We start from the raw sequence: 43,036 nt of genomic DNA on the forward strand, positions 1-43,036 counted from the left end.
TGACATTTTTGGATGGTTATTGTTTACTGTGGTAATGTCAATGGTAACGGCCCATGCAATGGGTGTCATGGAATTGGGCGGAAGGGCATTGCTGGTAATCGCCTTTATTATAGTAAGTATTGCCGTTGGGGCCAAGGTATTGAATTTTGCCTTAAAGCGAGTCGAAGGAACTTCATTGCCACAGCCTGCAGCTGCACAGACTCTAATTGTAAGTGTTGGATTGCTTTGTGGAGCCATCACGCAGTGGATGGGAATTCATGCTATTCTGGGATTCTTCCTAGCAGGTACCATGGCGGGAAGTGCCAAAAGAGTAACAGAGGAGCTTCGCAATAGCGTTTCGGATACTTTGCATGCTATTTTTGTACCCCTCTTTTTTGCAACACTTGGTATCAAAATCGATTTTTTGGTGGGACTGGAATTATGGCCAACTGTTATATTCTGTATAGTTGCCATTTTGGGTAAATTTATTGGTGCCTGGTTAGGAGCAAAATTGGGCAAGCAATCTCAACAAACATCTATTTTAATGGGCTTGATCTTTACTCCCGGAGGCGCCATGGAAATTGTGGTTGCTACTCTGGCCATAGAATTGGAACTCATTGGACAGGCAATATTTGTGGCTATCGTATTTTCAGCGCTCCTTTCCTCAATTCTCGCTGGTCCCCTAATAGGAATCCAAGCTCGACGCATGGGGATAGGGAAGGTTGAAAATAATCCCATTCCGAAAGATTTATCCTAAGTCTTCGTATACTTTTTGTTGGAAGCTAATAATCTTTATACCCCAATTCCTATTAATATGGTATTAGGTTCGATCATTTAAAAAACAAACAAGCTTTCATTTACGCGTTGGGGGTGAAGTTATTACTTTGCAGGAATATAAATGTGAAAAGTTGCTCCATTGTTAGGTTCGCCATTTGCGGTAATGATGCCGTGATGATTCTCTACTATTTTTTTTACAATGCATAGTCCAATTCCCGTACCCTGATATTCATTTTTACCGTGTAAACGTTGGAATACTTCAAATATTTTTTCATTGTGCTGTTTTTCAAAACCAACTCCGTTGTCGGAAATGGTAATATGGCAATAAGTCTTTTGAGGTGAAAGTTTTGTATTATTGAGTTTTATGCCTATTTCGATTTCGCTCTTGATTTGTATCAATAGAGGGCGGCCCGGGTCGGAAAACTTCAGAGAGTTTCCTATAAGGTTGTGCAGGATTTGTTTAAATTGAAAAGGAATTATGTGGGCATGGCTTAATTGGTTAGTTATAATGGTAGCATGTTTTGCAGTAAGTTCTTCCTTTAATTCTTCTTTAACATCGGTTATAATTTCATTTAGGTCGGTTTTCTCAAAATTACCTTCAGAAGTATCGGTACGGGAGTAGGCCAGTAAATCCTGTATGAGAGTCTGCATTCTTTGGGCGGAAACCTGCATTCTTTTAAACATATCTTTGCCATAGTCCGACAAGTTGTGTTCTTCTTTTTCTATAATACGCGTTGCAAAAAGTTGGATTTTCCGCAAGGGCTCCTGTAAATCATGGCTGGAGACATAAGCGAATGATTCAAGTTCCTTGTTCATTTTTTCAAGCTGTTCATTTTGGTTTTTAAGTAAGGCCTCTGCTTTTTTTCTTTCGGTAATATCCAAGTATGATGTTACCGTAAAACTCTCGGTGCCTATCCTGATGACATCAAATGAAACAAGGGCAGGAAATGTTTCTCCGTTTTTTTTGGTGTAAAGTATTTCAAAGTCTTTCATTTTTTCCGATTGCTTCAACTTCAATAGCAGGGCCTCTGTTTCTTCTTTGGACAATTCCTGCACTTCGGCAAGGGAGCGATTTTCATGAATGTACCCAAATATCAGATCAATGACTCTTTTATATTCTTCAGGATCAATCAAATTCAATTCTTCGGATGTTTGGCCGATTACTTCCTCTTTTGTGTAACCAAATGCACTACAAAAAAGATTATTGACATATTTTATTTTATTGGTTTTGATTTCGGCAAGTGACATGGGAACAGGATTACTGTGGAAAATTTTATAAAAGCGTTCTTCACTACTTTTCAATTCTTCCTCATATTTTTTCTGCTCAGTGACATCTTGTGCTGTTCCGGACATTTTGATAACATTCCCATTGGCATCTGTAAATACCTTTCCAGTGGAACTTAAAATTCGCAATTTCCCATTTGCACCTATCGTCTTATGAAAAAAATTGTACGGTAAACGATCTTTAAATGCCTGTTGCACTTTGGAATCTACGTAGTCCCTATCATCTGGATGAATGTATTTGAGGTAATTCTCATAGTCGGCTTTAAATTCCTGAGGTGTTAGGCCGTATATCCTATATAGCTCATCGGACCATTCAATAACATTGGAGACTACATCCCACTCCCAACTACCAATATGGGCTAATTGCTGGGCTTCCATTAGTTGATTGGTTTTGTTTAATAAAGTCTCCTCAGCCTTTTTTCGTATTGAAATATCCCGTATAAATCCAATAAAAATATGGCTGTCGTTTATTTTTGAAGTTGATATTTTTAGCTCAATGGGAAACTCCCTGCCATTTTTATTCAGTGCGGACAACTCTATAGGTTTATTAATTACAGGTCCGTTACCCGTTCTTAGAAAATGTTTCATTCCTTCATTATGGCGTTTCCGATATCGCTCTGGAATGATTGTTTCAGTGAGTGTCCTACCAATAGCCTCGCTTTCGGTCCATCCGAAAACAGTTTCCGATTCGTTGTTCCAGCTACTGATAACTCCATTTTCATCAATAGAAATAACCGCATCCGGAGCGTGTTGCAAGATGGTTTGCATCCGTCTGTTACTTTCTTTCAGATTTTTTTCCAAAATTTCGGAAAGTTCTACCTGTTCATGTATTTCCGTTTTGGAGCCGATCCACATTTTTGGTTTGCCTTGGTCATCATTTACGGCAGTTCCACGAATAAGATGCCATAAGTATTCACCATCACTTCGAAGTAGGCGATTTTCATTTTCAAAGTCTTCTCCAGTCTTGAGTGAATGTTCCCATTTCTGTTTTGTAATAGGCCAATCATCCGGATGTATAATTTTTTTCCATCCCCAATCTTTTAGTTCATCAAAATTCAATCCAGTATAGTCCAGCATGACCTGATTAAAGTAATTACGGTTTCCCTCGGCATCGGAGGTCCATACTTTTTGGGGCATACGTTCAGCCATTTGTCTAAATTGTTCTTCGGCTTCTTTTTGCACACTGATATCGGTATTTGTGCCTATCCAACGGATTATTTCTCCTTCTTTATTGGTCACAGGATAGCCACGGGTAAGAAACCATCTGTACTGACCATCATGCCTGCGCAGGGGAAAGGTGAGTTCGAAGGATTCGTTAATTTGCCATATTTTTTTAGTTATTTCTACAATGCGATCTACATGGTCTGGGTGATGTACTTTTTGCCAACCCCATCCTTGCATTTCTTCCAGGGTTAGCCCTGTGTATTCCAACCATCTTTTATTGTACCAGTATATCCATCCTTCGCCATCAGCGAGCCAGGCAAGATTTTCCATATTATCGGCCAAGGTACTGAACTGTTCTTCGCTCTTTTTCAGATCCTCTTGGGCATTTTTTATGTCAGAGATGTCACGGGTGGTACCGGTAACCGCTTCCACTTCGCCTTTTTCGTTTATTACGGGGACAAAAATATAATCGTATATGCGTCTTCCCAAGTTGGCATGTGGAAATGATACTTCGCCACGAATTGGTTTTTTAGTGGCTATCACTTGGTCTATTTCCCGTTCATGCATATCGGCATGCCAGGGCTCATACCCTAATTCCAACATCCCTCTGCCTATTGACTCCTCCCAGGTGCGCCCCCACATTTTTAGCAATGCTTCATTTACATAGGTGAACCGATAGTTAAGGTCAAATACGTAAAAAAGGTCGGGTGTATTTTGGGTGATAGCTTCGTAAAGGCGTTTCCTTTCTTCAATAGTTCTTCTTGTTTCCACTTTTTCGGTAACCTCGGTGGCAACCGCAATAACGCCAGATATTTTACCATCATCCTCTTTTAGCGGATAATATAGAAAATCGAAGTAGAATATATCCTGCTTTCCATAACGGTTTAGAGGTATGGGCAACTCGTTACCGTGATAAGCTAATCCAGTGTTTAATACATCATCCAGCAACGTGTGAACGGCTTCCTTTACTTCAGGTAAGGTGTTAAACAAAGGTTTTCCTACAAAGTCAGCTTCTTTTTTATCAATTAATTCTAGGTAGGCATCATTCGCCATTTCTACTATATATTGTGGTCCTCGTAAAATAGTTATGCCAACTGGGGCCTGTTTTACAGTATTGCGAAAACGCTGATTGCTTTCCTTTAAATTTGCCTCCACTCTCTTTTTATCAGTGGTTTCAATAACTGTTACCAATACACCTCCTACCGTTCCGTCATTATTTCTAATAGGGCTGTAAGAGAAATCGAAATAACAATTTTCCACAAAACCGTGTCTGTTCAGGGGCAACATGAAATCAGGAAAACCTACTGCTTTTCCATTCATTACCCCGTCAAACATAGATTCGATAATATGCCATATTTCTGAAAATGTTTCTTGGGTGCTGATACCTAATGCCTGGGGATGTTTGGTAGTCCCAAGGATGGGACGATAACCGTCATTGTACAGTTGAATGTATTCTGTACCCCAAGCTATATACATGCCAAAAGGGTTGTCGAGCATAACGGCAACCATAGTACAAAGATTTTGAGGCCAGTCCGCTTGATCTCCTAAAGGTGTTTTCCTCCAATCTTTTTCTCTTATCATTTTCCCCATCTCTCCTCCGCCCTTGAGAAAATAATGGTCTTTATTTTTATTGCCCATATTAATGTTGCAAATGATTGAAGTAATAATTTATGCGGTGAAGTTCCTGTGTATTGTGGTCTATTAATGCAACGGTTTGTTCGATAATTACATCTTTGTTCATTTTGTGTCCGCCCGTTTGGCTTCGAACTGTAACAAAGCCAATCACCTTTGGGTTATGATATACCTTAGACTTGCATTGTTTAAATTTAATGAAAAAGTGAAGGTAATACTACATGATTTCCAAATAATAATTGTCAATTCAGTGAATCTATCAAGTTGACCACATCAAGCCCAACCTTAATGGTGGGTAATTACGTCTGAAAAATCGGGAATAAATGCCAATTGCCTTTACCAAAGGTGCATAAGCGCTTTTAATGGGTTGTTGATCTGAGTTTTGGTGAAAAAGCAAGCTACTTCATAGTTCAAACCTAACAATCCCTTAACTTTATAGGAAAGCATTAAGGAATGGACAAAGATAAGCAAGAGGTTGGGTTAAAGAAACAATTGGGTACAGTTCAAATACTCCTATATGGTGTGGGGACCATGCTGGGAGCAGGTATTTATGTGCTAGTGGGCAAGGTAGCAGGGTATTCCGGAACGCTGGCGCCTCTTTCCTTCCTACTTGCAGGGGTTTTGGCAGGATTGACCGCATACTCCTATTCCCTTCTTGCCCCGCGGTTTCCGAAAAGTGGTGGGGAAATAATCTATGTAAACAAGGCATTCAACTCAAAACGATTGGCCTCCTTGGTGGGATGGGGAGTAATATTTACGGGGTTTATTTCCGCTGCTGCCATTCTCAAAGGATTTGTTGGCTACCTGAACGTGTTTATTGAATTCCCGGATGCTGTTGTCATCATCGTAAGTATGACACTACTATGTTTACTTGCCATCTGGGGTATTGGGGAATCTTTGAACGTAATAGGATTAATAACCTTGATCGAGGTAGGGGGGCTTCTATTTGTCATTTTTGTGGCAGGCATAGATTTGGAGAAATTTACTTCCCAGTTTTCCCAAATGTTCCTTGCGGCACCTGGCTATGATATCTTTGCAGTGTTTCAGGGTTCTTTCTTGGCCTTTTATGCTTTTGTTGGGTTCGAAGATTTGGCAAATGTTGCGGAGGAGGCCAAAAATCCGCAAAAGAGCATGCCTGTAGCCATTATGGGCAGTTTGTTCATTGCGTTGTTCCTGTATGTAGCTGTAGCTGTGGTTGCCGTAATTGCCTTGCCATTGAACGAACTTATTGCCACCGATGCGCCTATGGCGGAAATAGTTGCGAATAAGGGGCAGCATTATGCCTATATTATTAGTCTAATTAGTTTGGTTGCCGTTTTAAATGGTGTATTGGCACAGCTCATAATGGGGTCAAGGGTCCTTTACGGAATGGCAGGGCAGAACAATGCACCCAAATTGTTTCATCAAGTACATAAGAAGTACCGTACTCCAATACTGGCCACCCTGGCCATAGCCATTGGGATTGTGGTTCTCGCCATTTTCGTTCCTATTGTTGAACTGGCCAATACTACAAGCTATGTGGTCATAAGCGTTTTTACAATGGTAAATCTCTCACAGACCAAGTTGGCCATTAACGATTATGGCAGGAAGAAATGTTGGGGAAACCGGAAGTTTTTACTGCCGTTACTTGCCGCCCTGCTATGCATTGTTTTTCTTGTTTATAAGATACTGGCCGAATTGTAGTAATTAAACAACTGGTGTTCAATTATATTTATAGGTGTTCATTATATGGAGATTACTGTATCTATTTTCTCCCTCAATTCCTCAAATTCCCAAAGTAATCAATTGTTTTACTTTATGATAGGTCAATGTAGCTTTAATACATTCCTTCAATTCCGATTTTGGAATTTTCTGATTTAATTTAAAAACTATGGCCCGTTTACCTTCGTATTGAAATTTGTGGTTGAAAACCAATCTAAATGTATCTACCAGTCTACTTGAGCAATGAAAATACATAGCGTACTGGTCGGGTGTTTTTTCTTTCCAGTCCATTCGCAAGGTACTACCATCTTTGGTTACAAAACTTGGTTCTCCCCATTTTAGGGTTTCTTCCAATTGGTAAACTCCTTCGGTTTCTTCCGCTGTTTCAAGGACCAATTCCCGTAACGCTTGCATCTTATCCCGAACAAAGTCGGGATAGTTGGCAAAGACTGCATCTACTTTAGGGTTTGTTTTTACTTTCAGTTCCCCCATTTTATTCGTTTGTTATGTCGCTGTTCGCCAACAACTTCGGTCTAATATTAATATGGAAGTAAGTTACGGTTTTGTCCGAATATATTAAATAGGGAGTAACCTGCGCTATTCTGACGAATTATGGGAATTAAAAGTATATTTTTTACATTCTGGTTTAGGCTTATTGATTTGATTGGAAAGTCTATGAAACTTAGTTTACAGAATAGGTTGATTTTGATACCGTATCATAGATCAACAATCCCTCGCTTTGACTATCGAGTTGTCCGATTAAAATTCCGTTAGCGTCCCAAACTGATGTTTGTCCGGCACTTAGGGTATTGTTGCAAAACCCGATGCAGTTGGCCATTAAAACTGGCATTGAATATTTGTTCGCTATTTTTGGATAGTCCGTGTTCGCTTTTTCCATTCCCGCTTTTGATTTTGCTACGCTGGCCAAATAAACTTCTGCTCCCATTCCATGTGCATTTTTGGAATGTTCGGGCTGTAATGACTCGTAACAAATGGCAAGGGCAATTTTCGAGTCCTTAATAGACAAAATAGTCTGTTCGCTCCCTTCAATAAAGTACAGCTTTTCGTCTGGATGCAGAATTTGCTTGGAATAAGTTTGTCGTGGCAGGTTTGGTTGAAAAATAAGGGTGCTAATTAAAATTCCGGATTCCGTTTTGGTAGGCATACCAACTCCAATTGTAATGCTTTTAGAGTCGCTGATAGCTTGAAACACCTCCAATCTCGGATCATTTTGGTCGGTCGCAAAATCCTTTGCGATTTCCGGTTCGTAATTTAACAAGGATAATTCAGGGAAAACGATCAAGTCTGTTTTTTCGGAGACGGCAAGTTCAATCCATTTCAAATGGTTTTCGATATTGGCCTTTATATTCCCTTTTTCAGATTTTGTCTGTGCTGCACAAATTTTCATCTTATGCGTTTTTTCAAAATTAATATTCCAATTAAAGTGTTTTGGTACTATTTATTTATTATACAGGAGCCTCTACAAACTCAACGCCATATTCAGCTGCTATATTCATAATTTTCCCAAAGTCGGTTTCCGCATTTTCCGGTTCGGGGGGAACAAGTGATGTGGCCGGAGTGCTCATTGCACGAACGCAATCTTCAAATCCGGCAGGTGAACAAATCATTAATATTCTTGCATGTCCTGGGGAATCTACTGTATAAGTATGCGGTATGTCTTTTGGGGCCAATAAATAATCTCCGTTTTTGGCCTTATAACTTTTATCACCAACGTACAGGGTCAACTCACCGTCAATTACATAAAAACCTTCATCCTCCCTATGGTGAACATGCCACGGGGGACTGCCTTCTTTTGTAGCATAAAGCTCCACAATACAATATTTGCCGTTTGTATCGTTACCCGTAGCGTGAATTATGGCCAACTCACCTAACCAATTAAGTGCTTCTTTTTTCATTGGAAATCTCTTTAGTTTTTCATTGATTCTCTTTGCCGTTTTAGCCTGTAGATTTTGCTTATCTCAGTCCAATTGTAGAACGTATTACCTGCACCTTTAACAAATAACTGTTTGTATATAAATAGTTGGGGGCAATTCCTACCAATTTTTCGTCTCATCCCAATTTGGTTTATTGGGCATAATAGGTAAACCATAAAATCCACCCTGCAAAAAAAATGAAAGGACAAATTATCGAATTTCCGAAAATCAATTTTGAAAGATCCTTTTTCTTCAGCAAGTACAATACCAGTCCTACTAGGAGGTTGATTCCAAATAGTATCGGGATAATTTTCAGCATATCCATTGAACAATCCATTTCTGGCTGTTTAATATAAAACCAAGCCCCAATGGCAACTATTTGCACAATGAAAAGTAGGACACCAAGATTTTTCAGTTTTCTATACTCCATATCCCACAATGTTTTTGGACTACTGGCTCAAAATTTCACACAGTGGCCATTGCATAGTTCGTAAGTTGTTTAAAGATAAAGAATTTAGGGTAATCAATAACTTTATAAAAAGTCGACCTGTGCTTTGGAAAATCATAGTATTGGACGTTCACTTGTCAGTTATAGTACTTTTCAGCCCAATGCCAGTTCCAAACAGATTCTATGCCTTCTTTTCTGGACTAAGATCTAGGAAGTTTAGAAAATAGTGGATGGGCCAAAAGTTCCTAAAAGTTACTTTCTTCCGCCATTTTTACAACACCAACAGTGAGGATCAAATTGGCAAAGCGACGCTGTTCACCGGTTTGAATAATCAATGTGGTGGCCGGTTCCCTGATTTTGTCATAGAACGCCCAGCGTTCCATGGCCTCCCATGTTACGTCCCCCAGTAATTTTTTATAAGCATCGTGTATCTCAGCGCTTGCTTCTGTAGGCTTTTCCATGACTATGGCACCTTGTATTGGGCAGACTTCCAGGATGCCTTCAAGCACTGTGAGAGCATCCAATATTCCCGGGCGAAAGTTGAGATGTACGGTTGTGGAGTTTGGACCTGTCATGGCGGCGACCGGTAAATTTCCGTCAGCAATGACCACTTGTGCAAAATGCCCTGAACGGGCAAGCACTTCCATAATTGTTGGGTGTATTACTGGAGTCTTTAGCATAAATCTATCCTTGAAAAAAATTAATACAAAAACACATGTGGCTGTTTAGCTTCCAATGTTTTCTATTTTAATAATCAATTGCATTTGATGTAGTGTTTGCTTAAGTATCTACATATTATAGACACCGCCATTGATGTCTAGCGTGGCACCTGTAATAAAGCCATCGTATTCGGAAGCTAGAAATAATACCGCCCTTGCTACGTCATCGGCATTACCAGCACGTTGAATTGGAATACCTGCTGTTGTTGCAGCCGCTGATTCTTTTGTCGTATGCGTGTTGTGAAATGAAGTGCCAAGGATGAGACCTGGGGCAACCGCGTTGACCCGCGTACCTTGAGGTCCCAATTCGGTGGAGAGTGCCCTTGTAAATGTTAGTATGGCGCCTTTGCTGGTAGAATAAGCTAACGACCCTGGGTGACCACCTTTACGCCCAGCGAGTGATGCTAAATTAACAATACTGCTGTTTTCATTTTTTGCTAGAAAAGGAGCTGCGGCCCGGGTCACGAACATCATGGAGGTAAGGTTTATGTCCATTACCTTGTGCCAGAACTCGGCCTCCATTTCGTTCAACATTTTACGTGCAACAAGTGATCCCGCATTATTGATTAATATGTCCAGACTACCCAACGCCTTTACTGTTTTTTCGACCAATGCATTCGCATCGGCTTCCTTGGTCAAGTCACCACTTATAGCAATCGCTTTTTGTCCTTTGCCCGTTGCGTATTCCGTTAATTGGTTCGCGGTATCGGCACTGGAAAAATAGTGAACGGAAACATTGGCTCCACTATCAATAAAGTGCCTGGTAATCGATTCACCAATACCTTGTGCACCAGCGGTGATTAGAATGTTCTTTCCTTTTAATTTATTATCGTTTTTCATGTTGTTCCTATATAAGAAGAGTTGTTCATCCTTGTACAATTAATGCTTGTTGCTTTGAACAGCATACTTTTGCTTGTACAAATATAATATAACTAGGTGCGTAATTTCATATTGTCGACCTTGTAATGGCTATGATTTTGGTCGTGGAAGTGCTATGGATCGTGTTTATTGGCCTATAAGTATAAGAGTGTGCAGGCTTACCACAGTATTTAATTTTCGACCTTGTCCTGCATAGAGGTAAATCCAATTTGTCCCAAGCTTGGTTATACAGCTTTGGCAAGAACATAAGCTAGGGTATCTGTTATTTGTTTGAAAGCTAAAGTGCCGACGGTAAAAATGGCAATGACATCTTTTAGGCCATTTTTTTATCCAATTTTTTTGACAATTTCACCTTCCTCAACATAGTATTCCCCTTTTTTTAATGAATGTTCGCTAAATATATTTTTTTACTACGTTCCAAGTACCCTCGTGTAAGGAGAAAGTAGTATTAAAAAAATTATATAGTTCTTTCATTTTGTTTTGGGCATACACAATACCACTAAGGGTCTCGGACATGGGTAGTTGGGTGTTTTAAGCACCTAATTTAACATATACAATCCAAACTTGCTTGCCGATAGGCAATTGGCAAATCTGTCTTGCAACGCTTTTGGGCCAGGAAATATTCTTAGGGTAGTGGAGGACCTGTCTGCAGAAAGCCATTCCAGCAACCTGCCCACACCGTTTCGGGCAATGGCGGGTTAATTGTCTACCTTGTTTTAATAATTACACTTCCTTAAATTCAAGTCCATATCTTTATTATTTATTCACTAATTCCAGGTGCTTATTGTAGGCTTCAATTCTTGCATGGGCAGTTCCGTCTATTAGTAAAATGACTATCATCATAGCAATCGTTGTAATGCTGATTGCACGCCAAGTTGGGGTGTTTATAAAAATAATTAGCAAGGCAGCTGCAATGATTATAATCGGAATAGCCTTGAAAACTACTGTTTCGTATTCCTTTAGTGTTCTTTCCGTACGCGCAATTTCTGATGCTATAAATGCAGGGGAATCACTGTTGTAGGCAGTTTCAAATTCTTTAATTCTTGATTTATTGGTGAAAAATAAACCAAGCCCTATGGTCAAAAGCAATACCCCTGCTACCAAGGTGGGAATTATGTAGGCTTTTGCTATATCCGTTTTTCCTAACTGCCAAAACCCGATGCTTACGATTATAAATAATATCGCAAAAAAGATGAAGAATCGTGTCGAGGAGACTTCGGCTTTGGCCCATTCGACTGCTATTTTTAAAATTTCCATAGTTTTAATTCATTTTATATTTTTCTCTATACTCCGTTGGACTAATGCCTTCTTTCTTTTTAAATAAGCGCGAAAAATAGGGTGGATATTCAAAGCCCAATTCATAGGCTACCTCAGAGATGGTTCTATTGGGATCCAGCAAAATATTCTTGGCCTCGTCTATCAGGTATAATTGCAAATGTTCGGTGGAAGTTTTTCCGGTTTCTTTTTTGAGCGTATCGCTCAAGTAACGCTGTGATACCAAAAGTTGATGCGCTATTTGTTGTAAGTCCACTATTGTTGTGTACAGTGCTTTAGGTGATTTTTATTAATAAATTAATCTTGTTTAATATAAAAGTTAGGAAACTAAAATCAATTTAAGTTCTATCACTGGTTATATGGATAAAATTTGTCTTCAAATAAATAGTTCATGGCGAACCAAACAGTATTCATACTTAATTTTTGACCCAAGTATTCATCACTCATTTCTGTATCAATGGCTTGTTTTAAAAATGAATTCAAATCTTCAATTGTATAAAATACAGTAAACGTCCCTTTTGATATATTATATATAATACCAGCCCGATAATTAGTGCCAACACTCCAAGCAGTCAATCCCATACTATGGAAAAAGCTTTCAATATATATATATATACTTTTCATTACTGCAAATGGCTCTGAAATATCCATTTTTACTTATCCTTAATTTCTCATTTACTTTATTGGTAATATACTTTTTTATTGAATTCGCTCTAAAATAAATATGTTTTCCGTCAGAGACTGCAAAAGGTTCTTTGATTCTTTTCCCTTGACTATTCCAAAGTTTAAAGGTATTATCTGTGAGATTATAGTTCTTTTTTACCGTAATAGTGTCTTCTAATCTAATATCGTTCAATAGAAAATTCACATGAGTTTTGAAAATACCAGGGTGAGATTTTTTATCTGAAATTTGACCAAATAACAAACTTATATTTGTAGCGAAAAGAATAATATAGACTGTTTTCATTTAACAATATTGAGCTAATTGGTAGGTGATCGTATTGTACACAACGTTCTCGTATAAGATTTCGAGCGGGATTTGCAAACGCTAACCTGTCAGTCTTGTCGTGACCAAAAATAGCAGATAAGCAAAAACCTTGCGGACAGCCTTCAGCCCGCCAGAAGCTTAGCCATTGTTGACCAGGTTTTTATTTTTCTTTCATCTGGATTTGTCGTTTCACAAAGTTAATATACGCTTTGTTTTTGAAGTCAAACCAGTTTTGGCGATAGTCAGATGAGTCAATTAAATTCTTAAAGTTCTGAAAAGGTTTTCGTCTCGAAATGGCGTTCAAAATCTTGTCTCTAAAATACTCATCAGATAAGGAATATGCAAAATTCTCGATCACCTTATAACCTTCGTATGATTCCATTTTTTCAAACCGTTCATAGTTGTCCCAGTCGTTTTCAATTCTATCGATGATGTCTTCCCATTGTTCAGCGTCGAAATACGGATCGTTCGGGTCAGGATGCGAGTCAATTGTCCCCGAGGGCAGATGGTAAAAGCAGATCATTCCGCTGTCCAACAGTTCGGCAATTTCTTTTATCTGTTCTTCTTTCAGGGTCATGTTTGTCAGCTTGGGCCAAACGCAGCGCTATGTACGACATCTTCGACAGCAGTGGGCGAGTTGTAGCGTTGGCAGGCAATTTTATGGAAATATAGTGAAAACTTTTTTTGGTTTTCGACGGTATTGGGAATAAAATGTCGCGGTCCAGATTACATATAGTGACTTGATATGTTGCGTTGATTTCTTCCGTTAAGCGTCGTTGATAAAAAAAGTACTCTTATCCTACGGTTTTATGTGATCTGACATAGCGCTGCGATGATGTTGCATTTCCCTTTGTGCGGGCGACATCTGCGAGAGCAGTGGGCGAGTTGGAGCGTTGGATAGCGAGATGTAGCACATAGGGTCGACGTAGGCGAATGCAACATCATCGTGTTTGTATATGAAAAGTTGCGTGTTAATAAGCGCAAATTTTTCGGTTTAGTGTTGACATTAAAAATACAAAAAGACCTTTGAATTAAGCACTTGCCAGCAATTTTTTTTATATACGGTGTGTGTGCCCAGCATGGGCATCTTTATCATATCTAAGATATGGTATTAATCTAGAGGGTGCAAGCCTGCCTGACGGACAGGCAGGTCCCTTATGGGCAGGGGTAACTCCTTGAACCATTAGTAAGTCGCAAGGGTGGTAACTGCGAGGTTACATCTGAAGGAAGCGAGACTACAAAGCTCGGTACTGACGGACAGGAACCGTATATGAGGCATTTATGCATGGGTAAGCAAGCACATCATTGTAACGCCCAATGAGTACAAAAGGTGCATTTATGTAGATACGGCAGGAATCGGGGGAAACCTGCCCGTGCCATTCAGGCGGGGAAGATGCCATTACCTGGGGAGGTCTCTACAACTACGAGTTGGTTAGGTAGAGAAGTCAGCAGAGGTCATAGTACTTAACAGAAACGAGCGGATGGATAAATCCGAGGTCTCACAAGCAAAGGAAGGGCCAAACGTCAATTGGTCTTCAATGCAGAACGGAATCCGCCCTAGGCAGATAGCCCTCTGTAACGAAGACAGGTAAAAGAAAATGTAAACCAAAAAAAAAAAAAAAATGATTGGACAAGTAGTACATCCTTACAATCTGCAAAAAGCCCTAGAACAAGTAATTGCGAACAAGGGCAGTGCAGGAATCGATGGAATGAAAACAACGGAACTCACAGAGTATCTGCGAGAGAACAAGTTGCACATACTCCAAACGGTAAAGCAAGGAAAGTACCGACCCCAAGCCATTCTTGGTGTGGAAATTCCCAAGGCAAACGGGAAATCCCGTCTCTTGGGAATCCCAACAGTAACCGACAGGTTGCTCCAACAAGCGGTATCACAAGTTGTGATGCCTAAATTTGAAAATGGTTTCAGTGCCTATAGTTATGGATTCCGCCCCAACAGAAATGCCCGCCAAGCAGTTGGCAAGGCTCTGGAATATATCCATGAGGGGTATAGTTTTATCGTAGATATAGACCTAAAGACATTTTTCGATGAAGTAGACCATTGCCTGCTTTTGAACTTGCTCTACCAAAAGGTAAAATGTCAAATTACGCTCCAATTGATACGTAAATGGTTACGAGCACCGATCTTGATCAATGGCAAACTTGAAAAGAGGAGAAAAGGCGTCCCACAGGGAAGCCCGATCAGTCCGTTATTGTCCAACATCCTGCTCAACGAGCTGGATAAAGAACTGACCAGACGGAAACTTCGGTTCGTTCGCTATGCCGACGATTTCAGTGTCTACACCAGACGAAGAAGTGATGCAACGGCAACGATGGGAGCAATCTCAAAGTACCTAAAGACGAAACTTAAACTCGCGGTAAACCGGGAGAAAAGTGGCGTAAGGAAGCCAGTGCAGTTCACCATCTTGGGTTTTGGTTTCGTACCCACCTATATCAAAGGGGAGAAGGGCAAATACCAATTGGTAGTGAGTGAAAAAGCATGGAAGAGTTTAAAAATGAGGGTAAAGACGATAACCGCTAAAACCAAGCCCATGAGTTTCGATGAGCGGGTTGCCAAGATAAACGAAATCCAACGGGGATGGTTAAACTATTTCCGGGGAACAAGTATCCATGGCAAACTTCGTGATTTGGATGGATGGCTTAGGAATCGTTTGCGCTATTGCATATGGACTGTAGCCTTCCCCTTTTTAGGACACCTCTAAATTCGATAAATAATTGTTGTTTAGGTCAGATTTGATGAAGAATTTAAATTCTTCATCAAATCTGGGCATATATTCTTTGGGCGATTTATTGCCCAGAGATTTATGTGGGTGGTTAAAATTATAGTCCTCCCGCCAGTTATCGCTTATCTTTTGGAGCTGATATACGTCATTAAAATAATAAGCGTCCAATATGTCTTCTCTAAAAAAGCGGTTGAACCGTTCTATGTATCCGTTCTGCATCGGTTTTCCAGGTTGGGTGTATTTGATTTCTATAAAGTTCTTTTTACACCAGTTCATAAATGTCTTTGAGATAAATTCCGGTCCGTTATCACATCTTATATATTTGGGAGTCCCTATATCTTCTTTCAGGTTTTCCAATGTTTCAATGACCGCCCGTGCCGGATAGGATAGTCCGGCATCAATGGCGATAGCTTCACGGTTACAGTCGTCAATAACGTTGAATACGCGTACTTTTCTGCCATCGCTAAGCGCATCGCTCATAAAGTCCATGCTCCAGCATTCATTGAGCTGTGAAGGTGCTTCCAAGGGTTGCTTTACACGTTTTACCAAACGTTTCTTGTGCTTGCGCCTAAGGCCCAGCTTCATATTGCGGTACACACGCAACACACGCTTTCGATTCCATTTTAGGCCCTCACGACGGATCTTATGATAATACTCATCAAAACCCCGGGTCGGATATGATTCGGCCAACTCGGTTAGCTTGTCGATGACTTCGCTGTCATCCCGTCTACTTTGGTAATACCACATTGATCTGCTTAAATCAACAAGTTTACACGCACGTAATATGGGAACCGTATATTGTTTGATGAGATATTTTGCTCGAACTCTCTTGTCGGAAGGCCTTAGAACTTTTTTGACAAAACGTCCTTTAACATTTTATTGTCCAGACTAACATCCGCATACATTTGTTTTAGCCTATTGTTCTCTTCTTCGAGCTCCTTTAGACGTTTCAGTTGCTGCTGCTCCATACCTCCGTATTTCTTGCGCCAGTAGTAAAATGTACTTTTGTCGATACCCAGTTCCCTGGAAATATCGCCAACGGATCTTCCCTGTTCGTTTTCCCTTAGTGCCTTGACAATCTGGCTTTCCGTAAATTTTGTTCTTTTCATGTGACAGTTAAAATTTAAAATTAATAAATTCGAATTTTATACTGTCCTATTTTTAGGGAAGCCTACAAAAAGGGGAAGGCTACAATACCTTATGATTGAAAAGGAAACCTTTCGAATTCTCAATATTCAAGTATTTTTGTGCAAGCAACGTACTTTCGATGGAAGGCATGATTTTAGTAATCCCTTCGCCAAGTCCTTCAAGTGCTTGTTTTAGGTCATATTCTAATTCAAACTCCATTTTATCGTCCTTGCTAATTTGTTTTAAAAGGCCAACATAGCTTTGATAAGTTTCGTCGACAATGATGCCTTTTGAAATTAGACCTTTTTGAAATTCAGAAAGGACTTTTGCAAGTCCATCATAATAATCAGGATTTTTTTTCGCAAGTAAATTGTCAATTTCCACTTCATATTCATTGGTTGTCATTTGGCAATTCGCTTTTGTATTGAATAAATAACAACATATTCCCAAAATGATTAGTGCTTTTTTCATATGTTGCCTAACGGTCTAAGCTATGCGCAGTACGAGATTGGAAAGCGGTAGTTTTCAATCTGACACGAACGGTAGCCAAAGCTATGTTTTGTGTTTTTAAATTTATACAAATAAAACGTCAAAGCGGAGCTTTGGCGAAATAGATTCAACGTCTTTCATTTTTGCCTTCGGCCAGTATTGCGTATAGGTGTTGTTACCAACTGGCTTTTATTTCTCAGTAGGAAAGTTCCAGTCCGAACTCACTTGCCTTGCATGCGATTCCGCTTATGCGTTCTTCATATTTTTCCTCCATTCCCAGTTCACGTATTCCGTCCATCGCATTGTAGAACATTTTCTCCAGTGCAATATAATAGCCTTCGTCCCAATATCCGAAATCTTCGATGACCTCCAGGCAACAAGCTACGTAATGTAGTTCCAGTTCCACATTGAGTTCGGTTATTTTCATTTTTTGGACAGTCCGTATTAATTTTCTGGCCTCGGTCTCACGCAACTGCATGTTCCGTCCACTTGGATAAATATATTTTTCGATTTCTTTTTTATATTTCTCGGCAAGTCCTTTGATTTCGCCGGTAGCAAAAATGTCCAAATAAGTTTTTGCCGCTGGGATTTTCTTGTACATCTCCGAAATCAGTTTGATGATTTCGGTTTTGTCCATTCCATTTAATTCTTTCTTTACTTCTCTAAGTGCCATTCAGGACAATGCGTTTTTCGAGCTTGTTGGTAACGCTTCAGCTATGAGTAGTGCGGAGGCAAGGAAACCTTTTTGTTTCCGTCTTCGCACGTAGCAAAAGCTTTTTGTTTTGATTTATTTTTTTTCGCCAGAGCAAAATCGAAAAGATTTTGCGGACATAGTAAATATACGCTTACTTTAAATTAAATACCAAACCCCGCATTACTTATAGGTATTGTTGAACTAAACCTAAAGGTAGCTTCAAGCAGTTATTAGCCTGCTGTTCACTACCTTTAGGATAGGTTTAATCATAAAGTTTAAAGTTATGAAAAAAAAGTAGTACCCTTATTGATAGGGCCTGTAATTCCGTTCCTGGATTTAATGAACTGTACCATAAGTTAAGACGATCTATCGAGCTTTCCGGCAAAAGCCAAAGTACACTTACCAATTACGCCAGATGCCTGGCACACATTGCACTCCATTTCAAATGCAGTCCGCTGGACCTTGACCAGGAGCAGGTCCTGGATTACCTGCACGTTCTGAAATCCCAGCACAAGACGCCATCGGAGAGTTTCTTCAAGCATACCGTCTATGGTCTGAGATATGCCTACCGTATCTCGGGAATGAAGGAGATGCGGGTCATATTGCCTTCTATAGAACGGCCCAAGAAGCTACCGGTAGTATTAGGCCATAACGAGGTAAGGCAGCTTCTAAAGGCCCCAAAACTTCTCAAACACCGTTTGGTACTGGCCATGCTCTATGGCTGTGGCCTTCGCAGCTTTGAACTCTGCAACCTCCAGCTGAAGGACCTGGACCTTGAGAGAAAGATGCTGCACGTACGCCAGGGCAAGGGGAGGAAGGACCGCTATGTCCCATTGTGCGCGATGCAGGTCCGGGGCCTAAGGAAGTACATCAGGGCGGAAAGGCCCGTCACCTGGTGCTTTAACGGCAATGACAGGGAAGGCAATCCCGTTGCACTGTCCACCACGGGAGTGCGATGGATCGTTCGCGAGGCACGCAAACACAGCGGTATCCAAAAAGAGGTCACCACCCATAGCCTGCGGCATAGCTATGCGACCCATCTTTTGGAAATGGGTCTGGACATCATCAGCGTAAAGGACCTGTTGGGGCACGCCGATATCCAGACCACGCTTGCCTACCTGCATGTGGCACAACTGGGCAGACAAAGGCCGTTCAGCCCGTTGGAGCGGCTTTATAATCTGTAACGGTGTCACGCGCCACTTACGAAGTGGCCCAGGTATTGGAACGCAACAGGGAACAGCTCGCCGGCCTTTGTGCCAATAGCTGGCAGTCAAGGACCCTGCACGCCCTGCGCAAATGCCGCACCGCAGTATTGGGCGGGCATATAGACCGTTGCGACAACCCTGGCTGCCATAAGCTGCACCTTAGCTACAACAGTTGCCGGAACCGTCATTGCCCCAAGTGCCAGGGGCATAAAAGGGAACAATGGATAAGGGCAAGGGAGGCCGAACTGCTGAACGTGCCGTATTTCCATATGGTCTTTACCCTTCCTTCGCAGCTTAACAGGGTATGCCTTTATAGCCCCAAAACGATCTATGGCCTTTTGTTCGGGACGGCCTGGCAGGTAATCAAAGGCTTTTCATCCAATCCCAAGTTTTTGGGGGCCGACCCGGGAATGGTCGCCATCCTGCACACCTGGGGCCAAAATCTGTCCCTTCACCCGCATCTGCATTGCATTGTTCCCGGAGGAGGGACCACAAGGTCGGGCAAATGGAAATCCGCTAGGAACAAAGGAAAGTATTTGTTTCCTGTAAAGGCAATGAGCAAGGTTTTTAGAGCTCGTTTTGTAGCATCCCTTCGCAAGGAATTTCCACCACAACCCACGGCCTTCTACGAAAACCTGTTCAAGCACAATTGGGTAATTTATTGCAAACGTCCATTTTTAGGTCCGGCACAAGTAGTAGAATATCTTGGCCGCTATACCCACAAGATTGCCATCAGTGACCACCGTATAAAGAGCCTAGATAATAATAACGTCACTTTTACCGTCAAGGATTACCGGCATGGGGGAAGGATATCCTTACTGCGATTAACCGATGCCGAATTCGTCCGCAGGTTCGCTCTGCACATCCTGCCCAAGGGGTTCGTGCGTATACGCCATTATGGGATCCTGAGCAGTTCCAGGAAGAAGGCACTGCTTCCTTTGCTGCAACAGGTCCTGGGCGGTCCCGTGCCCAATGGACGGCCTCCCTTGAAACATTGCCGATGTCCTTACTGCCAGATCGGGATTATGGTGACCGTAGCGGTATTCGACAGCCGTGGCCCGCCCAAAGCATGGTCCGATCGACTGAAAAATAGCGCCCCAAGAAGAACGCCCGAAACAGCGTAACGGGATACCCGTGGCCAAAATTAAAATAGCGGGATGGAAAAGGCCGTTCCGGAGAGTAAAATGGGCCAAGGAAATCAAAAAGGGCACCGGAACGGGCTACGAAAGAGGTGACCACCAAATTAAGGGGCCAGCTCCGACAACAAGGTATATGTAAAAGACTCCCTCAAACCTTAGCAATCCCCATAGTAAGGGAAAACAGGACCCGGTTCAGTCAACACGGTCTTCATGTTTGGCCGTACCGACCACACGAAGTCTTAGTTATTGTGGCGCGTTTTTATTCCATCAGCAAAGTGTCCAATTCCATTGGAGGCGGCGCACGATACGGAACTTGCTCCCAAAACGCAAGATTTAAAACGACATCAGTTTTTAGAGAATCGTATTTTAATGCCAATGTATTTACGAAACTTTCAATTCCAACCGTTTTTCCGTCACGCATAGATTCAATAATCACGAAATAGTTATCTGGTTTGTCGGTTGAATTGGATGAATGATAATATGAGAATTCCGTACGTAACATCTTGGATAGCGAGTCCAAATTAATTTCAGGTAAGCTTTGTTCATGATAGACTTTACCTCTGTCAAAAGTTACATAATGTTTTCCTGCAGGGTCAAATATGAACGGTTCGCAGTCTTGAGTGGGATAAATATTCCGAACAATATTTTTAGATTCTATTACAATCCGAGGAATACTGTCATTACAAGACACTTCGATAATTCGGTCAATGAACTCACCATATGTTTTAAATCCGCCAAGTCGTAGCGAAACTTTTAAACTGTCATTTTCTTTTTTGCCATAACCATATTCTTTTAATTCCCTTTTTTGATTTATACATGCCGAAGTCATTAATATTAGAATCAAAATTTTGGTAATGTTCAATTTCATTTGGGAGATTCTGTTAAATGCGCCACAACGCTTCAGCTATGAGTAGTGCGGAGTAAAGGAAACCTTTTTGTTTCCGTCTACGCACGTAGCAAAAGCTTTTTGTTTTGATTTATATTTTTTCTCCAGAGCAAAATCGAAAAGATTTTGCGGACATAGTAAATATACGCTTACTTTAAATTAAACACCAAACTCCGCATTACTTATAGGTTTTGTTGAACTAAACCTAAAGGTAGCTTCAAGCAGTTATTAGCCTGCTGTTCACTACCTTTAGGATAGGTTTAATCATAAAGTTTAAAGTTATGAAAAAAAAGTAGTACCCTTATTGATAGGGCCTGTAATTCCGTTCCTGGATTTAATGAACTGTACCATAAGTTAAGACGATCTATCGAGCTTTCCGGCAAAAGCCAAAGTACACTTACCAATTACGCCAGATGCCTGGCACACATTGCACTCCATTTCAAATGCAGTCCGCTGGACCTTGACCAGGAGCAGGTCCTGGATTACCTGCACGTTCTGAAATCCCAGCACAAGACGCCATCGGAGAGTTTCTTCAAGCATACCGTCTATGGTCTGAGATATGCCTACCGTATCTCGGGAATGAAGGAGATGCGGGTCATATTGCCTTCTATAGAACGGCCCAAGAAGCTACCGGTAGTATTAGGCCATAACGAGGTAAGGCAGCTTCTAAAGGCCCCAAAACTTCTCAAACACCGTTTGGTACTGGCCATGCTCTATGGCTGTGGCCTTCGCAGCTTTGAACTCTGCAACCTCCAGCTGAAGGACCTGGACCTTGAGAGAAAGATGCTGCACGTACGCCAGGGCAAGGGGAGGAAGGACCGCTATGTCCCATTGTGCGCGATGCAGGTCCGGGGCCTAAGGAAGTACATCAGGGCGGAAAGGCCCGTCACCTGGTGCTTTAACGGCAATGACAGGGAAGGCAATCCCGTTGCACTGTCCACCACGGGAGTGCGATGGATCGTTCGCGAGGCACGCAAACACAGCGGTATCCAAAAAGAGGTCACCACCCATAGCCTGCGGCATAGCTATGCGACCCATCTTTTGGAAATGGGTCTGGACATCATCAGCGTAAAGGACCTGTTGGGGCACGCCGATATCCAGACCACGCTTGCCTACCTGCATGTGGCACAACTGGGCAGACAAAGGCCGTTCAGCCCGTTGGAGCGGCTTTATAATCTGTAACGGTGTCACGCGCCACTTACGAAGTGGCCCAGGTATTGGAACGCAACAGGGAACAGCTCGCCGGCCTTTGTGCCAATAGCTGGCAGTCAAGGACCCTGCACGCCCTGCGCAAATGCCGCACCGCAGTATTGGGCGGGCATATAGACCGTTGCGACAACCCTGGCTGCCATAAGCTGCACCTTAGCTACAACAGTTGCCGGAACCGTCATTGCCCCAAGTGCCAGGGGCATAAAAGGGAACAATGGATAAGGGCAAGGGAGGCCGAACTGCTGAACGTGCCGTATTTCCATATGGTCTTTACCCTTCCTTCGCAGCTTAACAGGGTATGCCTTTATAGCCCCAAAACGATCTATGGCCTTTTGTTCGGGACGGCCTGGCAGGTAATCAAAGGCTTTTCATCCAATCCCAAGTTTTTGGGGGCCGACCCGGGAATGGTCGCCATCCTGCACACCTGGGGCCAAAATCTGTCCCTTCACCCGCATCTGCATTGCATTGTTCCCGGAGGAGGGACCACAAGGTCGGGCAAATGGAAATCCGCTAGGAACAAAGGAAAGTATTTGTTTCCTGTAAAGGCAATGAGCAAGGTTTTTAGAGCTCGTTTTGTAGCATCCCTTCGCAAGGAATTTCCACCACAACCCACGGCCTTCTACGAAAACCTGTTCAAGCACAATTGGGTAATTTATTGCAAACGTCCATTTTTAGGTCCGGCACAAGTAGTAGAATATCTTGGCCGCTATACCCACAAGATTGCCATCAGTGACCACCGTATAAAGAGCCTAGATAATAATAACGTCACTTTTACCGTCAAGGATTACCGGCATGGGGGAAGGATATCCTTACTGCGATTAACCGATGCCGAATTCGTCCGCAGGTTCGCTCTGCACATCCTGCCCAAGGGGTTCGTGCGTATACGCCATTATGGGATCCTGAGCAGTTCCAGGAAGAAGGCACTGCTTCCTTTGCTGCAACAGGTCCTGGGCGGTCCCGTGCCCAATGGACGGCCTCCCTTGAAACATTGCCGATGTCCTTACTGCCAGATCGGGATTATGGTGACCGTAGCGGTATTCGACAGCCGTGGCCCGCCCAAAGCATGGTCCGATCGACTGAAAAATAGCGCCCCAAGAAGAACGCCCGAAACAGCGTAACGGGATACCCGTGGCCAAAATTAAAATAGCGGGATGGAAAAGGCCGTTCCGGAGAGTAAAATGGGCCAAGGAAATCAAAAAGGGCACCGGAACGGGCTACGAAAGAGGTGACCACCAAATTAAGGGGCCAGCTCCGACAACAAGGTATATGTAAAAGACTCCCTCAAACCTTAGCAATCCCCATAGTAAGGGAAAACAGGACCCGGTTCAGTCAACACGGTCTTCATGTTTGGCCGTACCGACCACACGAAGTCTTAGTTATTGTGTTTAGTTTTTTATTAAAACAGTTAGTATGAAGGTTTCTCAAACATTTAGAAAAAACAGTTCAGATTCGGATTCTAATTTGTCAATCTTTTTATCAGATATTAAAAAAGAAACAAAATTAGAAGATGTTTTAAGTGAAGTTAAAAATATTTACTCTACTCATTTTCCTGATTAAAGTTTTTTAGATTATAGTTTAAAGAATTTATGATGTCAAAAGTTTCAGGGTCTAACCTTAATCCGTCAGGATGTGTGTTGTTAAACTCGTTCATACTTTTTGAAAATCCGTTCAATGCTTTTATTAGTTTTTCTGCGGTTTCGTTGTCTAGGTTCATAGTTTTTATTTTATGTGTGAGTTAAAGTTAAATGGTCGGTTTGTTTGGTCTAACGATGAAAAGTCGGAAGTTAGGTTTGTTCCTTATTCGGAAAACACTAATTCCGAAACCATTAAAGGTTTTTCTTTTACCAAAGAGGATAAAACTAATTGATTATTAATTATTTGTGCTATACAAAAAACACAATATTTACCAAATTCTCCGTTTTGTCTGAAATCAGTCAGTTCGGGTTTTGAGTAGTCCAAATCGTAAATATTAAATACTTTAGAGTTTTTGTTATCTACGATTGATAAGTTCATTTTTTTATTTTGGTTTGGTCGAAATACTATGTTTATTTCATCTTTTGTAAATTCGTTTTGCAAAAATTTATAAGATTCTATTCCGTCCTTGTCATTTGAAAATATTATTGCAATAATTGGCGGTTCAATATTATAATCTCGTGATTTTAAAAAGGACAGTTTTATTGCTTTTTGGAAAGATTGTTCAAATTCATTTTCGGTCATAGAATGGTCTTTTAAATTAAACACAACACATATATATGTGTAATTAAAGGTCAAGATATAAAAATAACCCAATATCTCCTTAACTCCTATACATAAATAGATATGATAAAATTTAAGAGTAGGTATTTTATATATCATTTTGTATCTTACAGTATATTGTTATACAAAATGAGGAATGGATTTTTCACAATATACCTTTATGCCTACCGTGCATCGTAACAAAAATGTAATATTGGTGCATTTTCCTTATGATCCCCACTTGGTCCAGCAATTTCGGGATCGATTTACATCTACAAAATGGAGTAAAACAAATAAAGCCTGGTATTTGCCAGATATACCCGCTGTAAGAACGGCCTTAAAAATAGAGCAGCGACCTTTTATTGCAAAACAACTGACCAAAATTGCACCGGTTAACCAAGAGTCCCTAATACAGTATTATGATCAACTTAGGTTAAAAGCGCTTAGCCAGAACACCATTCGCATATACGTAGCAGAATTTGTACACCTACTTCAATTGATTAAAAATTATCCCGTAGAAGAGCTTACACCAAAAAGATTAAAGGATTATTTACTCTATTGTGTGTACCAAGAAGAAATGGGCGAACGTAAAATGAATGGTAAGATAAACGCTATCAAATTTTATTTTGAAAAAGTACTACATAGGCCACAGCTTTTTTTTGATATTCCAAGGCCTAAAAAACCTGTGACCTTACCTAAAATGCTGGCCAAGAATGAAGTTGTGAGGTTGTTTAAACAGCTTGACAATTTAAAACATCGCATTGCTTTGGAACTTTGCTATGGTTTGGGTCTTAGGGTTTCCGAAGTCGTAGCTGTTAAAATAAGAGACATTGATAGCGCAAGAATGGTAGTGCATATACATGGGGCAAAAGGTAAGAAAGATAGAATAGTGCCGCTTCCCGTAACCTTATTGCCAAAACTTAGGGAGTATTACAAGCAATATAGTCCCAAGGAATATTTGCTAGAAGGGAGATATGGGGGACAATATTCTAAAGGCAGCGTGCAGAAAGTGTTTAAAGTGGCCATGAAAAAAGCAGGTATCAAAAAAAATATTGGGGTACACGGCCTTCGGCACAGTTACGCAACCCATCTCTTGGAATCCGGTACCGATATGCGTTTTATCCAAGAACTTTTAGGGCATAGTTCCATTAAGACGACCCAGGTGTACACTAAAGTAACACCGCGTAGTCTTAGAAATATTGAGAGTCCGTTAGATTCGTTGTAAAAATAGGACCAAACCACAATGTTCTTAATTTGGTAAGGTCCAACGCTTTTATTTTCTATAGGTCCAGGCCACAAATCTACTCTTCTTATTGCCCTGTTCCATTTCAATGACCTTGACTTCTGCTGGATCGGTTTTATTAATGTCCCTTTTTATATTTTTTAGGTTTTCTTTTTGGGAGACCAGAGAGCTAAACCAATGTACCTGATCTTTGAATAGCACACTCTCCCCGGCCATCTTTTTTATAAAGGCTTCCTCACCGCCCTTGTACCACAATTCGTTGGCCAGACCTCCAAAATTTAAGCGTTCCCCACCCTCTAATTGTAGGTTGCGCACCTTTCGCTGGTTTTGTTGTTCGGCATCCGTACGGTTTTTGAAAAATGGGGGATTGCAGACTACAACGTCAAAATTATCCCCAGGCTGAATAATGTGTTCCAGAATACTGCTCTTGAACCTTTGCCGTCTTAGCGCTATCTTTTGTAATACCTTGTTGCTGTCAATAATTTCCTGTGCGTTTTTTAAGGCATCCAGATCTACCTCACTGGCGGTACATTGCCAATTAAAGTGGCATGTAGCCAAAATGGGATAAATAAGGTTGGCCCCGGTGCCTATGTCCAACAAGCTAAGTTTGGTTTTTGGAATCAGCTCCGCCACATGCAAGAGGTAATCCAAACGACCGGGAATAGGAGGGCATAGATTATGCTCTGGAATATCCCAATGGTCAAGGCCATAGTGGGCCTTTAATAAGGCCCTGTTCAATGCCTTTACCCCTTGTTTGTCCCCAAAGGTTATGGTTTGGTTTCCATATTCGTTCACAAAGACAAATTCCTTCAGATCGCGGGAGTGCTGCACTAGGAAATCAAAATCGTAATTTTTGGCAAAGGGATTTTTTGGGTGCACGGCTAGGGTGTTTATAAAAGGCAAAGTTAGCAAAAGCTAATCTAAATCGACTTTTCTTCCGAGTAGTCTTTTGTTATTAAAGTACAAAAGGAAAAGGTCCAAATATAATAATGGTGCTACACTATGTGGTGCCCCTAAAATATAGGCCCCTTAAGATTCAACTACTGAAAATTATTTGGTAAATTTAAGAATGGAGCAGTTATTTTAATTTCATCTTAAAAGCACAGTAATGGAATTTACCTTAAAGACAACTTTTAATGCCACGGCAAAACAAATTTACAAGACTTGGCTCAGCACTCAGGGGCATACCAAAATGACCGGAGGTGAGGCCTTTGTGTCAGACAGGGTTGGTGATCCATTTACCGCTTGGGACGGGTATATTAAAGGCGAGAATCTAATTTTGGAACCCTACCATAAAATTGTTCAAACCTGGAGAACTGATAATTTTAAGGATAAGGAGGAAGATTCGCAAATTGAGCTTATACTTTCAGAATCAGATGGGATAACCGAATTGACCTTAATCCATACCAATGTTCCAGAAGATGGTGAACCTTATATTAAAGGTTGGCAGGAACATTATTTTGAACCCATGAAGTCGTATTTTGAATAGTGAAAAGGTTGCTTGTAGGTAAATCCACTGGTTGTATTAAGTCTGCTCAGTTATAGCTCCTTTTAAACTCTTTGGGGTTCATATGGGTCATTTTTTTAAATACCTTGGAGAAGTGGGCATAATCTTCATAGCCCAAAATTTCGGAAATTTCGGACAGGGAATTATTGGAGTGAACCATGAGTCTTTTGGCTTCCAGCATAATACGTTCCATAATAAGTTGGGTGGTGGTCTTGTTCAAAGTGGTTCTTAAAATTCTATTTAAGTGCTTGCTGCTAATATGTAAGGCGTCTGCGTAATATTTGGCCGATTTTTGAGATCTATAATGTTTATCTATCAACTGTTCCAAGGCTCTTAGGGTACTGAAATACCGTAGGGAGATTACTTCTTTCTTTTGGCCCTGTGCCATATAATGTCTGGACAGATCAATATAGACTGAACTTAGTAGGTTGGCCAATTTTTGTTTTTTAAACGGAAGCTCGGAATAGTATTCCTTATTTATTTCCACAAATTTAGATTTCATACGCTGTATTTTGTCCAACGCTATGTTTACCAAGGGCGGGTTTTTAAAGGAATAGTAAAAAGGAAATTGCTCTAACTTGTTATTGGTAAAATGAAATTCAAAGAACTCCTGGGTATGAAAAAAGATATAGCCTTGTGGACTGCTGTTGAATTGCCAAAAATGGGTTTGGCCGGGTCTAAGAAAAAATATGCAACCTGCTTGCACAGTGTAGGTTTCAAAATCAATTTCATGTATGCCCGATCCTTGGGTAAATAGTACACAAAGGAAAAAGTTATGCTTATGGGGTTTGTGAAAATATTCCCTGTTCTTTTTTAAGTGGTGCTCCAAATTATTGCTATAAAAGTCTTCCAATTGGGCTTGGTGCTCAAATTGTTCTATGCCGAGAATTGGAATTGTTTTCATACTAAAGGTCTTAATGTCCGAAAAGTACAAAAAATGGGGATAATGGGATAATATAATCCAAAACTATTGGGACTAACTTTGCCCACATAATTTTGGTACAAAATAATGATTTTAAGTATAATCAGGGGGAAGTGTCCCCATTGTAATAAAGGGGACATATTTAGCTCTAAGGGTAGTTCAATACTTTTTAGAATGCCGAAAATGGGTAAAAGGTGCAAAAATTGTAATTATAAGTTTGAAGTGGAACCCGGTTTTTTCTTTGGGGCCATGTTTGTTAGTTATGCCTTGGCCTGTGCCGAAATGATCGCCTGTTTTGTGCTTACCTGGGCCATTCTTAAAATCTCGATTGCTTATATATTTTTATGTGTGGTAAGCATAGCCCTGCTTAGTAGTGCCTTCAATTTTAGGTTATCCAGGACAATTTGGATGTACTTGTTTTACAAAAAACGCTAGCTTATTTTTTAGTTTCAATGGTCACCGATCAATTCTCATAAAATATCCCAATTTGGATTTCCTTAAAAGAACTCGACTATTCGGGGGATATTGAACGAGACAATGGTACTAAGTCATGGGGTACCTAACTATGTACCAAGTTGGTACCCCTTGTATCATTTTTAAGTGCTTATTCTTCCCAAGTATCGGTTCTAAACGAAGAGGCAGGAAGTCCATCGGTATTAAAAAGGCTGCCCTCCTCACAATTCTTAAAGGCATATCTAACGGCCACAGGATTTAATACCCCTTCTGCCCACACGCTTAGGGTCCTGTCCCCGTTTATTTTAGCCTCGGCAGGATGAAAAACTTTATCCGCCCCGGCCACTTCAAAGCCCGATAATGGCCGTCCATAACTGGAGAGTCCGTTCTCATTAAACTCAAAGGACAATTTTACCTTGCCATCCTTTATCTCATCTATTGCTTTGTACACCGGACCGCTATACGCAATACCCTCCATGCCGTAATCTTTGGCAAGTGCCCAAAGGGCCAATCTATCTCCCACCAGTTTCTTCTCCCTGGGATGGATAAAATCGCAGTCGCCAATGTCCATTGTTACTGCCATTCCCGTATTTTCAACCGTTTTCATAGTGTGCAATTGCGCTTCCCTAACATAGCCTGCATTACCGCCGTCATAGCCATATGGTGCAATTTGAACAAAGTAAAAGGGAAACTTGCCCTGTTGCCACTTTTCCCTCCAGGTATTGATCATGGTGGGGAACAGCTGGGCGTATTCCTTGGCCTGGTTCCTGTTCGATTCCCCTTGGTACCAAATAGCTCCCTTAATGTTGTACCCTATTAAGGGGTTGATCATGGCATTGTACAATAGGGTAGGGGTACGTTGTGGTGCTCCCTCAGGAAGCTTTTTGGGCAACGCTATGGTATTGAATTCGGAAAGCGTCTCCTTATCCATCCAGGTCTCCACATTGGATCCGCCCCAGGAGGTATGGATCAAACCGATGGGAACATTTAAAAGGCTATTCAACTTTTTTCCAAAAAAGTAAGCGGTGGCACTAAAGTCCCTTACGGTGGCCGGACCGGCCTCGGACCATTGCCCTTCCACATTTTCCAATGGCTGCAAACTGGTAGCTCTTTTTACGGTAAACAGGCGTATCTGACTGTTCCTGGAGTTTAAAATGGCTTCAGCACTGCCATTTATGGGTTGGTTGTTAAATCCTTTTACAGGCATTTCCATATTGGATTGCCCGGAACACAACCAAACCTCCCCGATCATAACATTTTTCAGGGTACGCGCATTGCTCCCCTTTATGTTCAGGGTATAGGGTCCGCCATAGGATGGGGTTTGGATCTTCAGTTTCCATTGTCCGTTGGCATTGGCAGTTGCAGTGGATTCTTTTCCCCAACTTCCTATTACCTTAATTTTAGCGTTCGGTTTATCGGTTCCCCAAATGGAGACATCCCTATTTTGTTGTAAGACCATATGGTCCCCAAAAAAGGCAGGTAATTCAATTTGAGCTAAGGAGACTGTGGCAGTGCTCAATAGCAATGCCAATAGTAAGGTTTTCAATAAATTCATAGTTGTTATAAATAAGGTAATAGGCTGTTATTAAAATGTTCCTCAAAAGGGTACCCTGGAATTTTCCTTAATGAGAAAGCACTCCGATAAATGTAGCAAATTTTTAGGTTTTCAAGTAAGTTCTATGTTTTATCAACGCTGCCCAGTGTTAGGAGTAGAAGTCCAATTATAATTCAATTGATTTTTTTTATCTCCAAGTCTCAGGGCTATGGCTAATCCAAAGCTATTTTATCGATCAACAATGTGAAGTTTTCGGTTCTTTTGTTCCCGATCAGGAAAACAATTTCCTCAATGCTATTTTTTGAAAAATTGGGCATGTCCAATTTCCTGCCCCGAAAAGAAGAATACATATCCTTGAGTGAAATTTTGATTTCTTCCCACTCCCCTGAAGTTGGGAAGGTAACGATATAGGAATAATAATTGTTGGAATCGTCCTTTACCCTAAACTGATAATTTTTGCCGTCGCCTTTGAGTTTAATGGTTATGTTGCTGTCTTCGGTTACCTTTAGCTTTTCAAACCGGTAACGCACGGAAGAGAATCCACCATTGTTTTCCAAAGAAATCTCCCCCATAAATAGTCCATGTCCATTAGGGCTCAAGGTAAAGCTCCCTACCGACAAGCCTCCCATGACCCCATCATTCACAATTCTCCATTCCTTGATGTTGGAATCTTTATTGAAATCGAAAATTATTTTTGAGGTCATAAGCGTCATAAAAACTAAAGTGGCCAAAAGATACTTCATAATTCACCTTTAGGGTAATTTACGACAACTTAAGCTAAGGACCATATTTAGTTAGAGGACATGGTTGGCACAAGTCAAAAATTAGACTTTACATTTTTAGTAAATGGACCGCTCCACCATGTTTTTTATGGGGGTTATGGTCTGCAAGTATTCAAAAATGGCCCCGGCTTCGGCATCGCTAAGTTGAGGATAGGGCAGCATGGGGTAGGTCAAGGCCTTTGCACCCTTTTTCTGCCCATACTTCAGTGCATTGACAAAATCTTCCTTGGTCCAATTCCCAATTCCGGTTTCCTTGTCCGGTGTAAGGTTCGATGTCAGCATTACCCGTCCCTGCAAATCCAAGGGTTTATTGCCCCCTCCAAAATACCCTTCACTCAATTCAGGATTTAGAAAATCGTTGGTTTTAAAATCGGCCGAATGGCATGAGAAGCAATCCAAGTTATGTGCCAGATATTTACCCAATTCCACAGCCTTGTTTTCATTTGGTAAGGGAATTGCCTCAGTGGGCAAAGGAAGTGGCTTAAAGGCAACCCTACAAAGGATTTTGGTCAATAAGGAGGGTTTGGGGGGAATATCCGGAGTGGGATCCGCTTTCACCATAGGGTGGTCCGACCTTAAAAACGCAATAATGGCATTAATATCTTCATCCGCCATATGTGGCAATTTGGCCATATAGGGCGGACTGTATTGACCGTCCCTTTTTATGCCCGTTCTAAGGAGATATACCAGTTCCCCATCCGTCCAGTCCCCAATGCCATAGGTCTTGTCCTGGGTAATATTCTGGGAATAGATTTCTCCAAATTCCGGTGGGGCATCCATCATTTTTTGACCCGTAAGTTTATTGGTTTGATGGTTCAAATGGCAACTGGCACATAGCATAAGGGCCAATTTTTCGCCCCTGGCCAAAGCTTCGGGACTACTATTTACCTTGAAATCAATTTTTTCCACATCATAGGAAGGAATATCGTTGGCACTGATAAAGATTACAACAATTCCAATCAATAATACAATCAATCCTATGCTCACTCCTAGTATTTTTAGTCCTTTTTTCATCTAAGCAATATTTAATTTAACAAAAGGGTATTTAAAATAAAGGGGGAAATTTTATAGTTTCAATAAGTTGTTTTCAGTATTAATAGCACAAAAGTCAACAGCTATATGCCATAATAAAAACATAGGGTTAGCTACTCAGGTAACGGTTGCACAATGTTTCCGAAGTCTAATTAAGTGAAAGATTTTGGTCATGGGTCGGTTTTTGGCTATAATATTAAATAGCTGTTGGTTTCAAAAAAATATCCTAGCTGGGGTACTCCTAAAATAGTAATTTTTTTGCATAGATTGATATAGTCTTGATTACAATCTTCTTTAAATCAGTTAGTTTGTTGATAAAAGGTGCCTTATGGGTCAATGTTTACCTTTTGTAGGAACATTCACCATTTGAATATTGCTTGAACAAAAATTTCCCAGGATATAAATTACACTTTGGACCAATTAGTCATTCTTGTCCTTTTCCACCTTTACGCTAAAACTTGGCGCCTTATAATCCTTGGGCAAATAATTAGCCGGTGTGGTGGTCATATTTCCATCTCTGGCAGCCCTATAATGTGGCGATAGGATTTCAATGCCCCTTTCATTAAATACGTCTTGTATATTTTGATGCAAATTGGAATAGATCAATGCCTGTTTACTGGCATTTTTTGTATGTGCGTTTATTTGGTAGGCAACATAAAAATCTTCCAAGCCGGTCTGTAGTACAAAGGGAGCAGGATCCTTTAAAAGTAGATCTGTCCTTAATGCGGCATCGATCAGGGCCTTATGTACATCTATCCAAGGAACATCATAGCCAATGGTCACGGTGGTATGTATAATAAGCCCCCTTTCCAAAGTTTCGCTGGTAAAATTGGTAGTGTTGCCGGAGAGCACCGAAGAATTTGGGATGGTGATTACTTCATTTTTTGTGGTTTTCACTCTGGTTACCAACAAGGTTTTTTCTACCACATCGCCGGTGACTTCACCAATTTTTATACGATCCCCAATTTTGAAGGGCCGCATATAGGTAATGACCAATCCGGCCACCATATTGGCAATGGCCGTTGAGGATCCCAAAGAAAACAATACCCCTATAAATACGGAAACTCCTTTAAATATATCTGAATCCGAACCTGGTAAATAGGGGAAAATCAATATGAACATAAAGGCATAAAGCAAAAACTTCACTATGCTGAAAGTAGGCATGGCCCAGTCCGAATGAAAACCGGATAATTTTAGTTTTTCCGCTTCAATTTCTGAAAATATGTACCGTACGAAACGGATACAGTATTTCATTACAAAATAGATGACCAAGATGCTGATCAGGTTGGGTATATAGTGCCATACAGCGATGGCGCCACCTTTAAATGGGGACCAGATTAATTGGAAAAGCGTATCTGCCCAAGTGCGGGAGAAAGGAAAAATACTAAAAATGATCGGTAGGGAGATGTACAGCAAAAGCGCGTACACCAACCAACGAAAAATATTGAACAAAAACAGCACCACTTGCAATTCCTGATCGGCAGTCAGAAAGGTATAATCCTTGTAAGATAGATTTTTGAGCCACTTGTCCTTTGATCTATGGATGTAGGCGAGTGCCCTGGTATAACCTTTCCCTATGAGGATAAATATTAGCCAGGCAAGGCCAATGACGAGGATGACCAAGCCTATGCGCATAAATATCTTTATTATGCCACTCTCTTTCTTTACTTCAATGATGGAGGTCTTGATCTTAAGCGTAAATTCATCTGCCAGGGCGCGCATACTTTTGTCGTACCAAATGGCATCGGATTCGGAAATACTCATAATGATGGTTTCTCCATAAACAATATCAAATGTGTTTTCAGATTTTACAACGACAATGGAATCGATCTTTAGAAAATCATCATCATCCAATTTTTTGATTTTTTTTGATATGCTAAGTGCCCTCTCTTGGGGAGTGGATGCTCCAATCTTGGAATAGATATGGAATAGGGTATCGCCAAGGGAAGTGATTACCGGAAATCCGGAGGCAGTATTCCGCAATGAATCTATACGCGCTATTTTGTGGGCTATGCGCGACTTATTATTGTCTTCAATGGTTTTAAGCTGAAGAAGAAGTTCTTCTTTTTGTATGTTATCCGTTGTTTTTAAAGAATTGAGCTGATTCTCCAAATCCGCTTTCTTTATGGAATCTTCAACACGTTGCTGTTCAATTTCCGCTATACGCTTGTTATAATTTTTTAAGATTTCCGTATTGACCGAATCTTTGTTTACCGTAATGGTATCGGTCTGACTTTTTACATTATAACTGCAAAGAAGGAGTAGGGTAAAAAATAATACTCGTGCGTGGGGTCTCATATCATGGTCCGTTTAAAGGTTGGTATGCGCATTGGCATCAAGGCCATTGGCGTGGTTATTCAAAAGTATGATTTAAATAAACACAAAATTCTTGGATTCTGATCGACTATTAAAATTTAAATAGCTTCGCTAAGTCATAAGATGGCTATTATAACACACTTGGTCGTTATCCTTGAATATTGGATTTTGACTTTTCCAAAGCCTCATTGATATTCTTGAAGATATACTCTTCGTTCAATACGGAGAACATTTCGTTCTTCTCAAAATCCTTTTTGGTCTCTTCGTTGATCCCGGATAGAATTACTTTTATTCCCTTGGCCCTATACGATTTTATGATCTCCTTTAAGCTCTGATACCCTGTGGCATCGATCATAGGAACATAGCGCATTCTTATAATAATCACCTTGGGTTGTAAATGGGTATTGGATATGGTTTCCTGAAATTGTCTTGCGGCACCAAAAAACAAGGGGCCATTAATTTCATATAACAGCACATTTTTAGGGAGCTCCAGTAGTTCATCGTCAAACAAATGTTCGTCGTTAATATTATCAGATGTGATTTTTTCAACCAGTACCGCCTCGCTCATTCTTTTCATAAACATAAAACTGGAGAGTACAATCCCAATTTCAATGGCTATAACAAGATCAAAAATGACCGTTAGGAAGAAGGTGCTAAGTAGGATGATGATATCCATTCTATTGCCCTTTAAAATCGATTTAAATTGTCGCCATTCGCTCATATGATAGGCCACGACCATTAAAATTCCCGCCAAACAGGAAAGGGGTATCAACTTGGCATAAGGAGCAAATAAAAGCATTATGGACAAGAGAACCAATGCGTGTACTATACCCGCAATTGGGGTTCTACCGCCATTCTTTACATTGGTGGCAGTTCTTGCTATGGCCCCTGTGGCGGGGATTCCCCCAAAGATGGCCGAGAATATATTGGCACCGCCCTGAGCTATCAATTCCATATTGGAACGATGTTTTCCGCCTATCATGGAGTCCGAAACCACAGCGGACAGCAGGGATTCTATACCACCTAATAGGGCAATGGCAAAAGCAGGCTGTATAAGGGACTTTACAGTGTCATAATCTACATTGGGAAGGCTGGGCATGCTCAAATGATTCGGGATTTCCCCAAAATTGCTTTCAATGGTATCCACCGGTATCCCAAAAACCTGTACCACAATTGTGGACATTAGGATGGCAACTATAGAACCCGGTATTTTCTTTATCAGTTTTTGAAAATATAGGGTTATGATGACCGTTCCGCTAGCGATTGCAATGGCATACCCATTGATCTTGTCCAAATTTTCAAAATATACCGCCCATTTATCCATAAAGTCGGCCGGTACCTTCGCTATCTGAAGTCCAAAAAAATCATTGATCTGGGAAGAAAAGATAATCAGGGCGATACCACTGGTAAAGCCTACTATAAGTGAATAGGGAATAAATTTTAATAGGTTCCCCAATCGGGCCAGTCCTAGGCCGATGATGATAAATCCGGCCATAAAAGTAGCTATGGTAAGGCCATTTATTCCATGCTCTTGAACAATACCGTATACGATTACTATAAAGGCTCCAGTTGGCCCCCCAATTTGGACCCGACTACCACCGAAGGCCGAAATTATTATTCCGGCAATAATGGCCGTAATTATTCCCTTTTCCGGCGATACTCCTGAGGCTATTGCAAAAGCGATCGCCAAGGGAAGGGCAACAATGCCCACGATCAATCCAGAAAGTATGTCTTTTGTAATGGTTTCCTTGGAAATTCCCTCCTTTAAAAGTGAGAACAACTTGGGAATAAATTCTTTGTTCATATTAGAATCAAATGGTAGTCAAAGGTATTCAGTGAGGTACTCAAAGTATATTACATTATATAACAGTAATAAAAGAGGATAAACCTAGGGTGATTTTTTCTTTTGAAATATGATAATGGTCATTTTATATCTTTGTAACATCATAATATTAATATTGGGCAGTCCTAATTTTCATTTAGGATTGGGGAGTTGTGGATACGGTGGCCGTGTCATTTTTTTCTAGGTCTATGGTTATGTAGGAATAGGGCAGCATGCCATTGGCTACTTGGGTACTGGCTCTTTTTTCTCCATTTACAAAGAGAAATTCATGGGTACCAGGTATTTTAGCAGTCCATTTTATGTTTTCCCCATTTATATTATGGGCTATGGTTTTGGTCTTTCCAAAATGTTTTACACCAATTTTATTGGATAATAAGGGAACGTTGGCCATTTCGGCCCATTCCAAATCTTTTTCCAACCTGGAAAAGCTTACAAACCCATTGTTAGCTGCATCTGCCTCTATACCCATCAACCCTCGGGTTAAATGCTCTATTACCGTATAGGAATTCTCGGGATAGGCCCTTCGGGGGTTTTGAACGCTGCACAAATTTATGATCATCTTGTTAGCCAGTTCCGATTTGCCATTTTCATAAAACATAATAGGCAAATAAGATTTTAGCTCCACAATTAATTTGTTGAAGTTGGCCTCGTATTTCCCTACCAAATTCAAAATTTTGGAATCCTCCTTAATGGTATCAAAATAGAATAGGTAATGCAGAAAAGCCTGATCTTTCCCTACCATAAAATAATCGAAGCTTCCATCGTCATAAAGAATGGAACGATATTCCTGGTTTTCGTTATCGTACCAAAATTGATCTAGGAATTCCTGTTCCTGATTGGCCTTCTCCAAGTATTCTGAAGATAGGGACAGGTCGCCCCTGAGTTTTAGCATCTCTGCGTAGGCCTTGTAAGCGGCTATTATGGAAGCGGTCATATCTATTCCCAGCATAGTTTCCCCTCTGCCCCCTTCATTATAGGAAGGGATTCCCCTCTTATTTCCAAACCTACTATTTTCTTGATTGTTTGGCGTATGCAGGGATCGGTTTCTTTCCAGGGTTTCGAGGTAACCTATATCCCAGTGATTTAAATATTCGTTGAGACTTAATTCATAAAATTTTATTAGATCCGGGTTCTCCAGGTATTCTTTGTTTCCGGTCCATTTATAAAGTCGATTGGCAGTATAGGTAATATCAAAGTTTGCCGGCAGGTTATACCAAAAATCTTGATCATTTTCGTAGTCTACCGGGGCAGGTTTGTTATACCTGTTAATTTCCCAATAGCTACAGTAATCCTTTTCCTTACTAATGTTTTGTGCGAACTTTAGAAACATATTAAAATTGTGTTTCCCCAACCCTAAAATTTCCGCACCAATTGCCTGGTGGGAAACATCCCGCATGCAGAACGCTTCCCGATCGGGTAGGGCAGCCTCATACCAATACCCAACTGGGTCATTATTGTCATGGGCGTAGGACAAGGCCTTGTTTTTGGCCCAGTTGAAAGCTTTGTTCAATTCTTTATCGGACGAAACGAATATTAGTTCCCTGGTAGGTTTTTCGGGCGATTTTTGGGATGTGCCATTGCAACTCCCCAATATAGCGTACAATAAAAGTATTGGAAAGTATTTTAAGGTGGTGGTTGGACTTGTTTGCATTTTTTTAATTTAATTTCTGGTCTAGAGTTTGGTTCAGGGATTGGCCTAACCAATTTTTAAGTCTATCTATTCCTTTTTTTGTTCAATTCCGCCCTTCTCATTGGCATGGAGTCTATGGTTCCAAAAAGTTCTTCAGCGGAAAGCAATCCGTTTTTTTCAAGTTTATTGCCGCCATCCAGTCCAATCAATACTACTTTGAAATCCACATTTTTTCCAGCAAATTTATCGAATAGGGCAGAGGAGGAAACCCATTCATTTTGTTCGGGATCAACAGGATCCTTGATTAAGGTATAACGCTGAGGCAAAACATGATAGATCAGCATTTTTCTTTCCTTAAGTTCTCTTGGAAATTTATAAAATTCGGCAATTTGATCCTGATATTCCTTGGAATTCTCATTTTGGGACATGATTAGTAGGACCCTATTTTTCCATAGGTGTTTATTTAGATCTTGTCCATGGGCATAGTTTATCATCAGAATTCCTAAGAAAATAAAGCCGCTTCGTATTATATTATTTTGTGTTTCTACAACCATTTCTTCTTTCTAAAATAGATCAACATTCCAATGGCAATGACGATAATTACCCCCCACATAATAAAATAACTGTATTTATAATGAAGTTCCGGCACAACATCAAAGTTGGTCCCGTAAATACCGGCAATAAAGGTCAGCGGAATAAAAATCACGGAAAATACAGTCAGAAATTTCATGATGTCGTTCAGCTTGCTACTAATGGTGGTGTGATAGATGTTCAATTGGTCGGACAGTATTTCCCTATAGCTATCCGAAGAGTCGCTGGCGTGATTTATGTTGTCCTGTAGCTCCTTAAAATGCATTTCCGTACTTTCCGTAATAAAATCCGATTCCATTTTTGCAAGGTTCAATATCACTTCCTTGGCTGGTTTGATATTCTTTCTCAGAAAATTCAATTCCCGTTTGTAGGAGTTGATTTCCCCAATAATCTCCTGCCTTGGTTCCAAGAGCAGACTTTCTTCCAGCATTTCAATTTTTTCCCCCAATACGCCAATAATGTAGATGTAGTTATCAATTACAATATCCAACAGGGCAAATAAGAGGTAATCCGTACCGCCGTTCCTAATTCTTCTTTTCTGTTTTCGGATCCGTTCCCTAACTGGTTCAAAGACGTCCCCTTTGGTTTCCTGAAAGGAAATCAAAATCGATTCGGTCAATATCAAACTCAGGTTTTCAACATTTATGGTATCGGAATTGGGGGCTTGTTGCAACATTTTTATGGAGATATAAATGCAGTTGTCGTATTCCTTAATCGTTGGTCTTGCCTGGGTGTTCATTACATCTGCCAAGACCATACGGTCAAAATTGAATTCATTAGCAATGCCCTCAATAATTTCGGTATTGTGGAGTCCGTCTATATTAAACCAGGTAACCGTGTCCTTTTCCTGATATTTTAATACCTCCTTTACCGTCTTTATGGTTTCTTCGGCCAGGCTATTGGCATCAAAATCTATTATTCTAAGCAGTACTTCATTAATTTTCTTATCTCCACGGAAGATAAGTTCATCAGGTGAAGTCCCTATTTCCTCCTTTGATTTTTTTAAGAATCTTGCCATTTTTATTTTTTTGTTGATCACATCGTTCTATGTTGATTGGGTTCATTTTTTAGAACCTGGCTGTTCATTTTTAGGGATTATTTCTGTATGGCCCGACTTAAAGTGAAGGTCCATTTGCGGAAAGGGTATTACAATCTTGTTTTCACTGAATTTCCGGTTGATGATCTTTCGGATATCACTTTTCACCTTCTCGATTCTAAATACGTTTTCGCTAAAAAACAGCACCTCAAAATCCAAGGAGGAATTGCCGAAATTTACAAAGCGTCCCTCTATCATTTTGCTATCATCAAAATCAGGATGTTCCAAAACACTTTCCTCCAGTATTCTGACAACAAGATCAACATCACTACCATAGGCCACTCCAACACCTATTTTGAAACGGGTTTTTTTCTTCTGGTGACTCCAATTGATGACCTTATTTGTAGTTATCAATGAATTTGGTATAATTATGGAAATATCGTTTCTGTTAAGTCCCCGCGAAGTTCTCAATCCAATTTCCTGTATTTCCACTATATCGCCATCTATTTCAAGGACGTCGTTGATTTTGATCGATTTCTCCGAAAGTAATATTATGCCAGAGATTACATCGTTGAAGGTTTGTTGCAGGCCCAATCCCACACCCACCAATAGTGCAGCGGAGCCGGCAATTAAAATGGTGACCTTGATGCCCACGGATTCCAATATAAAGCCAAAGGCAATTACCCATATAACATATTTAATGATTTGATATAGGGCATAAGTGTTTCCCTTATCCAGGTGCAACCCCTTATAGCGCCGAAATAGCGCCGATTTTATGAGCTTCAATATTACCCTTGTAATTAGAATTATTAATAGAATTATAACCAGGGTGTATACTTTTATTTTATAATCCCCAATACTGATCAGATTAAAGTCCAATAACTTACTTAGCGTATCCATTTCATTTTTTTAGGGCCACCGGATGCCTTGCCAAGAAGTTCAGCTTGTGCAGGGGGAGGGTAGGAGCGTTGGTTTTATTATACTGAAATATAGTGAAATCCCTTGAACTATCCTCAGGAAAATGAGCATTAGAGCGGAAAATGAACATCGCTTCCTTAGGTGGGTTCAGGACCAATTAAAAAGGGACAATGTTCTTATTATCCTTATTTTTTTTGGAAGGAATTAGGTTTTAGAAAAGTACTTATACCAATTCTTTAGTTCTTAAGTGGCATGGTCAAATTAGGGACAATGGTTTTCATGGCCTCCTCTGTGTCAATATAGGCCAGTAAATCCCTAAGGGAAACCACCTTAAAATCGTGATCTGATAAATACTGCAGATATTCTTTGAATAAGTTTGGCGGTGTATTTACCCATGGATGTTCCACATCCGGTACGCCGTGCAGGGTAAGCACTGTGATCTTGCCGTTTTTGGCTTCGCCCATAGCGGCTTTAATTTCACTTTTATTACCCGCATTGGTCGCCCAACTAGGGATTAAAAATGGATGGTCTGTTAAAGGGTCGTATGCCCTGCTGCCCCCGGCCCTGGCAAAACGGTAACTTTTTTCTTCCAAAAACTTAAGTACATCGGCATTTAGTCCGTAACCGGGATAGGCAAAGTTTTGTGGCGGGGTTATCCCCAGGGAATCACATTTATTTTCTATATATTCCAACTCTGCATTAAATTGTGATTGGGAGAGCTTGCTAACATTGGCATGGGTATGGGTATGATTGGCCACTTCAAAGCCCATTTTGTCCAATGCTTTTATCTGTCGCCAATTCATATACAGGGTGCTGTCCTTATAATTTGGAGGAAACTCGCATACAAAAAATGTAGCTCCAAAACCGTATTCCTTCAAAAGAGGGGCCACCACCGCATACTGACTCGCCGGGGCATCATCAAAAGTGAGCACCAGCAATTTATCGGGTATTTCCTTTTTCAATATTTGTGCATGGCCAAATAAAAAAAGATTAAGGGCAAATAGGACAAGGATGTTTTTTATCATGAAAAATTAGGTCTTGGTTAAATTTAGGAAATTTTGTTCAGTATCTATACCTACTCAATTATACCAGACAGCATATCGCTCCCTCCTTAATTCCAAGGCCAAGCCTTCCTCTATTTCCAAAGCTTCCGCTCTGGTCAGAACAGGATCTATATGATTGTATAGGCTAGGCCTTAGATAAAGCCCGTATTTCTCCACAATGTTGGACGATAATTTATGCCCCTTCTTGTTTCTATATCCGGTCTTGTGCTGTTCAAATCGCTCCTTGGGGGTTTTGGAGGTCATACCCACATAAAGGCATTCCAATACTCCGTTAAATTGGGGATTGGCAGCCCTAAACTTCGCATTCTCTGTAAATACACGTTTGGATAATTCCACAACATAGACTCGGTAAAGGGTTTTGGACATGGTAGAATATTGATATTTGGACGTAAACTAAGTAAAATTCAAATTAATTTAAAGGCAAATTTTCCATATTGCCCTCTAATTACCAATTTTTTTACGAATTTTAAGGAGTATAAAGTGCAAATCAAATCTATTGCAAATCCAAAAAATCAATCTTAATAATGAAAAAAGAATCAAACAAACCCTTACCAATCACACGAAGATCTTTTATTAGTAAAACAGGCGTTGCCGCTGCCGGAATTACCATTCTCCCGAGTAATGTTATTTCGGGATTAGGGCATAAAGCGCCCAGTGATAAACTGAATATAGTTGGGGTAGGAGTAGGAAGCATGGGGTTTGGCAACCTTAGAAATTTACAGGGCGAAAATATTGTTGGATTGTGTGATGTGGATTGGAAATATGCAAAGAATTGTTTTGATCACTTTCCTAAAGCGAAGAAATACAAGGATTTTAGAGTGATGTATGATGAGATGGGCAACGACTTTGATGCTGTTCTGGTAGCTACGGCCGATCATACCCATGCTATTGTGGCTGCCGATGCCATGGTCCGTGGAAAACACGTTTATGTGCAAAAACCGCTTACCCATTCCGTTTATGAATCCAGATTACTGACCAAATTGGCCAAGCAGCATAATGTGGCCACCCAGATGGGGAACCAAGGGGCATCTGGAGAGGGAGTGGCCAAAACCTGCGAATTAATTTGGAGTGGTGCCATAGGGGATATCACCAAGGTGGAATCCTTTACGGATAGGCCCATTTGGCCACAGGGAGTGAATCCCCCTGTCCAAGGACAATGGGTCCCCGATACTTTGGATTGGGACCTGTTTTACAGGCCCTGCTGAGTTGATACCCTACAATCAAGTGTACCACCCATGGAACTGGCGAGGATGGTGGAATTACGGTACGGGGGCATTGGGGGATATGGCCTGCCATATTCTACATCCCGTATTTGAGGCCCTAAAATTGGGCTATCCAACCAAAGTTCAGGGAAGTTCCTCCCTACTCTTGAAGGACAGTGCCCCAAACGGCTCAGTCCGTGCAAATGACCTTCCCCGAACGTGGAAGAAAAGGCAAGATAAAATTGCGGAAGTAGAGGTGAACTGGTATGACGGGGGTATTAAACCAGATCTACCTGCCAATTGGCCTAGTGGCAAAAATCCTAATAAGTCCTGGAGGTGGTAACATTCTTTTATGGTACCAAAGGTATTATACATGCTGGATGTTATGGGCTGGATCCGGAAATATTGGGTAGGGACATGCCCAAAGTTGCTGAGA

At 40.8% G+C, this 43,036-nt stretch carries 42 protein-coding genes (1 of these 42 running past the window's edge); 12 read left to right on the forward strand and 30 right to left on the reverse strand.

Annotated elements, in window-relative coordinates; genetic code table 11:
• Positions 1-736: the 3' portion of a cation:proton antiporter gene (locus tag U735_RS0109835; RefSeq protein ID WP_031443668.1), read on the forward strand. It extends 548 nt beyond the left edge of the window; the window shows 736 of its 1,284 coding nt (coding positions 549-1,284); its start codon lies off the left edge, out of view; its stop codon occupies positions 734-736.
• Positions 737-858: 122 nt separating this feature from the next.
• Here U735_RS0109835 and U735_RS24970 read toward each other — a convergent pair whose 3' ends face one another.
• The gene (locus U735_RS24970; RefSeq protein WP_031443669.1) at positions 859-4,842 is read right to left on the reverse strand and encodes a PAS domain S-box protein; all 3,984 of its coding nucleotides are present in this window, start codon (positions 4,840-4,842) and stop codon (positions 859-861) included.
• Positions 4,843-5,289: 447 nt separating this feature from the next.
• Here U735_RS24970 and U735_RS0109845 point away from each other — a divergent pair, with 447 nt between their 5' ends.
• Positions 5,290-6,519 carry an APC family permease gene (locus U735_RS0109845; RefSeq protein WP_031443670.1) on the forward strand — a complete coding sequence of 410 codons (1,230 nt, stop codon included), beginning with the start codon at positions 5,290-5,292 and terminating at the stop codon, positions 6,517-6,519.
• Positions 6,520-6,600: 81 nt separating this feature from the next.
• On the opposite strand, the gene U735_RS0109850 is transcribed toward U735_RS0109845, so the two are convergent.
• The 9 genes from U735_RS0109850 to U735_RS0109905 all read right to left on the reverse strand — a co-directional run bounded on the left by U735_RS0109850 (position 6,601) and on the right by U735_RS0109905 (position 13,357).
• On the reverse strand, positions 6,601-7,029 hold the full coding sequence (locus U735_RS0109850; RefSeq protein ID WP_031443671.1) for a DUF1801 domain-containing protein: 429 nt from the start codon (positions 7,027-7,029) through the stop codon (positions 6,601-6,603).
• A 190-nt stretch (positions 7,030-7,219) separates the two neighbouring features.
• Positions 7,220-7,945 (reverse strand): carbon-nitrogen hydrolase family protein, encoded by a 726-nt coding sequence (locus tag U735_RS0109855; protein ID WP_031443672.1) that lies wholly within the window; start codon positions 7,943-7,945, stop codon positions 7,220-7,222.
• Between the two features lie 58 nt (positions 7,946-8,003).
• Complete coding sequence (locus U735_RS0109860; RefSeq protein ID WP_031443673.1) at positions 8,004-8,453, reverse strand: cupin domain-containing protein; 450 nt, start codon at positions 8,451-8,453, stop codon at positions 8,004-8,006.
• Between the two features lie 711 nt (positions 8,454-9,164).
• Positions 9,165-9,599, reverse strand: a complete 435-nt coding sequence (locus U735_RS0109870; RefSeq protein ID WP_031443675.1) for an RbsD/FucU domain-containing protein — start codon at positions 9,597-9,599, stop codon at positions 9,165-9,167.
• Between the two features lie 108 nt (positions 9,600-9,707).
• Positions 9,708-10,478 carry an SDR family NAD(P)-dependent oxidoreductase gene (locus U735_RS0109875; protein WP_031443676.1) on the reverse strand — a complete coding sequence of 257 codons (771 nt, stop codon included), beginning with the start codon at positions 10,476-10,478 and terminating at the stop codon, positions 9,708-9,710.
• A 795-nt stretch (positions 10,479-11,273) separates the two neighbouring features.
• Positions 11,274-11,774: a hypothetical protein gene (locus tag U735_RS0109885; protein WP_031443677.1), complete on the reverse strand. Its 501-nt coding sequence runs from the start codon at positions 11,772-11,774 to the stop codon at positions 11,274-11,276.
• 4 nt (positions 11,775-11,778) lie between these two features.
• Positions 11,779-12,048 (reverse strand): helix-turn-helix domain-containing protein, encoded by a 270-nt coding sequence (locus U735_RS0109890; RefSeq protein WP_232233216.1) that lies wholly within the window; start codon positions 12,046-12,048, stop codon positions 11,779-11,781.
• Between the two features lie 342 nt (positions 12,049-12,390).
• Positions 12,391-12,759, reverse strand: coding sequence for a hypothetical protein (locus tag U735_RS0109900; RefSeq protein ID WP_031443680.1), 369 nt, complete (start codon positions 12,757-12,759; stop codon positions 12,391-12,393).
• Between the two features lie 181 nt (positions 12,760-12,940).
• Positions 12,941-13,357, reverse strand: a complete 417-nt coding sequence (locus U735_RS0109905) for a UPF0158 family protein (RefSeq protein WP_031443681.1) — start codon at positions 13,355-13,357, stop codon at positions 12,941-12,943.
• Positions 13,358-14,402: 1,045 nt separating this feature from the next.
• Here U735_RS0109905 and ltrA point away from each other — a divergent pair.
• Entirely contained in the window at positions 14,403-15,500 is a 1,098-nt protein-coding gene (gene ltrA / locus U735_RS0109910; protein WP_084681091.1) for a group II intron reverse transcriptase/maturase, read from the forward strand.
• On the opposite strand, the gene U735_RS25560 is transcribed toward ltrA, so the two are convergent.
• The 4 genes from U735_RS25560 to U735_RS0109930 all read right to left on the reverse strand — a co-directional run bounded on the left by U735_RS25560 (position 15,486) and on the right by U735_RS0109930 (position 17,811).
• Entirely contained in the window at positions 15,486-16,328 is an 843-nt protein-coding gene (locus tag U735_RS25560) for an IS3 family transposase (protein WP_232233225.1), read from the reverse strand. The two genes, ltrA and U735_RS25560, sit on opposite strands and share 15 nt — an antisense overlap.
• Before the next feature lie 35 nt (positions 16,329-16,363).
• Positions 16,364-16,630, reverse strand: coding sequence for a transposase (locus U735_RS25715; protein ID WP_031443010.1), 267 nt, complete (start codon positions 16,628-16,630; stop codon positions 16,364-16,366).
• 79 nt (positions 16,631-16,709) lie between these two features.
• Entirely contained in the window at positions 16,710-17,120 is a 411-nt protein-coding gene (locus tag U735_RS0109925) for a hypothetical protein (RefSeq protein WP_146032851.1), read from the reverse strand.
• Positions 17,121-17,334: 214 nt separating this feature from the next.
• Positions 17,335-17,811 carry a DUF6155 family protein gene (locus tag U735_RS0109930; protein WP_031443684.1) on the reverse strand — a complete coding sequence of 159 codons (477 nt, stop codon included), beginning with the start codon at positions 17,809-17,811 and terminating at the stop codon, positions 17,335-17,337.
• A 611-nt stretch (positions 17,812-18,422) separates the two neighbouring features.
• On the opposite strand from U735_RS0109930, the gene U735_RS25275 reads away from it, so the two are divergent.
• Together U735_RS25275 and U735_RS0109940 are read left to right on the forward strand one after the other, a co-directional pair.
• On the forward strand, positions 18,423-19,016 hold the full coding sequence (locus tag U735_RS25275) for a tyrosine-type recombinase/integrase (RefSeq protein ID WP_316933012.1): 594 nt from the start codon (positions 18,423-18,425) through the stop codon (positions 19,014-19,016).
• A gap of 2 nt (positions 19,017-19,018) precedes the next feature.
• On the forward strand, positions 19,019-20,161 hold the full coding sequence (locus U735_RS0109940) for an IS91 family transposase (protein ID WP_031443686.1): 1,143 nt from the start codon (positions 19,019-19,021) through the stop codon (positions 20,159-20,161).
• Between the two features lie 274 nt (positions 20,162-20,435).
• Here the strand turns inward: U735_RS0109940 and U735_RS0109945 are convergent, their stop codons facing one another.
• Complete coding sequence (locus U735_RS0109945; protein WP_031443687.1) at positions 20,436-21,044, reverse strand: hypothetical protein; 609 nt, start codon at positions 21,042-21,044, stop codon at positions 20,436-20,438.
• Between the two features lie 606 nt (positions 21,045-21,650).
• On the opposite strand from U735_RS0109945, the gene U735_RS25280 reads away from it, so the two are divergent.
• Together U735_RS25280 and U735_RS0109955 are read left to right on the forward strand one after the other, a co-directional pair.
• Entirely contained in the window at positions 21,651-22,244 is a 594-nt protein-coding gene (locus U735_RS25280; protein WP_316933012.1) for a tyrosine-type recombinase/integrase, read from the forward strand.
• 2 nt (positions 22,245-22,246) lie between these two features.
• Complete coding sequence (locus tag U735_RS0109955; protein WP_031443686.1) at positions 22,247-23,389, forward strand: IS91 family transposase; 1,143 nt, start codon at positions 22,247-22,249, stop codon at positions 23,387-23,389.
• Between the two features lie 419 nt (positions 23,390-23,808).
• Here the strand turns inward: U735_RS0109955 and U735_RS25565 are convergent, their stop codons facing one another.
• Together U735_RS25565 and U735_RS0109965 are read right to left on the reverse strand one after the other, a co-directional pair.
• Positions 23,809-23,985, reverse strand: a complete 177-nt coding sequence (locus U735_RS25565; protein ID WP_157365018.1) for a hypothetical protein — start codon at positions 23,983-23,985, stop codon at positions 23,809-23,811.
• 83 nt (positions 23,986-24,068) lie between these two features.
• Entirely contained in the window at positions 24,069-24,488 is a 420-nt protein-coding gene (locus tag U735_RS0109965) for a hypothetical protein (protein WP_146032836.1), read from the reverse strand.
• A 175-nt stretch (positions 24,489-24,663) separates the two neighbouring features.
• Between U735_RS0109965 and U735_RS0109970 the strand changes: the two genes are divergently transcribed.
• Positions 24,664-25,731 carry a tyrosine-type recombinase/integrase gene (locus U735_RS0109970; RefSeq protein ID WP_031443689.1) on the forward strand — a complete coding sequence of 356 codons (1,068 nt, stop codon included), beginning with the start codon at positions 24,664-24,666 and terminating at the stop codon, positions 25,729-25,731.
• 48 nt (positions 25,732-25,779) lie between these two features.
• Here the strand turns inward: U735_RS0109970 and rlmF are convergent, their stop codons facing one another.
• The gene (rlmF, locus tag U735_RS0109975) at positions 25,780-26,628 is read right to left on the reverse strand and encodes a 23S rRNA (adenine(1618)-N(6))-methyltransferase RlmF (protein WP_051892040.1); all 849 of its coding nucleotides are present in this window, start codon (positions 26,626-26,628) and stop codon (positions 25,780-25,782) included.
• Positions 26,629-26,857: 229 nt separating this feature from the next.
• Between rlmF and U735_RS0109980 the strand changes: the two genes are divergently transcribed.
• Positions 26,858-27,238 (forward strand): SRPBCC domain-containing protein, encoded by a 381-nt coding sequence (locus U735_RS0109980; RefSeq protein WP_031443691.1) that lies wholly within the window; start codon positions 26,858-26,860, stop codon positions 27,236-27,238.
• Between the two features lie 46 nt (positions 27,239-27,284).
• Here the strand turns inward: U735_RS0109980 and U735_RS0109985 are convergent, their stop codons facing one another.
• Positions 27,285-28,160, reverse strand: a complete 876-nt coding sequence (locus U735_RS0109985) for an AraC family transcriptional regulator (protein ID WP_031443692.1) — start codon at positions 28,158-28,160, stop codon at positions 27,285-27,287.
• Positions 28,161-28,361: 201 nt separating this feature from the next.
• On the opposite strand from U735_RS0109985, the gene U735_RS0109990 reads away from it, so the two are divergent.
• A complete protein-coding gene (locus U735_RS0109990; protein WP_232233217.1) occupies positions 28,362-28,613 on the forward strand; it encodes a DUF983 domain-containing protein in 252 nt (83 codons plus the stop codon).
• A gap of 169 nt (positions 28,614-28,782) precedes the next feature.
• Here U735_RS0109990 and U735_RS0109995 read toward each other — a convergent pair whose 3' ends face one another.
• From U735_RS0109995 to U735_RS0110050, 11 genes are all read right to left on the reverse strand, one after another.
• Positions 28,783-30,186 carry a sialate O-acetylesterase gene (locus tag U735_RS0109995; protein ID WP_031443694.1) on the reverse strand — a complete coding sequence of 468 codons (1,404 nt, stop codon included), beginning with the start codon at positions 30,184-30,186 and terminating at the stop codon, positions 28,783-28,785.
• A 212-nt stretch (positions 30,187-30,398) separates the two neighbouring features.
• On the reverse strand, positions 30,399-30,929 hold the full coding sequence (locus U735_RS0110000; RefSeq protein WP_232233218.1) for a CIA30 family protein: 531 nt from the start codon (positions 30,927-30,929) through the stop codon (positions 30,399-30,401).
• Positions 30,930-31,025: 96 nt separating this feature from the next.
• Complete coding sequence (locus tag U735_RS0110005) at positions 31,026-31,982, reverse strand: c-type cytochrome (protein ID WP_031443696.1); 957 nt, start codon at positions 31,980-31,982, stop codon at positions 31,026-31,028.
• Between the two features lie 438 nt (positions 31,983-32,420).
• Positions 32,421-34,298: a mechanosensitive ion channel domain-containing protein gene (locus U735_RS0110010; protein ID WP_031443697.1), complete on the reverse strand. Its 1,878-nt coding sequence runs from the start codon at positions 34,296-34,298 to the stop codon at positions 32,421-32,423.
• A 166-nt stretch (positions 34,299-34,464) separates the two neighbouring features.
• The gene (locus U735_RS0110015) at positions 34,465-36,120 is read right to left on the reverse strand and encodes a SulP family inorganic anion transporter (RefSeq protein WP_031443698.1); all 1,656 of its coding nucleotides are present in this window, start codon (positions 36,118-36,120) and stop codon (positions 34,465-34,467) included.
• A gap of 175 nt (positions 36,121-36,295) precedes the next feature.
• The gene (locus U735_RS0110020) at positions 36,296-37,810 is read right to left on the reverse strand and encodes a hypothetical protein (protein ID WP_051891942.1); all 1,515 of its coding nucleotides are present in this window, start codon (positions 37,808-37,810) and stop codon (positions 36,296-36,298) included.
• Between the two features lie 62 nt (positions 37,811-37,872).
• Positions 37,873-38,343, reverse strand: a complete 471-nt coding sequence (locus tag U735_RS24975) for a DUF4174 domain-containing protein (RefSeq protein ID WP_051891944.1) — start codon at positions 38,341-38,343, stop codon at positions 37,873-37,875.
• Complete coding sequence (gene corA / locus U735_RS0110030) at positions 38,334-39,398, reverse strand: magnesium/cobalt transporter CorA (RefSeq protein WP_031443701.1); 1,065 nt, start codon at positions 39,396-39,398, stop codon at positions 38,334-38,336. The genes U735_RS24975 and corA overlap by 10 nt, the downstream gene beginning before the upstream one ends.
• A gap of 42 nt (positions 39,399-39,440) precedes the next feature.
• Entirely contained in the window at positions 39,441-40,316 is an 876-nt protein-coding gene (locus tag U735_RS0110035; RefSeq protein ID WP_034248148.1) for a mechanosensitive ion channel family protein, read from the reverse strand.
• A 254-nt stretch (positions 40,317-40,570) separates the two neighbouring features.
• Positions 40,571-41,359, reverse strand: coding sequence for a polysaccharide deacetylase family protein (locus tag U735_RS0110045; RefSeq protein ID WP_031443703.1), 789 nt, complete (start codon positions 41,357-41,359; stop codon positions 40,571-40,573).
• A 54-nt stretch (positions 41,360-41,413) separates the two neighbouring features.
• Complete coding sequence (locus tag U735_RS0110050) at positions 41,414-41,764, reverse strand: ribose-5-phosphate isomerase (protein ID WP_031443704.1); 351 nt, start codon at positions 41,762-41,764, stop codon at positions 41,414-41,416.
• Positions 41,765-41,922: 158 nt separating this feature from the next.
• Here U735_RS0110050 and U735_RS25285 point away from each other — a divergent pair, with 158 nt between their 5' ends.
• Both U735_RS25285 and U735_RS25720 read left to right on the forward strand, forming a co-directional pair.
• On the forward strand, positions 41,923-42,603 hold the full coding sequence (locus U735_RS25285; RefSeq protein ID WP_051891946.1) for a Gfo/Idh/MocA family protein: 681 nt from the start codon (positions 41,923-41,925) through the stop codon (positions 42,601-42,603).
• 1 nt (position 42,604) lies between these two features.
• Positions 42,605-42,943 carry a hypothetical protein gene (locus tag U735_RS25720; RefSeq protein WP_051891948.1) on the forward strand — a complete coding sequence of 113 codons (339 nt, stop codon included), beginning with the start codon at positions 42,605-42,607 and terminating at the stop codon, positions 42,941-42,943.
• The last annotated feature ends 93 nt before the right edge of the window (positions 42,944-43,036 follow it).

Origin of the sequence: Arenibacter algicola, assembly GCF_000733925.1 — a bacterium.
Classification (GTDB): Bacteria; Bacteroidota; Bacteroidia; order Flavobacteriales; family Flavobacteriaceae; genus Arenibacter; species Arenibacter algicola.

Excerpts from the sequence above, each read along its gene's own strand:
- U735_RS0109995 (WP_031443694.1), bottom strand. The coding sequence starts at position 30,186 with ATGAATTTATTGAAAACCTTACTATTGGCATTGCTATTGAGCACTGCC.
- U735_RS0109945 (WP_031443687.1), bottom strand. The coding sequence starts at position 21,044 with ATGAAATTGAACATTACCAAAATTTTGATTCTAATATTAATGACTTCG.
- U735_RS0109980 (WP_031443691.1), top strand. The coding sequence starts at position 26,858 with ATGGAATTTACCTTAAAGACAACTTTTAATGCCACGGCAAAACAAATT.
- U735_RS24970 (WP_031443669.1), bottom strand. The coding sequence starts at position 4,842 with ATGGGCAATAAAAATAAAGACCATTATTTTCTCAAGGGCGGAGGAGAG.
- U735_RS0110005 (WP_031443696.1), bottom strand. The coding sequence starts at position 31,982 with ATGAAAAAAGGACTAAAAATACTAGGAGTGAGCATAGGATTGATTGTA.
- U735_RS0109855 (WP_031443672.1), bottom strand. The coding sequence starts at position 7,945 with ATGAAAATTTGTGCAGCACAGACAAAATCTGAAAAAGGGAATATAAAG.
- corA (WP_031443701.1), bottom strand. The coding sequence starts at position 39,398 with ATGGCAAGATTCTTAAAAAAATCAAAGGAGGAAATAGGGACTTCACCT.
- U735_RS0110050 (WP_031443704.1), bottom strand. The coding sequence starts at position 41,764 with ATGTCCAAAACCCTTTACCGAGTCTATGTTGTGGAATTATCCAAACGT.
- U735_RS0109925 (WP_146032851.1), bottom strand. The coding sequence starts at position 17,120 with ATGAAAAAAGCACTAATCATTTTGGGAATATGTTGTTATTTATTCAAT.
- U735_RS0109985 (WP_031443692.1), bottom strand. The coding sequence starts at position 28,160 with ATGAAAACAATTCCAATTCTCGGCATAGAACAATTTGAGCACCAAGCC.
- U735_RS0109900 (WP_031443680.1), bottom strand. The coding sequence starts at position 12,759 with ATGAAAACAGTCTATATTATTCTTTTCGCTACAAATATAAGTTTGTTA.
- U735_RS0110010 (WP_031443697.1), bottom strand. The coding sequence starts at position 34,298 with ATGAGACCCCACGCACGAGTATTATTTTTTACCCTACTCCTTCTTTGC.
- U735_RS25280 (WP_316933012.1), top strand. The coding sequence starts at position 21,651 with ATGCGGGTCATATTGCCTTCTATAGAACGGCCCAAGAAGCTACCGGTA.
- U735_RS0109885 (WP_031443677.1), bottom strand. The coding sequence starts at position 11,774 with ATGGAAATTTTAAAAATAGCAGTCGAATGGGCCAAAGCCGAAGTCTCC.
- U735_RS0110020 (WP_051891942.1), bottom strand. The coding sequence starts at position 37,810 with ATGCAAACAAGTCCAACCACCACCTTAAAATACTTTCCAATACTTTTA.
- U735_RS25275 (WP_316933012.1), top strand. The coding sequence starts at position 18,423 with ATGCGGGTCATATTGCCTTCTATAGAACGGCCCAAGAAGCTACCGGTA.
- U735_RS0110035 (WP_034248148.1), bottom strand. The coding sequence starts at position 40,316 with ATGGATACGCTAAGTAAGTTATTGGACTTTAATCTGATCAGTATTGGG.
- U735_RS0110045 (WP_031443703.1), bottom strand. The coding sequence starts at position 41,359 with ATGATAAAAAACATCCTTGTCCTATTTGCCCTTAATCTTTTTTTATTT.
- U735_RS0109930 (WP_031443684.1), bottom strand. The coding sequence starts at position 17,811 with ATGGCACTTAGAGAAGTAAAGAAAGAATTAAATGGAATGGACAAAACC.
- U735_RS0109850 (WP_031443671.1), bottom strand. The coding sequence starts at position 7,029 with ATGGGGGAACTGAAAGTAAAAACAAACCCTAAAGTAGATGCAGTCTTT.
- U735_RS0109905 (WP_031443681.1), bottom strand. The coding sequence starts at position 13,357 with ATGACCCTGAAAGAAGAACAGATAAAAGAAATTGCCGAACTGTTGGAC.
- U735_RS0109990 (WP_232233217.1), top strand. The coding sequence starts at position 28,362 with ATGGGTAAAAGGTGCAAAAATTGTAATTATAAGTTTGAAGTGGAACCC.
- U735_RS0109860 (WP_031443673.1), bottom strand. The coding sequence starts at position 8,453 with ATGAAAAAAGAAGCACTTAATTGGTTAGGTGAGTTGGCCATAATTCAC.
- U735_RS0109875 (WP_031443676.1), bottom strand. The coding sequence starts at position 10,478 with ATGAAAAACGATAATAAATTAAAAGGAAAGAACATTCTAATCACCGCT.
- U735_RS0110015 (WP_031443698.1), bottom strand. The coding sequence starts at position 36,120 with ATGAACAAAGAATTTATTCCCAAGTTGTTCTCACTTTTAAAGGAGGGA.
- U735_RS24975 (WP_051891944.1), bottom strand. The coding sequence starts at position 38,343 with ATGGTTGTAGAAACACAAAATAATATAATACGAAGCGGCTTTATTTTC.
- U735_RS25565 (WP_157365018.1), bottom strand. The coding sequence starts at position 23,985 with ATGAACCTAGACAACGAAACCGCAGAAAAACTAATAAAAGCATTGAAC.
- U735_RS25715 (WP_031443010.1), bottom strand. The coding sequence starts at position 16,630 with ATGAAAAGAACAAAATTTACGGAAAGCCAGATTGTCAAGGCACTAAGG.
- U735_RS0109970 (WP_031443689.1), top strand. The coding sequence starts at position 24,664 with ATGGATTTTTCACAATATACCTTTATGCCTACCGTGCATCGTAACAAA.
- U735_RS25285 (WP_051891946.1), top strand. The coding sequence starts at position 41,923 with ATGAAAAAAGAATCAAACAAACCCTTACCAATCACACGAAGATCTTTT.
- U735_RS0109845 (WP_031443670.1), top strand. The coding sequence starts at position 5,290 with ATGGACAAAGATAAGCAAGAGGTTGGGTTAAAGAAACAATTGGGTACA.
- U735_RS0109965 (WP_146032836.1), bottom strand. The coding sequence starts at position 24,488 with ATGACCGAAAATGAATTTGAACAATCTTTCCAAAAAGCAATAAAACTG.
- ltrA (WP_084681091.1), top strand. The coding sequence starts at position 14,403 with ATGATTGGACAAGTAGTACATCCTTACAATCTGCAAAAAGCCCTAGAA.
- U735_RS0110000 (WP_232233218.1), bottom strand. The coding sequence starts at position 30,929 with ATGAAGTATCTTTTGGCCACTTTAGTTTTTATGACGCTTATGACCTCA.
- U735_RS0109870 (WP_031443675.1), bottom strand. The coding sequence starts at position 9,599 with ATGCTAAAGACTCCAGTAATACACCCAACAATTATGGAAGTGCTTGCC.